Origin of the sequence: Bacillus sp. K2I17 (assembly GCF_002209985.1) — a bacterium.
GTDB lineage: Bacteria > Bacillota > Bacilli > Bacillales > Bacillaceae_G > Bacillus_A > Bacillus_A wiedmannii.
This window is the reverse complement of the sequence record NZ_NJGF01000014.1, coordinates 1-57,671: the sequence shown is the minus strand read 5'-3', so window position 1 is coordinate 57,671 and position 57,671 is coordinate 1. Positions and strand designations below refer to the sequence as shown.

Annotated in this window: 52 protein-coding genes, 3 pseudogenes, 4 riboswitches and 1 other annotated feature (1 of these 60 running past the window's edge); of the genes and pseudogenes, 38 read left to right on the top strand and 17 right to left on the bottom strand. The window is 35.5% G+C overall.

The window, feature by feature from the left end; genetic code table 11:
• The 3 genes in view from mtnK to CER22_RS17250 are tightly spaced (at most 54 nt apart) and all read left to right on the top strand, a layout consistent with a single transcriptional unit that may run on beyond the window.
• On the top strand, positions 1–946 hold the 3' portion of the coding sequence (gene mtnK, locus CER22_RS17260) for an S-methyl-5-thioribose kinase (protein ID WP_088061569.1). The gene continues 284 nt to the left of window position 1, outside the view; only the last 946 of its 1,230 coding nucleotides appear in the window; its start codon lies off the left edge, out of view; it ends in the stop codon at positions 944–946.
• Positions 947–958: 12 nt separating this feature from the next.
• A complete protein-coding gene (gene mtnA, locus CER22_RS17255) occupies positions 959–2,002 on the top strand; it encodes an S-methyl-5-thioribose-1-phosphate isomerase (RefSeq protein ID WP_141542812.1) in 1,044 nt (347 codons plus the stop codon).
• A 54-nt stretch (positions 2,003–2,056) separates the two neighbouring features.
• Positions 2,057–2,698, top strand: coding sequence for an L-fuculose-phosphate aldolase (locus CER22_RS17250; protein ID WP_000926561.1), 642 nt, complete (start codon positions 2,057–2,059; stop codon positions 2,696–2,698).
• A 40-nt stretch (positions 2,699–2,738) separates the two neighbouring features.
• On the opposite strand, the gene CER22_RS17245 is transcribed toward CER22_RS17250, so the two are convergent.
• The 3 genes from CER22_RS17245 to CER22_RS17235 are packed head-to-tail and all read right to left on the bottom strand — an operon-like array spanning position 2,739 to position 5,749.
• Positions 2,739–3,746 carry a FecCD family ABC transporter permease gene (locus tag CER22_RS17245; RefSeq protein ID WP_088061572.1) on the bottom strand — a complete coding sequence of 336 codons (1,008 nt, stop codon included), beginning with the start codon at positions 3,744–3,746 and terminating at the stop codon, positions 2,739–2,741.
• On the bottom strand, positions 3,743–4,783 hold the full coding sequence (locus CER22_RS17240) for a FecCD family ABC transporter permease (protein ID WP_142293504.1): 1,041 nt from the start codon (positions 4,781–4,783) through the stop codon (positions 3,743–3,745). Before CER22_RS17240 ends, CER22_RS17245 begins: the two co-directional genes overlap by 4 nt.
• A gap of 48 nt (positions 4,784–4,831) precedes the next feature.
• Positions 4,832–5,749 (bottom strand): iron-hydroxamate ABC transporter substrate-binding protein, encoded by a 918-nt coding sequence (locus CER22_RS17235; protein WP_000732569.1) that lies wholly within the window; start codon positions 5,747–5,749, stop codon positions 4,832–4,834.
• A gap of 331 nt (positions 5,750–6,080) precedes the next feature.
• On the opposite strand from CER22_RS17235, the gene CER22_RS17225 reads away from it, so the two are divergent.
• A complete protein-coding gene (locus tag CER22_RS17225) occupies positions 6,081–7,130 on the top strand; it encodes an NAD(P)/FAD-dependent oxidoreductase (RefSeq protein WP_088609254.1) in 1,050 nt (349 codons plus the stop codon).
• A 258-nt stretch (positions 7,131–7,388) separates the two neighbouring features.
• Here the strand turns inward: CER22_RS17225 and CER22_RS17215 are convergent, their stop codons facing one another.
• Positions 7,389–7,757 (bottom strand): hypothetical protein, encoded by a 369-nt coding sequence (locus CER22_RS17215; RefSeq protein WP_046953739.1) that lies wholly within the window; start codon positions 7,755–7,757, stop codon positions 7,389–7,391.
• A 179-nt stretch (positions 7,758–7,936) separates the two neighbouring features.
• On the opposite strand from CER22_RS17215, the gene CER22_RS17210 reads away from it, so the two are divergent.
• The 7 genes and pseudogenes from CER22_RS17210 to CER22_RS17175 all read left to right on the top strand — a co-directional run bounded on the left by CER22_RS17210 (position 7,937) and on the right by CER22_RS17175 (position 12,715).
• On the top strand, positions 7,937–8,176 hold the full coding sequence (locus CER22_RS17210) for a helix-turn-helix domain-containing protein (protein ID WP_002006755.1): 240 nt from the start codon (positions 7,937–7,939) through the stop codon (positions 8,174–8,176).
• A 235-nt stretch (positions 8,177–8,411) separates the two neighbouring features.
• Positions 8,412–8,936 carry a spore coat protein gene (locus tag CER22_RS17205; RefSeq protein WP_088061576.1) on the top strand — a complete coding sequence of 175 codons (525 nt, stop codon included), beginning with the start codon at positions 8,412–8,414 and terminating at the stop codon, positions 8,934–8,936.
• A 20-nt stretch (positions 8,937–8,956) separates the two neighbouring features.
• On the top strand, positions 8,957–9,406 hold the full coding sequence (locus tag CER22_RS17200) for a spore coat protein (RefSeq protein ID WP_088061577.1): 450 nt from the start codon (positions 8,957–8,959) through the stop codon (positions 9,404–9,406).
• 163 nt (positions 9,407–9,569) lie between these two features.
• On the top strand, positions 9,570–10,238 hold the full coding sequence (locus CER22_RS17190) for a hypothetical protein (RefSeq protein WP_001004279.1): 669 nt from the start codon (positions 9,570–9,572) through the stop codon (positions 10,236–10,238).
• Positions 10,239–10,474: 236 nt separating this feature from the next.
• Entirely contained in the window at positions 10,475–11,740 is a 1,266-nt protein-coding gene (locus tag CER22_RS17185) for an S-adenosylmethionine decarboxylase related protein (protein WP_088061581.1), read from the top strand.
• 209 nt (positions 11,741–11,949) lie between these two features.
• A pseudogene (locus CER22_RS17180) lies at positions 11,950–12,156 on the top strand (ATP-binding protein); the annotation flags it as partial.
• 178 nt (positions 12,157–12,334) lie between these two features.
• A complete protein-coding gene (locus CER22_RS17175) occupies positions 12,335–12,715 on the top strand; it encodes a hypothetical protein (protein WP_000424111.1) in 381 nt (126 codons plus the stop codon).
• A 27-nt stretch (positions 12,716–12,742) separates the two neighbouring features.
• Here CER22_RS17175 and CER22_RS17170 read toward each other — a convergent pair whose 3' ends face one another.
• Positions 12,743–13,375 carry a cyclase family protein gene (locus CER22_RS17170; RefSeq protein WP_046958871.1) on the bottom strand — a complete coding sequence of 211 codons (633 nt, stop codon included), beginning with the start codon at positions 13,373–13,375 and terminating at the stop codon, positions 12,743–12,745.
• Between the two features lie 84 nt (positions 13,376–13,459).
• Positions 13,460–13,572: riboswitch (SAM riboswitch) on the bottom strand.
• A 149-nt stretch (positions 13,573–13,721) separates the two neighbouring features.
• Between CER22_RS17170 and CER22_RS17165 the strand changes: the two genes are divergently transcribed.
• Positions 13,722–14,831 (top strand): PRK06851 family protein, encoded by a 1,110-nt coding sequence (locus tag CER22_RS17165; RefSeq protein WP_048541970.1) that lies wholly within the window; start codon positions 13,722–13,724, stop codon positions 14,829–14,831.
• A 121-nt stretch (positions 14,832–14,952) separates the two neighbouring features.
• Positions 14,953–15,735: a nucleotidyltransferase domain-containing protein gene (locus CER22_RS17160; protein ID WP_088609252.1), complete on the top strand. Its 783-nt coding sequence runs from the start codon at positions 14,953–14,955 to the stop codon at positions 15,733–15,735.
• Positions 15,736–15,750: 15 nt separating this feature from the next.
• Here the strand turns inward: CER22_RS17160 and CER22_RS17155 are convergent, their stop codons facing one another.
• Both CER22_RS17155 and CER22_RS17150 read right to left on the bottom strand, forming a co-directional pair.
• Complete coding sequence (locus tag CER22_RS17155; RefSeq protein ID WP_088609251.1) at positions 15,751–17,052, bottom strand: MFS transporter; 1,302 nt, start codon at positions 17,050–17,052, stop codon at positions 15,751–15,753.
• 142 nt (positions 17,053–17,194) lie between these two features.
• The gene (locus CER22_RS17150) at positions 17,195–18,721 is read right to left on the bottom strand and encodes an FAD-dependent oxidoreductase (RefSeq protein WP_088609250.1); all 1,527 of its coding nucleotides are present in this window, start codon (positions 18,719–18,721) and stop codon (positions 17,195–17,197) included.
• 580 nt (positions 18,722–19,301) lie between these two features.
• On the opposite strand from CER22_RS17150, the gene CER22_RS17145 reads away from it, so the two are divergent.
• Positions 19,302–20,387, top strand: a complete 1,086-nt coding sequence (locus CER22_RS17145) for a fatty acid desaturase family protein (protein ID WP_064477210.1) — start codon at positions 19,302–19,304, stop codon at positions 20,385–20,387.
• A gap of 52 nt (positions 20,388–20,439) precedes the next feature.
• On the opposite strand, the gene CER22_RS17140 is transcribed toward CER22_RS17145, so the two are convergent.
• The 3 genes from CER22_RS17140 to CER22_RS17130 all read right to left on the bottom strand — a co-directional run bounded on the left by CER22_RS17140 (position 20,440) and on the right by CER22_RS17130 (position 22,864).
• Complete coding sequence (locus tag CER22_RS17140; protein WP_000461606.1) at positions 20,440–21,132, bottom strand: amino acid ABC transporter permease; 693 nt, start codon at positions 21,130–21,132, stop codon at positions 20,440–20,442.
• A 93-nt stretch (positions 21,133–21,225) separates the two neighbouring features.
• Entirely contained in the window at positions 21,226–22,020 is a 795-nt protein-coding gene (locus tag CER22_RS17135) for an ABC transporter substrate-binding protein (RefSeq protein WP_046953749.1), read from the bottom strand.
• 121 nt (positions 22,021–22,141) lie between these two features.
• The gene (locus CER22_RS17130) at positions 22,142–22,864 is read right to left on the bottom strand and encodes an amino acid ABC transporter ATP-binding protein (RefSeq protein ID WP_064477213.1); all 723 of its coding nucleotides are present in this window, start codon (positions 22,862–22,864) and stop codon (positions 22,142–22,144) included.
• A gap of 179 nt (positions 22,865–23,043) precedes the next feature.
• On the opposite strand from CER22_RS17130, the pseudogene CER22_RS34300 reads away from it, so the two are divergent.
• Positions 23,044–23,424, top strand: a pseudogene (locus CER22_RS34300) (HAMP domain-containing protein); the annotation flags it as partial.
• Positions 23,416–24,366: a methyl-accepting chemotaxis protein gene (locus CER22_RS17125; protein ID WP_426934240.1), complete on the top strand. Its 951-nt coding sequence runs from the start codon at positions 23,416–23,418 to the stop codon at positions 24,364–24,366. The pseudogene CER22_RS34300 and the gene CER22_RS17125, both read left to right, overlap by 9 nt.
• Positions 24,367–24,396: 30 nt before the next feature.
• On the opposite strand, the pseudogene CER22_RS17120 reads toward CER22_RS17125, so the two are convergent.
• Positions 24,397–24,579 (bottom strand): annotated as a pseudogene (locus CER22_RS17120) (BBE domain-containing protein); the annotation flags it as partial.
• A 181-nt stretch (positions 24,580–24,760) separates the two neighbouring features.
• Between CER22_RS17120 and CER22_RS17115 the strand changes: the two are divergent.
• The 4 genes from CER22_RS17115 to CER22_RS17095 all read left to right on the top strand — a co-directional run bounded on the left by CER22_RS17115 (position 24,761) and on the right by CER22_RS17095 (position 32,286).
• A complete protein-coding gene (locus CER22_RS17115) occupies positions 24,761–26,425 on the top strand; it encodes a glycoside hydrolase family 13 protein (RefSeq protein ID WP_060486900.1) in 1,665 nt (554 codons plus the stop codon).
• 205 nt (positions 26,426–26,630) lie between these two features.
• Positions 26,631–28,268 (top strand): PTS transporter subunit IIBC, encoded by a 1,638-nt coding sequence (locus CER22_RS17110; RefSeq protein WP_000705549.1) that lies wholly within the window; start codon positions 26,631–26,633, stop codon positions 28,266–28,268.
• A gap of 4 nt (positions 28,269–28,272) precedes the next feature.
• Positions 28,273–29,064, top strand: a complete 792-nt coding sequence (locus tag CER22_RS17105; protein WP_088061595.1) for an endonuclease/exonuclease/phosphatase family protein — start codon at positions 28,273–28,275, stop codon at positions 29,062–29,064.
• A gap of 306 nt (positions 29,065–29,370) precedes the next feature.
• Entirely contained in the window at positions 29,371–32,286 is a 2,916-nt protein-coding gene (locus tag CER22_RS17095; RefSeq protein WP_088061599.1) for a YhgE/Pip domain-containing protein, read from the top strand.
• A 41-nt stretch (positions 32,287–32,327) separates the two neighbouring features.
• Here CER22_RS17095 and topB read toward each other — a convergent pair whose 3' ends face one another.
• Positions 32,328–34,517, bottom strand: a complete 2,190-nt coding sequence (topB, locus tag CER22_RS17090; RefSeq protein ID WP_088061602.1) for a DNA topoisomerase III — start codon at positions 34,515–34,517, stop codon at positions 32,328–32,330.
• A gap of 272 nt (positions 34,518–34,789) precedes the next feature.
• Positions 34,790–34,899: riboswitch (TPP riboswitch) on the top strand.
• 63 nt (positions 34,900–34,962) lie between these two features.
• On the opposite strand from topB, the gene thiM reads away from it, so the two are divergent.
• Positions 34,963–35,778: a hydroxyethylthiazole kinase gene (gene thiM / locus CER22_RS17080; RefSeq protein ID WP_350453582.1), complete on the top strand. Its 816-nt coding sequence runs from the start codon at positions 34,963–34,965 to the stop codon at positions 35,776–35,778.
• Between the two features lie 16 nt (positions 35,779–35,794).
• A complete protein-coding gene (gene thiE / locus CER22_RS17075) occupies positions 35,795–36,454 on the top strand; it encodes a thiamine phosphate synthase (RefSeq protein WP_060486905.1) in 660 nt (219 codons plus the stop codon).
• A 115-nt stretch (positions 36,455–36,569) separates the two neighbouring features.
• Here thiE and CER22_RS17070 read toward each other — a convergent pair whose 3' ends face one another.
• On the bottom strand, positions 36,570–37,883 hold the full coding sequence (locus tag CER22_RS17070) for an anaerobic C4-dicarboxylate transporter family protein (protein ID WP_000498712.1): 1,314 nt from the start codon (positions 37,881–37,883) through the stop codon (positions 36,570–36,572).
• Between the two features lie 283 nt (positions 37,884–38,166).
• A riboswitch (cyclic di-GMP riboswitch) is annotated at positions 38,167–38,251 on the top strand.
• A 143-nt stretch (positions 38,252–38,394) separates the two neighbouring features.
• Between CER22_RS17070 and CER22_RS17065 the strand changes: the two genes are divergently transcribed.
• The 6 genes from CER22_RS17065 (at position 38,395) to CER22_RS17040 (ending at position 45,144) form a co-directional block, all read left to right on the top strand.
• The gene (locus CER22_RS17065) at positions 38,395–40,134 is read left to right on the top strand and encodes a methyl-accepting chemotaxis protein (RefSeq protein ID WP_088061608.1); all 1,740 of its coding nucleotides are present in this window, start codon (positions 38,395–38,397) and stop codon (positions 40,132–40,134) included.
• A 61-nt stretch (positions 40,135–40,195) separates the two neighbouring features.
• A riboswitch (TPP riboswitch) is annotated at positions 40,196–40,297 on the top strand.
• Positions 40,298–40,397: 100 nt separating this feature from the next.
• Complete coding sequence (locus CER22_RS17060; protein WP_000082897.1) at positions 40,398–40,718, top strand: MTH1187 family thiamine-binding protein; 321 nt, start codon at positions 40,398–40,400, stop codon at positions 40,716–40,718.
• Complete coding sequence (locus CER22_RS17055; protein WP_001057159.1) at positions 40,690–41,463, top strand: ABC transporter permease; 774 nt, start codon at positions 40,690–40,692, stop codon at positions 41,461–41,463. The genes CER22_RS17060 and CER22_RS17055 overlap by 29 nt, the downstream gene beginning before the upstream one ends.
• Positions 41,460–42,458: an ABC transporter substrate-binding protein gene (locus CER22_RS17050; protein ID WP_088061610.1), complete on the top strand. Its 999-nt coding sequence runs from the start codon at positions 41,460–41,462 to the stop codon at positions 42,456–42,458. The genes CER22_RS17055 and CER22_RS17050 overlap by 4 nt, the downstream gene beginning before the upstream one ends.
• A complete protein-coding gene (locus tag CER22_RS17045) occupies positions 42,455–43,204 on the top strand; it encodes an ABC transporter ATP-binding protein (protein WP_060486908.1) in 750 nt (249 codons plus the stop codon). Before CER22_RS17050 ends, CER22_RS17045 begins: the two co-directional genes overlap by 4 nt.
• Positions 43,205–43,599: 395 nt before the next feature.
• A complete protein-coding gene (locus tag CER22_RS17040; protein WP_060486909.1) occupies positions 43,600–45,144 on the top strand; it encodes an ABC-F family ATP-binding cassette domain-containing protein in 1,545 nt (514 codons plus the stop codon).
• Positions 45,145–45,590: 446 nt separating this feature from the next.
• On the opposite strand, the gene CER22_RS17035 is transcribed toward CER22_RS17040, so the two are convergent.
• Entirely contained in the window at positions 45,591–47,615 is a 2,025-nt protein-coding gene (locus CER22_RS17035; RefSeq protein WP_088061612.1) for a glycosyl hydrolase family 18 protein, read from the bottom strand.
• A 522-nt stretch (positions 47,616–48,137) separates the two neighbouring features.
• On the opposite strand from CER22_RS17035, the gene CER22_RS17025 reads away from it, so the two are divergent.
• The 8 genes from CER22_RS17025 (at position 48,138) to CER22_RS16990 (ending at position 52,042) form a co-directional block, all read left to right on the top strand.
• The gene (locus CER22_RS17025; protein WP_048541924.1) at positions 48,138–48,509 is read left to right on the top strand and encodes a J-domain-containing protein; all 372 of its coding nucleotides are present in this window, start codon (positions 48,138–48,140) and stop codon (positions 48,507–48,509) included.
• Between the two features lie 10 nt (positions 48,510–48,519).
• Positions 48,520–48,834, top strand: a complete 315-nt coding sequence (locus CER22_RS17020) for a thioredoxin family protein (protein ID WP_088609249.1) — start codon at positions 48,520–48,522, stop codon at positions 48,832–48,834.
• 13 nt (positions 48,835–48,847) lie between these two features.
• Positions 48,848–49,099, top strand: a complete 252-nt coding sequence (locus CER22_RS17015) for a hypothetical protein (RefSeq protein WP_088609248.1) — start codon at positions 48,848–48,850, stop codon at positions 49,097–49,099.
• 125 nt (positions 49,100–49,224) lie between these two features.
• On the top strand, positions 49,225–49,368 hold the full coding sequence (locus CER22_RS17010) for a hypothetical protein (RefSeq protein ID WP_000817984.1): 144 nt from the start codon (positions 49,225–49,227) through the stop codon (positions 49,366–49,368).
• An 80-nt stretch (positions 49,369–49,448) separates the two neighbouring features.
• On the top strand, positions 49,449–50,030 hold the full coding sequence (locus tag CER22_RS17005; protein WP_048541915.1) for a TetR/AcrR family transcriptional regulator: 582 nt from the start codon (positions 49,449–49,451) through the stop codon (positions 50,028–50,030).
• Positions 50,031–50,096: 66 nt separating this feature from the next.
• Positions 50,097–51,329, top strand: coding sequence for an MFS transporter (locus CER22_RS17000; RefSeq protein WP_088061618.1), 1,233 nt, complete (start codon positions 50,097–50,099; stop codon positions 51,327–51,329).
• Positions 51,330–51,385: 56 nt separating this feature from the next.
• On the top strand, positions 51,386–51,637 hold the full coding sequence (locus CER22_RS16995; RefSeq protein ID WP_074651450.1) for a helix-turn-helix transcriptional regulator: 252 nt from the start codon (positions 51,386–51,388) through the stop codon (positions 51,635–51,637).
• A 12-nt stretch (positions 51,638–51,649) separates the two neighbouring features.
• On the top strand, positions 51,650–52,042 hold the full coding sequence (locus tag CER22_RS16990) for a hypothetical protein (protein WP_000514014.1): 393 nt from the start codon (positions 51,650–51,652) through the stop codon (positions 52,040–52,042).
• A gap of 44 nt (positions 52,043–52,086) precedes the next feature.
• Here the strand turns inward: CER22_RS16990 and CER22_RS16985 are convergent, their stop codons facing one another.
• Positions 52,087–53,370, bottom strand: a complete 1,284-nt coding sequence (locus CER22_RS16985; RefSeq protein ID WP_000738835.1) for an MFS transporter — start codon at positions 53,368–53,370, stop codon at positions 52,087–52,089.
• 107 nt (positions 53,371–53,477) lie between these two features.
• Positions 53,478–54,791, bottom strand: coding sequence for an alkaline phosphatase family protein (locus CER22_RS16980; protein WP_088061620.1), 1,314 nt, complete (start codon positions 54,789–54,791; stop codon positions 53,478–53,480).
• Positions 54,792–54,945: 154 nt separating this feature from the next.
• Here CER22_RS16980 and CER22_RS16975 point away from each other — a divergent pair, with 154 nt between their 5' ends.
• Complete coding sequence (locus tag CER22_RS16975) at positions 54,946–55,239, top strand: YesK-like family protein (RefSeq protein WP_060486918.1); 294 nt, start codon at positions 54,946–54,948, stop codon at positions 55,237–55,239.
• 93 nt (positions 55,240–55,332) lie between these two features.
• Positions 55,333–55,539: a binding site (T-box leader), on the top strand.
• A gap of 46 nt (positions 55,540–55,585) precedes the next feature.
• A complete protein-coding gene (gene proS, locus CER22_RS16970) occupies positions 55,586–57,016 on the top strand; it encodes a proline--tRNA ligase (RefSeq protein ID WP_088061622.1) in 1,431 nt (476 codons plus the stop codon).
• A 114-nt stretch (positions 57,017–57,130) separates the two neighbouring features.
• On the opposite strand, the gene CER22_RS16965 is transcribed toward proS, so the two are convergent.
• Positions 57,131–57,671 (bottom strand): LPXTG cell wall anchor domain-containing protein (locus tag CER22_RS16965; protein ID WP_142293503.1); only part of this gene is annotated, 541 nt, incomplete at its 5' end.

The window sequence follows — 57,671 nt, the reverse complement described above, 5'->3', positions numbered from 1 at the left end:
GCTTGTTCCAAAGGTATATTTGTTTGATAGTGTGATGAATTGTTGCGTAATGGAAGATTTATCAGACCACACAATATTACGTACAGCACTTATAAATCATCAAATATTTCCGAGGCTTGCTGACGATGTAACGACTTTTTTGGTAAACACACTTTTATTAACATCGGATGTTGTAATGAATCATAAAGAGAAGAAGGAGCTTGTAAAAAACTATATAAATCCTGAATTATGTGAGATTACAGAAGACCTCGTATACGCTGAGCCATTTACAAATCATAATAAGCGTAACGAGTTATTTCCGCTAAATGAAGGATGGATTAGAGAGCATATTTATAGTGATAAAGAGCTTCGTATGGAAGTAGCAAAACGTAAGTTTTCTTTTATGACGAATGCACAGGCACTTATTCATGGTGATCTGCATACTGGTTCCGTTTTTGTGAAAAATGATTCCACGAAGATTATTGATCCTGAGTTTGCCTTTTATGGACCGATGGGATATGACGTTGGGAATGTAATGGCGAATTTAATGTTTGCTTGGGTGAATGCAGATGCGACTATGAAGCCTGGGGCTGAGAAAGATGCGTATATGGGTTGGCTACAATCGACAATGGTAGAGGTAATTGATTTATTTAAGAAGAAGTTTTTAAATGCTTGGAATATTCATGTGACCGAGATTATGGCGAAGGAAGAAGGCTTTAACGAAGTATATTTACAATCTGTATTAGAGGATACAGCTGCAGTGACGGGCCTTGAGTTAATTCGTCGTATTGTTGGGTTAGCGAAAGTAAAGGATATTACTTGTATCGAGAATGAGGAAGCACGTGCCAGAGCAGAACGTATTTGTCTTCAAGTAGCGAAGAAATTTATTTTACGGGCTAATCAATATAAAACAGGCACAAGTTTTGTAGAAACGTTAAAAGAACAGTCAATGCACTACGCGAAGTAAGGGGAGAAGATGATGGAAGAGCAATTAATACCCATTCAGTGGAAAGATGATTCTTTAATTTTATTAGATCAAACATTATTACCGAATGAGGTTGTCTATGAATCTTTCAAGACAGCTGAAAGCGTGTGGGATGCCATTCAAGTAATGAAAGTAAGAGGAGCACCAGCGATTGGTGTTTCGGCAGCGTATGGTGTGTGTTTAGGAATAAAGGAAGTTATTCAAAGTAAGATGGAAGACTTTATAGAGGAAGTCAAAAAGGTATGTGCATATTTGGCAACATCAAGGCCAACAGCAGTAAATTTATTTTGGGCACTTGAAAGAATGGAGACAGTCGCGACAGAGAACTCACATTTATCAATCGGCCAGTTGAAAGATAGATTACTAGAAGAGGCAAAAGAGATTCATAGAGAAGATGAAGAAATTAACCGTCAAATCGGAGAACATGCATTAACGTTATTCCATGATGGAATGGGAGTGTTAACACATTGTAATGCTGGTGCGTTAGCGACGACTAAGTATGGGACTGCGACAGCTCCAATGTACTTAGCGAAAGAAAAAGGATGGGACTTAAAAATCTTTTCGGATGAAACACGTCCTAGATTACAAGGTTCAACGTTAACAGCATTAGAACTACAGCGAGCGGGGATTGATGTTACTGTCATTACGGATAATATGGCAGCTATGGTCATGTCACAAGGGAAGATTGAGGCGGTAATCGTTGGGTGCGACCGTGTGGCAGCAAACGGTGATGTAGCAAATAAAATTGGGACATTAGGCGTATCTATTTTAGCAAAATACTACAACATTCCGTTTTATGTAGCAGCACCAACACCGACAATCGACTTAAAAACACCGACAGGAAAAGAAATTCCAATCGAGGAAAGAGATGCTTCTGAAGTGATTAATCGCTTCGGACAATATTCTGCTCCGAAAGAAAGTAAAGTATATAATCCGGCATTTGATGTCACACCACATGAAAATGTAACAGCGATTATTACGGAAAAAGGGATTGTAAAAGCACCGTTTACGGAGAACTTAAAAAAGCTATTTCAATAAGTAGATAGATTTAAAAAGTCAGTCATCATAAGCTTCATACTTAGGGGGATGTATATGTTATTACAAAAAGAAAGAGAAGAAATTGTAGCGTATGGAAAGAAAATGATTTCTAGCGGTTTAACAAAGGGGACAGGCGGCAATATTAGTATTTTCAATCGTGAACAAGGTCTTGTTGCGATTAGCCCAAGTGGTTTAGAGTATTATGAAACAAAACCTGAAGATGTAGTTATATTAAACTTAGATGGTGAAGTGGTAGAGGGAGAGAGAAAACCGTCAAGCGAGCTCGATATGCACCTTATATATTATAGAAATCGTGAAGATATAAATGCGCTTGTGCATACACATTCACCTTATGCGAAGACAATTGCATCATTAGGGTGGGAGCTTCCTGCTGTATCATATTTAATTGCTTTCGCAGGCCCGAATGTACGCTGTGCACCGTATGAAACATTTGGTACGAAGCAATTAGCGGATGCTGCTTTTGAAGGCATGATTGATCGCCGTGCCGTTTTACTTGAGAACCACGGTTTAATTGCAGGTGCAAATAACATAAAAATGGCGTTTACTGTTGCAGAAGAAATTGAGTTTTGTGCGCAAATTTATTATCAAACGAAAAGCGTCGGAGAGCCGAAGCTATTGCCAGAAGATGAGATGGCGAATTTGGCGAAGAAGTTTGAAGGGTATGGGCAGCAGTAAATGAAGAAACACCCTCAAGATTTCACTCTTGAGGGTGTTTCTATGCCTTCTTAAGCAACAAATACATAAAGTAAGGAGCACCAATTAAAGCAACGACAATACCTGCTGGGATGCCATTAGGATCAACGATGTTTCGTCCGATTGTGTCTGCTAATAGCAATAGCCATCCGCCGATTAAAACGGCGATAGGCATGAAAATTTGATGTCTTGGACCTACTAAAGATTTCGCGATATGAGGAGCCATTAGTCCGATAAAGCTAATTCCTCCTGTTACGGAAACAGCTGCAGCTGCAAGCGCAACGGCTGCAACTAATAAGTATCTGCGTTCTTTTTCAATTTCAATTCCAACACCGATTGCGACTGGCTCGTTTAATGCTAGAATGTTTAATCGATTTGCTTTATAGAAAACGAACGGAATTAATACGATTAACCATGGGAGCATTGCTAAAACGAAGATCCAGTCATCTCCCCAAATATTTCCGGCAATCCATTTTGAAATAAAGTCCACTTTCATACGATCAGCGGATGAAATAAGGACAATCATCATTCCAGATAGTGCAAATGCAAAACCGATACCAGTTAATGTTAATCGTATTGGCTGAAGTCCAGTTGATTTACTATATGAAAATACGTAAATTAGAACAGCTGTCAGAAAAGCCCCGATAAATCCAACGACAGGTAGTAAATAAAGGAATGAACCTACATCTATTGGAAAGTATAAAAAGAAAATAGCAACAGCAACACCGGCCCCAGAGTTGATTCCGAGAATACCAGGTTCAGCTAAATCATTTCGAGTAATTCCTTGCAGAATAGCCCCTGATAAAGCGAGAGCCATACCAGCTAATAATGTAATAACAATTCTAGGTAGTCTTAAAGAGTATAAAACAAACTCCTCTTTAAAAGTCCCCTGTCCCATTAATGTTGGGAGTAGTCGATCATAAGATAAAGATGCTGAACCAAGTCCCATTCCAACTACAATGGTGGTGATGGTCAGTATTAGTAAAGCGAGTATAATAAGACGTTGTTTTCTTAGAATAGATTGCATCATGAGAATGTTTTTCCTCCTTTACGTACAACGAATAGGAAGAATGGCAGCCCTACAATTGCGACAATAGCGGCAACTGGTGTTTCGTATGGAGCGTTAATAGTACGTCCGATTGTATCTGCAAGTAGCATAAAGGAAGCTCCAGCAATTGCTGACATCGGTATAACAAATCGGTAATCTGGACCGACAATTGGGCGTACCATGTGAGGTACCATTAAACCGATAAATGCCATATTTCCGACAAGCGCTACAGAAGCACCAGCAAGTAAGATAATAATGATAAATAGAATGGTTTTAATAACAATAATTTTTTGACCTAGTCCAATAGCCACTTCTTCACTGAAACTAAGAATTGTCAATTTTTTTGCTAGTAAGATAGCGATAAAGATACTAATTGAAATGACTGGAATAATAATTTTTAATTGGCTCCAAGTAGTTCCAATTACGCCCCCAGCAGTCCAAAGTGATACATCTTGTGAAATTTTGAAGTAAATGCCGACTCCTTCTGAAATTGCGAGTAGAAATGCTGAAACGGCAGCACCGGCTAATACAATTCGAAGAGGGGATAGCCCGCCTTTTTTCACCATACCAATTCCAAATACCATAATTGCGCCAATTGCAGCACCAATAAAGCAAGCAAATGTTAAGTAAAGATAGCTGATGGAAGGATTGAAAGCAAGTGTCAGTGCAAGCGCAGCATTTGCTCCACCAGATAGCCCTAATAATCCAGGATCTGCAAGTGGATTTCGTGTTAATCCTTGCATAATTGCTCCAGAAACAGCAAGTCCAGCTCCTACAAAAATAGCAGCAACTTCACGTGGCAAACGTATTTCGCGAATAATAGATATTTTGTCCCCTTTAGCGGAGGAAGTAAGTGCTAACCATACGTCTTTTATTGAAGTATCTGCAGCACCTAATACCATTGCTACCATAAAAATAAGAAAGAATGCAATTATGCTCAAAATTAGTTTGTATGTAAAAGCTATAGAACGTGGATTGTCGTGATCTTTTGTCATTCGTTTCACATCTTTTCTGTTCATAGAATAAAGGAAGAGGAATTCTTAAATTAAGAATTCCTCATGTTTGTATTATTTACCAAGAAAGCTTTTCTTGAAGAAGTCTAGTTGGAAATCTAATGTAAGTGGATCATTGAAATAGAATTCCATCATGTTTGCTTCGTATACGCGATTATTTTTTACTGCTGGGATGTTTTTATATGATTCTGTCTCTTGGAATGAGTTATCAGTATCTTTGTTTTTACTTACGATTAAGTAATCACCAGCAAACTCAGGTAATACTTCAGTAGATAATGCGTAGTAACCTTCTTTTAATGCTTTTTCTTTTACTTTTTCAGGCATTTTTAATTTCATTTCTTGGTATAGAATTTCTGTTCCACGGCCCCAGTTTTCGCCGTATACATAAAGCTGTTTGTTGAAGTTTTCTACAACAGAAACTGTTGCATCTTCACCGATTTTTGCTTTAATTTCTTTACCAGCGTCCTGTGCACGTTTCTTGAAGTCATCAACCCAAGTTTTTGCTTCTTTTTCTTTGTTTAATAATTTACCGATTTCTAAATGCTGTGTTAAGTAATCAACTTTTCCGTAAGTGTACGTTACAGTAGGAGCGATCTTCTTTAACTTATCAACATTTTTAATATTTGATAAACCAATGATTAAATCTGGATTTAGTTCAGCGATTTTTTCAACGTTTTCATCTGATACTTCAGCAACATCTTTAAGTTTGCTATCAAAGCGTGGGTTTTGTTTAGACCATGAATCTACCCCAACAAGATTTACATCTAATGACATTACGTTACCAGCGAATGATGATAAAACAACAACACGTTTTGGATTTGCAGGAACTTCTACTTTACCATTTTCAGATTGGTATGTAATTGTTTCTGATTTACTACCTTTTGCATCGTTCTTTTTGTCTGTAGAGCCATTGCTACAAGCGCTCATAACAAGAACGAAAAGAACTGTTAGTGAAATAAATAACTTTTTCATTGTCTTTCTCCTTTAACATAGATGATATTTGTATATAATAATTTGTTTAACTGCAATCTTTTTGAAAGAGTAGTGGTAATGCAAAATGCTTATTAAAAATCTTGAATATGAGATTCTAAAATATAGTATTAACCATATTAATAAAAGAAGATGTAATCTCAAATTTACTAATTATTAACAAAATGATAATGATTATCACTATTGATTCTTTAAATAATATAATTTTATATAGGTGTATTGTCAATAGTAATTTTGATTGTAAATTTTGCGGAAACAGGTTATATTTTATTGAGAATGATAATCAATGACTAGTAGCTGAGGAGTGACACGAATGAATCAAGAAGAATTGTTTGATGTAACTGTGATAGGCGGAGGGCCTGCAGGGCTTTATTCAGCTTTTTATAGTGGACTCAGAGAGATGAAAACGAAAATAATAGAATTTCAACCACAATTAGGTGGAAAAATACATGTTTATCCAGAGAAGATGATTTGGGATGTAGGAGGGCTGCTGCCAGTTACAGGTGATAAATTAATTGAACAACTTGTACAGCAAGGGCTAACATTTAAGCCAGAAGAGGTATTAAATACAAAAGTAGAATCGATTATTCGTAACGAAGATGGCACTTTTACGTTAAAAGCAAGCACTGGAGAAGAACATTTTTCAAAAACAGTTATCGTCGCAACTGGAAGTGGTATATTGAAACCTCAAAAGTTATCAATTGAAGGTGCTGAGCGATTTGAAGTATCTAATTTAAATTATACAGTGAAATCTTTAAAGCGTTTCAAAGGTAAGACGGTCATTATTTCCGGCGGAGGAAATTCTGCTGTTGATTGGGCAAATGAATTAGAACCAATTGCGAAAAAAGTGTATGTAACATATAGAAAAGAAGAATTATCTGGTCATGAAGCACAAGTAAAACAACTGCTGAACAGCTCGGCGGAGTGTTTCTTTAATACATCGATTACAAAACTCATTGCTGGTGATAATCATGAAGCGATCGAATATGTAGAATTAACGAATCATGAAACAAGTGAAATTTCACATTTACCTATTGATGAAGTGATTATTAACCATGGATATGAACGTGACATTACGTTATTAGAAAATAGTGAGTTAGACGTTGCAATTATAGATAATTATTATATTGCAGGTAATGCGAATAGTGAGTCCTCTGTAGATGGATTATATGCTGCGGGAGATATTTTAAAGCACGAAGGGAAATTACACTTAATTGCGGGAGCATTCCAAGATGCTGGAAATGCTGTAAATAAAGCGAAACAATTTATTCAACCAGATGCAAGTGAGTACGGAATGGTTTCTTCGCATAATGAAGTATTTAAGAAGAGAAATCGTGAATTGATCAAGCAGATGATGAAATAATAAAGTTAAACTGTAATCAGTGGGGCTATTCCCAGCTGAGTATGGCCGCGCACTAATAGCGGGATAAAGAAACAAGTAACCCCCATTTACTTCTCTTCTCGAGTGACGAGAGAGGTAAATGGGGGTTTTCCTGTTTACTATATTTTCAATCATTGTAATGACACCGGTTTCATCAGTTCATGTGATATGAACGTTTTATTTGTAAATCTTCCTAGAAAACAATGAATCTATGTTTTACTGCCGCAGAACAGTATTACATTATGCTGTCCCTTTAGCTCGTTCGTTAGGAAATGGCATATTTAATATGGAGGCAATGTACTGTTTTCCATGCATTCGAGCTAATGATTCTAATATTTGACGGACGCGTTTTGTAAGATGTCCTTGTTCCTTTATAGCTTCACAATATGCGTCATAGAAAGCGTATTTAGCCCAAAGGAAATCATCTTGTTGGAATAAAAAATGATTTTTGTACCATTCCCCAATTGTATGGTAACAATTGTTTTCATGTATTGCTGCGCTTTGAGAAAGAATACGATCAGATAAAGATGTAGTTAAATGAGAAATTGTGTTTTCTGTTTCAAATTGTAATGTTTTTTCTAACATTGTAATGATGTGACGAGTAGCCATATGTTAACTCTCCTTTGTGTAAATGGGTAATACCATTCTATATTTAAAAAATCCTTACTATATTATTATACAATATATGGAATGCATCCACCTTCTTTTTAAATTGCATTTACAAAATCTTTTTTATTTGTTTACAAAAATAAAGTAAGATACAGTATATATGAAAAAATAATAAAGGAATGAACGCGTTGTATATAACAGTAGAAGAAGCTGCGGAGTATTTGAATTTACCAAAGTCGTATATTGAAGAGCTAATTCAGCAAAAGAAAATTCGTGCACTATTTGATGGAGAGCAATATTTATTAAATAAAGAACAATTCAATACACATTTAGAACAAATGGAGAAATATAAGCAATTAGTGGAAGATATATTGAATGAACCAATTCCAGAAGATATGGATGTTAAAGACGAAGATTAAACTATGGGAAATCCCGTATGAAGATATGCAGAAATGTATCTTCATACGGGATTTTTTGTTTAAAGATATTAAAAGCCTAAGGAGCGTTTAGCATTTCTTCGAATTTTGATAGGTAGTAGTCTACCATGTTAAAAGCATATTTTTTTCTAGCTAGGACAAACATAGAGAACGTAACCTGTACAGATACATATACTATCAGTGCAAATGCTTATAAATTAATGGAAGGGGTTTTCTCGTGAGTTTATTTCATTGTGATTTTTTGAAAGACTTAATTGGATCTTTTGTGAGAGTAAACAGGGGTGGTCCAGAATCTCAAAAAGGAACAATAATATCAGTATGTCCGGACTACTTCGTATTGCAGAATGAAAAAGGTGAGCTTTATTACTATCAACTTAGTCATCTAAAAAGTATTACAAAAAATGCGAAAGACTGTGGATCAAGTGATTGCGATTGGGAAGATTGTGCATGTGCAGAAGACTTTGAAGCACTACTTCAAAGCTTCAAATATTGCTGGGTGAAAATTAATCGCGGTGGTCCAGAGAAAGTAGAAGGCATCTTACAAGATGTTTCGTGTGATTTCGTAACATTGATCGTAAAAGAAGAAATTATATTAGTTGCAATAAAGCATATTAAAAGCGTTAACTATAATGCATTAGCATGCGGAGAGAGCGATGAGAGCGACGATAGTAGTAGTAAGGAAAGTAGTAGCAATAATTCAGGTCGCGCTCGTGCACAAAGACAATCAAGTAGAGGAAGATAATAAGAAAGGGGGATACGAAATTGGAGAGCATATTATGCTGTGAGCAAATTAAGTGTTTAGTCGGTGAGACTGTAAAAGTAAATCTTCGTGGACCAGAGAGTCGAGTGGGGGTACTTGTATCGTTAGGAAGAGATTACCTTACATTACAACTTCCTCTTGGTGAACTAGTATATTACCAACTAAAGCATGTGAAGAGTCTAGTTAAGAAAGTGAAAGAAAGTAAATGTGGCGATTGCTATGTTTCAAGTTTCTGCTCTGATGATGATACTTTTGTCGATGTATTACGTGACTTGAAGTATAAGTGGGTAAAGATTAATCGTGGCGGTCCAGAATGTGTAGAAGGTTTGTTAAGTGAGGTACACCATGACTGTATTACACTAGTAAACTGCGATGAAGTTATTTATGTAATTAAGTCTCATATTAAGAGTGTGAGCCAAGTAGTGAAATGTAAAAAGAATGAAGAAGAATAATGTTTGATAAATAAGAGGGGCATTATGGTTGAAGGTGAAGAACGATTTCTTATTTCGGATAGTATGAAAAGGAAGTCTTTACTATTAAGACGGAACATTGCCCCTGATTATTTTTTTGAATGGAGAATAGGAAAGCAAAAAATTTATAGGAAGGAGGATATAGATGAATGAGTTAAACAAAAGTATTGGAGAAAATATATATGTTAAACTAATCGGTGAAAAAAGATTTAAAGGTGTATTAATAGACGTAGGAAATGATATTGTTGTTCTTTACAATGGACAAGACTACGTATATATATCTTTATACCATGTACAATATTATAAATTTTTAAGACCATATGATGAGGAAATATCAAAACCAGATGTTGACTCTGTAATTAAGAGGGAATCGCCTTCTATTTCTTTAAGAAAAGTATTAAGCACTTCTAAAGGGATTTTTACAGAGGTTTATGTAGCAGGAAATGCTCCAATACATGGTTATGTTACAAGTGTAATGAACGATTATATTGTTTTTTATAGCCCAGTTTATAAAACAGTATATATATCTTTAAAGCATTTGAAATGGTTAATTCCGTATAAAGAAAACCAAGTCCCGTACGCCCTCAATAAAAATGAACTCCCCGTGAATCCATTAAATATTACGTTAGCTAGAACATTCGAAGAACAGCTTATTAAAATGTCCGGCAAAATCATGGTGTTCGATTTAGGTGAGGAATCTAATAAAATCGGAAAGATGGCAAAGATTGATGAAGGGCATATTGAAATATTAAAAGCACGTGATGCAAAAATGTATGTGAATATTCAACATGTGAAATCTGTCCATTGTCCGTAATCTAGTTGAAAGGGCTGGCTTTTTCTTTTATATGCAGAAGAAAAGGTCGAGCCTATTTGTTTAGCTCGATTTGAATATGAGAGGGAAAATGAATTGAATATAAATGTGTTAGTGTGACCTTTGAAGAGGAAATCTTGTGCAAAATTATAAAAAATATGTACGAGCCATTTTTTATATATTCAATTTATTTTTTTGTGGGAGAACTGCTCAACTAATATATTAAAGGGGTTTTGTTTGTGGAGCAGTTTCCAAATTCGTTATCGATTACATTACTTGGTAGTGCTGGTGGAGCAGCAAAAGCAGTTTTAGCAATTTTAAATCAAGCGATAGCAAATGAAAAAGACCCGATTTATGAAGCGATAAAGAATGTTACATTTCATTTGGTTGACATAAAACAAAAAGATAGGGCTTATTATGGTGAGTTGTTTCCAAATTTGAAAGATCAATTGTTTTTATATGAAATTGACCTTCAAGATGTAGTGAAATTCAAACAACATTTGAAAGAAAAAAGCACGGGTGTTGTTATTGATGTTTCAGGGGCAGATACAATCAGAGTATTAAGTTGTTGTAATGAACTTGGAATTTGTTATATTAATTCAGCTTTGGAAAATGAGGAAGTAGATCAGGACGATAGTTTAATCGGTTTTCAGCTTACGGAAAGATATACGAGGTTTGAGAAGGAGAAAGAGAAATTTACAAATACAAAAGCAATTATAGGCTCAGGTATGAATCCAGGTGTTGTTCAATGGATGGTTGTTGAACTTATGAAGGAACGTCCAAAGGAAAAGCCAAGAGCATGTTATATAGTAGAACATGATACGTCATTTTTAAATGATACAGCACTTATAAAGCCTCATACACTTTATGCTTCATGGGCAGTAGAGCGATTTTTAGATGAAGCGATATGGAGTTATCCGATGTATATGAGTCATCATCGTCCTCTTTATTTTTATGAAGATGTATATGCTTCAGAGTATAAAGTAAAGTTAGGAGAGAAAGAGTTTTATGGCTGTTTAATGCCACATGAGGAAGTTTTAATTTTAGGAAAAAACTTCAATATGGAAGTGGGTTTTCTTTACCGAATTAATGAGTATACGACTAATGTAATTAGACAGAACTTAGATCAAGTAGAAGATTTATGGAGTTGGAATCGTAAAGTATTTAATCCAGCCGAAGAAGAGATTGCCGGCGAGGATCTAGTAGGTGTATTACTCGTTTATGAAAATAGTGAGACATATATGTATAACGTGATGAATAGCAGTCAAGTTTTTCATAAATATAAAACGAATGCGACTTACTTCCAAGTAGGATGCGGAATTTATGCTGGCTTGTGTAGTTTACTGTTCGATAACTTTAAACAAGGTGCCTATTATGTAGAGGAATTATTATTAAATACAGAGAGTAAGTACGGAGAATATTTGAATTTATATATGAAGGATTTTGTAGTGGGCGGAAATGACTTTACGGATGGATTGCTACATGATCGGGTAAGATGGATATAAGTTGTGACGAAAAGGAAGGGGAAATCTCCTTCCTTTTCGTATGATAAGGTTACATCTTACCCTGAAAGCAATTTCATACTTATAATTTAAGGAGATAATATGTAGAGCTTTTGTATTGAGTATGAGGAGTATTTATATGAACAAATTTAAAAGCTTGATATATGAGGAAAGAGAAGCTTTAAAAGTATTTAAAAAAATTAACGGATTTGTTAGAGAAAATCGGTAAAGATTTTTACAAAACAAAGGAGAATGGTACGGGACTGGGGTTAATGATTACATATAAAATCATTGAGGAACATCAAGGAAGTATCGCGATTCAAAGTAGCATGGGAATAGGAACGAAAGAGGAAATTTTTTACCGACAGCATAATGTGCTAGAGAAAAATATTTTTCAGAAAAGTGTTCTTGTTGTGTAAATATAAACATTTTATAAAATGTTTCAAGAAGGGTTTTTTTTATAAAATACTTCGTTTATAATGGAGGAAAATATCGACATGAGATTTATTATTCATGTAACGGTTCGGTAGTGTTAGAGAAAGAAGGGGTGCACGCGCATCCTTTTTTCTATGCAGATATTATGAAAGAGGTGGTATGATGGAATTAACATTAAATTCGACTGTATGTTTACACACGATTCAATTTCGAAAAGAGCAAAAGAATTATATTGTAAAAGATACAATTACAGGAGAAAAATATGAAATGCCGCCACTTTGGATTGATGCATTGGCAATGATGCGTGACGGTTTTTTATTGGGGGAAATTGAGGAGAAATTAAAAGAAGAGTATCCAGACGAAGAAATAAATATGTTAGCATTTACGAGGCAACTGTTAGAGCTAGAGCTTGTCGGAATGGTAGATGGCGAAGAAATAGCTTGTACAAAGAAGAAAGAGAAAGATTATTTAGCTTGGTTACGTCCTCGTGTTGAGCAATTCTTTCTTAGTTTAAATAAAAAAAATAGAAGCAAAGGTCAATGATGATCTTTGCTTTTTTGTATAGTTTGTTTAAAAAATTACAGCGAATGCCCTTGCGAAAGCACCGTCGCTATCTTTAATTTTTAAAGGTGCCGCTGAGAAAAAGAAACGTTTCGTGTTAATTGCATCTAAGTTTGTTAAGTTTTCGATTAAATAAATATTATTCCCAAGTAGTATGTGATGAATTGGCGATGTTTCTGTCGTTACCTCATCAGGAGAGATGAAATCTAAACCGACAGATTTTACTTTTAATTGAACTAGTTCTTCAGCTAATTCTTCAGAAAGATAAAAAGCTTCTTTCTCATATGCTTCTGTATTCCATTTCGTAGATAGATTGGAATGGAAAATGACAATATCACCTTCTTTTATGTCAGCGTTGTGTAATACTTCTTTAGGTAGTTTTCGTTCTTGTACATGAGTTACATCAATAAGAACAGCTTCGCCTACAAATTGATCTAGGGGTAATTGATCAATAGTCGTTGCGCCTGAAATGAAATGAGCAGGAGCATCACAATGCGTGCCAACATGAACGACAGAATGAAAATCTGTAACTTGATAGCCTGTCTCTTCAACGCTTGTAATGGCTCCTAAATTGATTTTTGGTGTTCCAGGGAATTGGGACATATTGTTTTCAAATGTTTGTGATAGGTCAATTACTTTCATTTTAAATACCTCCAATATATGTTTTGAAATAAAAAAACTCACCTTTCATAATCAAGAAAGATGAGTTTTGTACACAATAGTTACGTTTTATCTTTCAAAATGCAATGCATTTTGCAGGAATTAGCACCTATTCAGTTTGTATAAACTGAGGTTGCTGGGCGTCAAAGGGCCGGTCCCTCTGCCTCTCTTGATAAAGACATATTAAGTTTTCGTTTCTGAATATTCACTACTTTTAAATTGTAATTCATTTCCTTTTTTCGTGCAATACAAAATAGGTATTCACCCAAATAAAGTTGCTCGCATATTGTAGCTTATGTAAATAGAATGCTGCGAAGGAGTGAGTGCAGTGACAGGGAATGTATTGAATTATTACGCTGGTGGAAATACAGCTAGAGGATTTCATAATTTATACGATGAGAATTTAAAAGGGCTAAACAGGTTATTTATTTTAAAGGGTGGTCCTGGAACCGGGAAATCTTCTTTAATCAAAGCAATAGGTCGCGAGTGGGTTGAAAAAGGATATGATATTGAATTTTTACACTGCTCTTCTGATAATAAATCGGTTGATGGTGTAATTATCCCGAAGTTAAAAGTAGGAATTGTTGATGGAACATCACCGCATGTTATTGAGCCGAAAATGCCAGGAGTTGTCGAAGAGTATATTAATTTAGGGGTTGCTTGGGACTCAGATAAATTAAGAAAGCAGAAGGTGGAAATTGAACGATTTGTTTCAGAAGCAAGCAAGGCTTTTCAAACTGCTTACGCTTGTTTTAACGAGGCACTAGTTATACATGACGAGTGGGAGAAAATATATATTAATAATATTGATTTTAATAAAGCAAATGAACTAACCGATCAGCTGATTCAGAAGTTATTTACAGATAAAGGCGGGAAACAATCGCTTGTGAAACATCGGTTTTTAGGGGCAGCTACACCGAAAGGAGCAGTTGATTTTGTTCCTAATTTAACAGAGGGATTACCACATCGTTATTTTATAAAAGGACGCCCAGGATCTGGGAAATCAACAATGCTTAAAAAATTAGCTAAGGCAGCAGAAGAAAAAGGATTTGAAGTTGAAGTATATCATTGTGGATTTGATCCAAATAGTCTTGATATGGTTATCGTAAGAGAATTAGGGTTTGCAATTTTTGATAGCACCGCACCACATGAATATTTTCCGAGCCGCGAAGGTGATGAAATTATAGATATGTATGCCTTGATTGTGACACCAGGGACAGATGAGAAGTATGCGACAGAAATTCGTGACGTGTCGATTCAATATAAAGCAAAAATGAATGAGGCGATGTCTTTCTTAGCGAAAGCGAAATCAGTTCGTGATAAATTAGAACGAATATATATTGCTGCTATGGATTTTTCAAAAGTAGATGCATATAAAGAGGAGATTCAAAAAGAGTTTGAACGAATTGCGGTTAGTGTAAAAGAAAAGAACAAGTAAAAAATAAAGGATTTTGGTAGGCTGTCGGGAATTTTCTGACAGCTATTTTAGTATGTAGTAAAATTAGGAGTATATTTGTCGAATTTCCAAGGAAATAATCAAAAAATGGAGAGGGTATGAAATGAGAGAGAAAATTAGAGTGGAGTTAGCAAGAATTGAACAAGAGAATGATGTGAAAATTTTATTTGCAGTGGAATCAGGGAGTCGTGCTTGGGGATTTCCATCGAAAGATAGTGATTATGATGTTAGATTTGTTTATATGCATCCGGTAGAGTGGTATTTATCAATTCATGATAAACGAGATGTAATTGAGTATCCGATTAGTGATGATTTAGATATAAGCGGGTGGGATATTAAAAAGGCGTTACAGTTATTCGCAAAGTCAAACCCAGCTTTACTCGAATGGATTCGATCACCGATTTTCTATTCGAAAAACTCTCATTTTCCAGAACAGCTTCAGCAAATGAGTGATAAGCACTTTGATCCAAAAGCAACGATATATCATTACTTACATATGGCTTCAAAAAATTATCGTGAATTTTTGCAAGGTGAGGACGTAAAATTGAAAAAATACTTTTATGTATTGCGTCCGATTTTAGCTTGTAAGTGGCTAGAGGAGAAAACAACTTTACCACCTGTAGAATTCGATCGATTGATTACAGAATTATCGTTAGAACGTAGCGTATTAGATGAAATTGAACAGTTGTTAATAAAGAAAAAGGCAGGTACTGAATTAGATGTTGGATTAAAAATTGAGGTGTTGAATCAATTTTTAGAAGAACAAATTCATTACTATCAGCAATATGTAAAAGGAATTGAAAAGGGATCAGGAATCGATATTGAGAGTTTAAATACATTGTTTCGAGATATGTTGTTTGAAGTATATGAAAAAGAGCACAAGTGAGTTTGTGCTCTTTTTTTATTTTGTAGGAATAAAGAAAACAGATATAGCTGCAAGAAGACCCGCGAATGAGAATAAGTAAAAATTCCATGCTAAGTCATATTGCATTGTCATAATAATACCGACAAGAATAGGACCAGCAATCGCACCAACTCGGCCAAGTCCAAGTCCCCAGCCTAAGGAGGTAGCTCGGATATGGGATGGGAAGTATTGTGTTACATATGCATTTAATATTTGAGTAATACCGACTGATCCAATTCCAGCAAGGCCGATTAAAAGATAAATGATTGTAACAGATGGTTTAATTGTTAATAGTCCAATACATATAGCTGCCATAAGATAGGAGATGCTAATAACAATTTTAGCCCCTATACGATCCGCGATTGCTCCAGCAAACAATGCACCGATAGCGGCAGTAATATTTAGCATAAGTAAAAATGATAGACTAGATCCAAGAGGGTATCCTGCTTGGCGCATCATCTGCGGTAACCAAGTGTTTAAACCGTATATTAAAAACATTCCCATTATATAAGTAATCCAAAAAAGCAGCGTCGCTTTTATGTACTCTTTTGAGAATAACGTAAGAAATCCATTTTTCTTTCGTATATTAGGTGGGGCTTGATGAGTTTCCTCTTTTGCATGGAATTCAATTTGAAAACGATTAAGGATTTGTTCCACTTCTTCTTGTCGATTACGTGATAACAAAAATTGAATGGATTCAGGTAAATAACGAATGATGAAAGGAATGAGGAGTAGTGGAATCATTCCGATGCCAAACATAATTCTCCATCCGAAATCTTCTAACATAAACATAGACAAAATAGCACCTAACACGATACCTAAAGGATAGCCAGTAAACATAAGAGCATAAATAAAAGATTGTCGCTTTTTTGGTGAATATTCAACAGTAAGTGCTGAAGCTGTTGGAATAACACCGCCTAATCCGATTCCTCCGATAAATCGAGATAAACCAAATAATTCAGGGGAAGGAGCAAGTGCAGCAAGGCCCATTGTGATGGAGAAAAGTGCTAAACAGCATATAAGCGTCCATTTTCGTCCAATTAGATCTGTAATGGTTCCAACTAGAATAGCGCCAATAAACATCCCAAATAAAGCATAGCTAGCAATTGTACCAGCGTGTGCCGGTGAAAGTGCCCAGCTTTTGTCTTCTAGGAGCTTTGGCAGAACGGCACCGTAAATACCTAAATCATATCCATCAGCTAGAATGGCTAGCCAACAAATAAAAACAACAAGTTTTGTAATAGAGCTTGAAAAGATAGTTTTTGTAGATTCTAGATGAGGTGGAGCTGAAGTTTGCATAGTATTCCCTCCTTTTATTTATAGATAAATATATTATTTTATTTGATGTTAATATTTCCCTTCTTATGTCGAAGTTTATCTGAAAAGGTTTTATAACAAATAAAGAAGTTCAACAGGAATCCTGTTGAACTTCTTTATTTGTTTACTCATGATCAACTCGTTTTAACGGTTGATCTGCTGGACCTTCTATAACATCTCCCTCAATTGAAAAGCGGGAACCATGGCAAGGGCAGTCCCAAGTACAATCACCATTATTCCATTCAACTTCGCAGCCGAGATGTGTACAAGTTGTATCGACAATATGTAATTTCCCATCTTTGTCCTTATAAGCACCTGCTCGTTTCCCATTAACATGTACGACAGATCCTTCACCAACTTCGAGATCTTCTGGCTTACGTAATGCGGTTTCAATCTTTCCTTCAATTAAATGTTTCGCAACATCAATGTTCTGGGAGAGGAATGTTTTTATATCTGGATTTGCATGGAAGCGTGATGGTGCATACAGTTCCTTATAGGGATTATGGACTTTTAGAATGGAGTCCTTCAGTAAATGAGCGGCAGCAGTTCCAGTTGTCATTCCCCATTTACGATATCCAGTTGCAACAAATATATTTGGATTTCTTTCGTTAATATGTCCGATATAAGGAAGCTTATCTAGCGTGATTAAATCTTGTGCTGACCATCTATAGGGAACTTCATCTACTCCAAACGTTGCTTCCGCAAAAGAATACAGTGCTTCGTAATGAAGCATCGTGTTTATTCCTTGTCCTGTTTTATGACTTTCTCCGCCAATTAAAATTAATTGTTCTCCATTGTTTGTTGTATAGCGTAAGGAGCGTTTTGGATCATCAATACTTAAATACATGCCACCTGGATAATCTGTTTTTGCTTTAATGGCAAGAGCATAAGAGCGTTCTGCGTACATTCGTGTAAAGAAAAAGCTATTCGCATCATAAAAAGGAAAATGTGAACAAGAGACAACATATTCACAAGTGATGCGATGTCCGCTCTTTGTAATGATTTGTGGATAATCACCCTTTTCCACATCAATAGCTGTTGTTTGTTCATAAACTTTTCCACCCATCTCTACAAACTTTTCTAAAAGTGTTTTCAAATAAAGGAGGGGATGGAATTGTCCTTGGTTTTTCATGACAAGTGCAGATTGTACTGGAATCGGAATCGATAGAGATTGAACATAGTCACAAGGTATATTTAATTTTTGATAGGCTTCATATTCTTTTGATAAACTTCTTAATCCATTATCAGTAGTTGTATATAAATATGAATCTTCATTTGAGAAATTACAGTCGATTTTATATGTTTTCACCGTCTCATTTATAAATTGTAGAGCATGATTATTTGATTCATAGTAAAGCCTCGCTTTTTCCAAACCAAAATGATTTATTAATTCATCATAAATAAGATCGTGTTGTGCTGTTACCTTTGCTGTTGTATGCCCAGTCGTTCCATTTAAAATAAGACCAGAATCAATTAAAACAACATCGATGCCTTCTTTCGCAAGTAAATAGGCAGTAGTAATACCTGTAATACCGGCACCGATAACGGCAACTTTTGTCTTTATATTTTCAGATAAAGGGGGAAAAGCAGGGATTTGAGTAGATTCAATCCAATAAGATAATGGGAATTGTGGAAATGTATCGCTTGTCATTATAGAAACCTCCCGATTTTAGAACAATTTTCCTTTTAATATTTCCATAAGATATGAAATTCATGTGTGCCGTTTTAGAGAGAGCCTATTTTTATTAAAAGAAAGATAAAATTATTTTAATATAATTTTGGTGTTGTCGGTATGAAGAGATAGGAGTTGTGCAAAGCTAGATTCAGGTGAGTTTATTTGTTGTTTACACAGAGAGTTCTTGAATAAGATAGAGTCTATAGTATGTCAGCATATATATATGCATAATGGGTAAAACCTTATAAAATCTATGTTTTTTCTTTAGTGGAATAAAGTATGATTATAAAAATATAACCAACTTTTATTACTAGGTCATAAAAGTTGTTGACAATATGGAAATTCTATTGATATGATTCATCATGTGGAAAGGTTGATAGAGAGTAAAAAGAGAAATGTTTTTCATTGATAATAAAAGCGAAAAGATAAGTGACGATAGAGTGAGTATATTTTCCTTATACATAGATGCTTTTTAATCAGCTAGTAAAATCAATCTGGAAGCAAGAATTGATATATGTAAATTGCGCAAGACGCGGCATAAGAAAGGGGCAAAAGGATGAAGGAGCTTCATACGTTTGGGTGGTATGCAGCACGTGTATCACCACATTTGCCGAAAAAAGCATTTAAACCAGTTCCTACACGTTTATTTGGTGGACTGGCTTATTTGCTTGTGGCATTGGCGGGGTTAATATCGATTGGTGTATTTGAATTGAATGTGTGGGCGAATCTAGGAATTGCGATTGTTCTTGGATTATGTTTTGCTTCACTTGGATTTTTAGGACATGAAATTTTACATGGAACTGTTGTAAGAAAAGCATGGCTTCGTGATTTTTTAGGCGCGATAGCATTTATGCCATTATCAACTGGCCCGAAGCTTTGGAGAAAGTGGCATAATGCAACGCATCATGTTCATACACAACATGAAGAAAATGATCCAGATGCATGGCCTACACTTGAGAAACTGAAAAAGAGTAAGTTTTTAAGGTGGGTATATCGCATGCCTCTTCATGTTCGTTCATTCTTTAGTTTTCTGTCACTAACCATTCAATTTACGTTACATTCGACTCGAATGTTCTTTCATTTTATAAAGGAATTTAAGTCATCCAATCAAAAATCTGTATGGCTTCAACTTCTTTTGCCTTGGACTGTTTGGATTAGTTTATTGTTTATTATGGGACCTGGAAAATGGTTATTTGCATATGTAATTCCATTGTTAATTGCTAACTTTATTGTAATGGCATATATCGCAACAAATCATCGCTTAAATCCAATTGTTCCAGTAAATGATCCGTTAGCGAACTGTTTATCAGTAACAGTGCCGCGCTGGGTAGACGTTTTACATTTCAATTTCTCATATCATACAGAACACCATTTGTTCCCTGCTATGAGCTCTAAATACTATCCGTTAGTAAAAGAGAAAATTAAAGAAATGTGGCCGGAACGCTATCATGAGATGCCAATGACAAAAGCTTTGGCAGCGCTATGGAATACACCACGTGTGTATTATCAAGGAAGTGAATTAGTGGATCCGCATAGAGAGCATTTCTATGGTTCTTTAGGAAATGGACTAGATCCTCATAATATTTCATATCGTGAGGAACATATAGAGGAAGAAGAGAGTATTAAAAAAGTAAATCAATAAAAATTGATATATTTTGCAGTGAAAAAGCAAGCCATTTCAGGCTTGCTTTTTTTTATAAAGAGACTTCTTTTTTATTCTTTTTGCTAAATTGAACTGAATTTGTTTCTTTTCTTTGTAATCGTTTCTCTAAAAGATTAACAAAATAAGTAAATAGAAGAACAAGTACGAGGTAATATAAACCAACGATTATGTATGTATCTAATTGTTGGAAGTTACTTGCAGCAATTGATAAACCTGATCCCCATAATTCGGACAATCCTACATATGCAACGAGAGAAGAGTCCTTTAATCCAATAATAAACTGATTTCCTAAAGGAGGAAGAGATTGACGAAATGCTTGCGGTAATACAATACGGCGCATTGCTAAAGGATAAGGCATACCTAAAGAACGAGCGGCTTCCAATTGTCCACGGTCGACAGATTGAATGGAACCGCGGAAAATTTCAGTAATATATGCACCGTTATGGATTGCTAAAGCAATTGCTCCTGCCCAAAAAGGAGTGAAGACAATAATCGATGTAATACCGAAATAGAGAATGGCAATTTGAACAATTAAAGGTGTACCACGAATAATGGCGATATATACATGAGCAATACTATTTAAAATCTTATTGTTAGAGATTCGAAAAAAAGCGAATAGTAATCCAATTAGTGAACCAAGTAATAGGGATGTTAGTGTTAATTGTAATGTGACAATAGTAGCCTTTAAGAGTGTGGGATAAGTAGACATAAAAATTTCAAACATATGTGTCACCTCATATTGTATGGATTTTGGTAGGGAATGAAATACCCCACATAAAAAGTGGGGCATAATGTATGAAACATTTGACTAGCTAATTTACTTCGTTTTTTCCTCTTCGCCGAGAATATTACGCCCAAACCATTTTTTACTGATTTTTTCATACGTACCATCTTTAATGATTTCATCTAAAGCTTTATTTACTTTCTCAACCATTTCTTTATCATCTTTACGAATAGCAATTCCCATTTCATCAAGATTTAATGGTTTTCCAGCTTCTTTTATATTTGATTTACCTTCTTTGATCATACGTAAACCAACCATTTGATCAGTGATTACTGCATCAATACGTCCAGGCTCTAAGTCCATAAGTGCAGTAATATCGCTGTCATATTCTGTGATTTGATCTGTATGTTTTGCAACAAGGTCTTTAAAGGTACTAGCCTTTACAACACCAATTTTTTTACCTTTCAAATCTTCTGGAGAAGAGATAGATGTATTCTTTTTAGCCACAAAAATTTGGGCACCAGAACGATAATAAGGATTTGAGAAACTAACAGCTTTTAAGCGTTCTTCTGTAATTGCCATACTGCCCAATATAGCATCATATTTTTTCGATTGTAGACCTTGAATTAGCGTTTCCCATGGATTTGTAATAGGAGTGGGTTTCATATTCATTTTTTTCGCAAGCGCCTCACCAATTTCCACATCAAAACCGGCAAGCTTTCCGTCATTTTCTTTATAGTTAAAAGGTTTATATAAGCCACTCATCGCATAACGAAATTCTTTTTTACCATTTGAAGAAGTAGTAGCACTTTCCTTACTACAGGCTCCTAGTATGAAGGATGTACATAATGTAATACTCGCAACAATGGTTAATAGTTTTCTTTTCATAAAACCCCTCCTATATATTGATCATACGGATGGTTTTAAGTATGTTACTGAGATATTTTATTTGGACAATTAGTTGTGCACCGTATGAATGTATTTCTTTTCATTTGAAACAGAAGTTACATTATAAAACGTTGCGTAAAAATTGTTTTGCTCGTTCATGTGATGGAGCTGAAAAGAATTGTGCTGGCGGAGCGTCCTCTACAATCTTTCCGTCATCCATAAATATGACGCGATCAGCTACATCTCTTGCGAAATTCATTTCATGAGTAACGATAACCATGGTCATTCCTTCTTCAGCAAGTTCTTTCATAACTTGCAATACTTCTCCAACAAGTTCAGGGTCTAAGGCTGAGGTAGGTTCATCAAATAGCATAATTTTAGGATTCATGGCAAGAGCTCGTGCAATGGCAATGCGCTGCTTTTGACCACCTGACAGGAGGTGGGGAGTTACATCTGCTTTATCTTGTAGACCGACTTTTTGCAAAAGCTGATTTCCAATTTCCTTTGCATTTGTTGTTTCTAATTTTTTTACATGGATAGGTGCTTCTATGATGTTTTCTAGTGAGGTCATATGAGGAAAGAGGTTAAAGTGCTGAAAAACCATTCCGACATTTTCACGGACTTTGTTTAAATTTGAATGCTGTGGATCAATTCGTTCACCTTGTAAGTGAATTTCACCTTCATCGTACATTTCTAAAAAGTTAAGACAGCGAAGTAATGTACTTTTACCGGAACCACTGGCACCAATTAAAACAACAACTTCTTTTTCTTTTACTTGTAAATCAATTCCTTTTAAAACATCAAGCGAGCCGAATGATTTTACTAGATTTCGAACCTGAATCATACAAAACCCCCAGTCAAAATATATTTTACAAATGTTGCCCCTTATTTCTGTTATTAGTCATAAATTGTCAGAATCCTTTATTTTTTTCGGGTAATTTGATATTCAAAGAAATAATGATTTTAAAAATCCCTATATCTTTCTATAACGAAAATATGGATAATAATATATAGGTAGTACTTATGTTGCTTATAAAAAGGGGGAAAGAAGAGATGGAAAAAGAAAGGAAGACATTTTCCTTTGGCTTACGTACACAACTTATGCTATTTACTACAGTTCTAGCTTTTATTACATATTCAACAAGTATATTTTTTATTTACGTGATATACGATTATTTTCAAAGTTATGTAAGTCAAACTGTTTATAATATTATCGTTATGTTATTAGGTGTAGTATGGTCTGGAATTTTAGCGTATGGAGCAGCAATCTTTTTAATTAAACCACTTCGAAAGTTGGAGGAGGCTGCAAGGAAAGCGGCCGATGGCGATATTCGTGAAGATGTCCCGTTACCAAAAACAGATGATGAGATTAAATCTTTAAGTGTTGCATTTAATATGATGCTTGGGAACTTAAGAGGTATGGTAAAAAATATTGATACTACATTTTCGTATACAAATAATCAAGTTCAGCAAATTAGAAGGCAAACAGGGGAAGCAACAAAGCAAGCACGAGGTGTGTCTGAAACCCTTGCAGAAATTTCTTCTGGCGCCGAGCAATCAGCAGCTTCCATTCAGGCGATTGTTTCTGCTGTTGATACAACAACTTCTATTGCGAGTGAAGTAGAAGAAAAAGCAAAACAGTCTGACGAGCTGTCTTTAGAAATGGTTCAAGCTTTAGGGCAAAGTACACGAGTCTTTACTTCTTTAATTCAAGGTATTCAAACATTGGCAAAAGAAAATGAAAATTCGATGCAAAATGTAAAGAAATTAGAAGAACGAATGAAACAAGTAGAACATATTGTTTCTGTTGTGAGTGAGATTGCTAGTCAAACGAATTTATTAGCACTGAATGCTTCTATTGAGGCAGCTCGTGCTGGAGAGCATGGAAGGGGCTTTGCAGTTGTAGCTGAAGAAGTACGTAAACTTGCCGATGAAAGCGATCATTCTGCAAGAAATATATCGCAGTTATTACGGAATATGCAAGAAGAAGTGCAACAAGTCGCATTGAAAATGACAGAGCAAGTGAAAACGGCTAAAGAAGAGGCGAAACGTGGGGAAGCTACTGAATTAATTTTAAAAGAAATGTCATCAAGTATTATGGAAGTTGCCGATGCAACGAAGCAAATTAGTGGCTATATGAACGAACAAGTGAGTCACATTCATCAAACCGGAGCACAGACGAAGGCTGTAGCAGCAATTGCTGAGGAAACATCAGCTGGTTCACAAGAAGTAGCACGTGTGACGTTGCAACAATCTAAAAATATGGTAGTAATCGATCAATTGTTAAAGGATTTAGAAAAGCAAGCAGCAGACTTGAAACAAACAATTGAACGATTTTCAATGTAAAAAGGAAGAACGGCATTCTGTTCTTCCTTTTTACGTATGAAAGGGTGGGATACTTTGTTGAAAACGAAAAACATTGCAAGGATCATATATGGTTTTCACTTTACGCAATCTTTGAAAGTTAGGGCCGTAATAACTAGTTTGCCAATTTTTAATGTCGATATCGGGCCAATTGATAAAGCTGTCTCGTAAATCTTTAACCGAGCATATGTAACGTGCGTGGACAAGAGCAGGTGAGGAATGAGATTTGCTTTTGTGAGAAATAAATAAAGCATAAGAATAAGGAATCTACATAGAGTTCAATGAAAACAGTTGCAAACTATTCATATTTTGTTATGATAGTGTTACGAAAACGTTTGCATAAATTTCTGATGGGATGCAAAAGGAGAGAATGACTATGAAAAAGACATGGTGGAAAGAAGCGGTTGCGTATCAAATTTATCCGCGTAGCTTTATGGATTCAAATGGTGATGGTATTGGAGATTTACAAGGTATTATTGCAAAACTGGATTATTTAAAAGATTTAGGTATAGATGTAATTTGGATTTGTCCAATGTATAAGTCACCTAATGATGATAATGGCTATGACATTAGTGATTATCAAGATATCATGGATGAATTTGGTACGATGGAAGACTTTGATGCTTTACTAGATGAAGTTCATAAGCGTGATATGAAGCTTATTATTGATTTAGTTATTAATCATACGAGTGATGAACATCCATGGTTTATTGAGTCACGTTCATCTAAAGACAATCCGAAGCGTGATTGGTATATTTGGCATGATGGTAAAGATGGTGCGGAACCAAACAACTGGGAAAGTATTTTTAATGGTTCGGCATGGGAATATGATGAAGTAACAGGACAATATTATTTACACTTATTCTCGCGTAAACAACCAGATTTAAACTGGGAGAATAAAGAGGTTCGCGAAGTGTTATACGATACAGTTAATTGGTGGCTTGATAAAGGAATTGATGGTTTCCGAGTGGATGCAATCAGCCATATTAAAAAAGAAGATGGTTTCAAAGATATGCCAAATCCAAAAGAACTAAAGTATGTACCATCTTTTGATAAACATATGAATGTGGATGGTATTCAACCTTTATTAGAAGAGTTAAAAGAAAATACGTTTTCTAAGTATGATATTATGACTGTTGGTGAAGCGAATGGCGTTAAGATTGAAGATGCTGAGCTTTGGGTTGGAGAAGAGCAAGGTAAGTTCAATATGGTATTCCAATTCGAACATTTAAGTTTATGGGATGCAGAAAAGAAGAAAGATCTTGATGTTGTAGGTTTGAAAAAGGTATTAACGAAATGGCAAAAAGGGTTAGAAAATAAAGGATGGAATGCTTTATATATTGAGAATCACGATAAGCCACGTATCGTTTCAACTTGGGGAGACGATAAACAATATTGGCGTGAAAGTGCAACAGCTCTTGGAGCAATGTATTTCTTTATGCACGGTACACCGTTTATTTATCAAGGACAAGAAATTGGGATGACAAATGTTCAATTCCCAAATATTGAAGATTATGATGATGTAGCAATTAAAAATTTATATCGAGAGAAAATTGCAGAGGGCGTATCACATCAAGATATGATGGAAATTATATGGGCTTCTTGCCGCGATAATTCACGTACACCTATGCAGTGGAACGATGAGATGAATGCTGGCTTTACAACAGGTGCATCTTGGTTTGGTATGAATCCAAACTATAAAGAAATTAATGTTGAAAAGCAAAAGAATGAAGAGAACTCTATTTTCAATTTCTATAAGAAAATGATTGCCTTGAAAAAAGAGCACGATGTACTGAATTACGGTACGTATGATTTACTTTTAGAAGATGATCCGCAAATTTATGCATATACTCGTACATTAAACGATGAAAAAATCGTTGTAATTAGTAATATCTCAAAAGAGGTAGCTGTGTATAATGAAGGTTCATTTGCACTAGAACGCAAACGTTTGCTTTTAAATAACTATAAAGTTGCGGAAAATGAACAAGTAACTTCAATCACGTTAAAACCTTATGAAACAAGGGTTTATCGCATTTCATAATAAAAAAGGATGCTCTTAGAGCATCTTTTTTTATGAAAAAAAATAAATTTCTGTTGCAAAGTGAAAACGCTTTTATTAAAATAGATTTATGAAAACGGTTGCGTAAAGATAAAAATAAAGTAACGTAAGGAATCGTTTTCATAATAGAAACAGAAATTATCATTTAAATCATTATGTTGTTATAAATAAAGGGGAGGAAGAACAGATGAAAATTACGTCTTTTGATTTTTGGCAAAAGTTCGGGAAAGCATTATTAGTTGTTGTAGCTGTAATGCCAGCAGCTGGTTTAATGATTTCTATCGGTAAGTTAATTGGGATGTCTGCTGGGGATATTAACGCAGTTCATACAATCGCTCGCGTAATGGAAGACATCGGTTGGGCAATCATTACAAATCTACACATCTTATTCGCAGTAGCAATTGGGGGATCTTGGGCGAAGGATCGTGCAGGTGGTGCATTTGCAGCGCTATTAGCATTCGTCTTAACAAACAGAATTACAGGAGCTATATTTGGCGTAAACGCTGAAATGTTAGCTGATTCAAAAGCGACAGTTTCTTCAGTATTAGCAGGAGATTTAGTTGTAAAAGATTACTTTACTTCTGTACTTGGTGCACCAGCATTAAACATGGGAGTTTTCGTAGGGATTATTACAGGTTTCTTAGGAGCTACTCTATATAACAAATATTATAACTATAATAAACTACCACAGGCATTAGCATTCTTTAACGGAAAACGATTCGTACCATTCGTTGTAATTGTTTGGTCTACAGTCACTGCAATTGTATTATCACTTTTATGGCCGTTCATCCAAAGTGGATTAAATGAATTCGGTCGCTGGATTGCAGCATCTAAAGATAGTGCACCAGTTGTTGCACCATTTGTATATGGAACGTTAGAGCGTTTACTATTACCATTCGGTTTACATCATATGTTAACGATTCCGATGAACTACACAGAGCTAGGCGGAACATATACGATGTTAACTGGTTCAAAAGTTGGACAAATTGTAGCAGGACAAGATCCTTTATGGCTTGCATGGATTACAGACTTAAATAATTTACTAGCAAATGGAGATACGAAAGCATATAACGATTTATTAAATAACGTTGTACCAGCTCGTTTCAAAGCTGGACAAGTTATTGGCTCAACAGCAGCGTTAATGGGTATTGCTTTCGCGATGTTCCGTAATGTTGATAAAGAAAAACGTGCAAAATATAAACCAATGTTCTTATCGGCTGCATTAGCAGTATTCTTAACAGGTGTAACAGAACCAATTGAATTCATGTTCATGTTTATTGCTCCAGTATTATATGTTGTATATGCAATTACAACAGGACTTGCATTCGCATTAGCAGATTTAATTAACTTACGTGTTCACGCATTTGGATTTATTGAATTAATTACTCGTACACCGATGATGGTTAATGCAGGACTAACAAGAGATTTAATCAATTTCGTTATCGTTTCATTAGTGTTCTTCGGTCTGAACTTTACATTATTCAATTTCTTAATTAAAAAATTCAATTTACCAACACCAGGACGTGCAGGTAACTATATTGATAATGAAGATGAGTCATCAGAAGGAACAGGAAATGTACAGGATGGTTCATTAGCAACAAAAGTTATTGATTTATTAGGTGGTAAAGAAAATATTGCTGACGTAGATGCTTGTATGACGCGTTTACGTGTAACAGTAAAAGATTTAGATGTTGTTGCACCAGAAGCACAGTGGAAACAAAATGGTGCTTTAGGACTTATCGTAAAAGATAAAGGTGTACAAGCAGTATATGGTCCGAAAGCTGACGTATTAAAGTCAGACATTCAAGATATGTTAGGTGCGTAATAAGATGAAATTGCTAACTTTAAACTGTCACTCTTGGCAAGAAGAGAATCAACTGGAAAAGATAAAATATCTTGCTAAAGTCATTCAAGAAGAAGAGTACGATGTCATCGCATTGCAAGAAGTAAGTCAGTCGATACAAGCTGAAAATGTATGCGGTAACAAGAAAGAAGATAATTTTGGACTTTTACTATTAGAAGAGTTAAAAGCATTACATGTAAAAGATTACAATATTACTTGGGATTTCTCTCATATTGGTTATGATGTGTATGAAGAAGGATTAGCGATTATAACGAAGCATAATGTTGTAAAAGAAGATACGTTCTTTATTTCAGAAAATAAGGATACAACGTATTGGAAAACACGCAAAATTGTAAGTGCGACAATTGCTTATAATGATAAGAACATCACGTTTTACTCTTGCCACCTCGGTTGGTGGAATGATGAAGAAGAATCATTCAAAGATCAAGTTAATCGTTTGATGGGGCGTGTAGATAGTAATGAACTTTCCTTCTTAATGGGTGATTTTAATAATAACGCTCGTTTACAAGGTGAAGGCTATGAATATATGATGCAAAAAGGTTTGTATGACACATATGAACTAGCGATAGAGAAGGATGAAGGAACAACTGTCCAAGGTGAGATTGCTGGTTGGGATGAAAATAAACATAACTTACGAATCGATCTAATATTGTGTAACCAAAGTGAAAAAGTTTGTTCTTCAAAAGTCATTTTTAATGGTACGAACAGAAATGTAATTTCAGATCATTTCGGTGTAGAAGTACAAGTAGATATATAATAGAAGAAATCCTCACAGATGATGAAAAGCTGTGAGGATTTTTTTGAGGAATACAAGTATTGCCAAGATAAAATACTTGTATTTTTTATGACATTTCCTATATATTTGTTATTATTGAATGTAAAACTAATTTGGTCATTTTGTATGCATACTTTTTTTACTTCGTTATATAATGAAGTAAGTGAAATATTTAATGGGAAAAATAGTGTATTTTCGTTTAATCCACGATGTAGAAAGTGATATAATTGCAAAATGTATGTATCATTTTCTAAAGAAGGAAAAATATATAATTAGGTGATAACTTCTATGAAACAAATTTGGCGTATTTATAAGACAGATTTACGGAATGTAGCTAAACATTGGGCTGCAATTGTTATTGTTTTAGGATTAATGATTTTACCATCGTTATATGCATGGTTTAACATTAAAGCTTCTTGGGATCCATATGGAAATACAAAAGAGGTTCCCATTGCCGTTTCTAACCAAGATGCAGGCTCTAATTTAAGAGGGAAAGATATCAATATCGGGGACGAGATTGTAGATTCTCTAAAGAAAAACAAGAATCTTGGTTGGAAATTTGTAGACCAAAAGCAGGCGATTTACGGAGTTGAGCGTGGGGATTATTATGCAAGTATTACAATCCCAAAAGACTTCTCTGAAAAAATTGCAACTGTTCTGGATGAAAATCCACAAAAGCCAGAACTTGATTACTATGTAAATGAAAAAGTAAATGCGATTGCACCGAAAATTACAGCAAAAGGTGCATCAGGTATTACGGAAGAAATTAGTAAAAACTTCGTTAAAACAGCAAACGGTGAGATTTTTAAAATCTTCAATGACCTTGGAATCGATTTAGAAACAAACTTACCAAGTATCGAGAAAGTAAAAGACCTTGTCTTTAAGTTAGAAGCGCAGTTCCCAGAAATGAATACATTAATGGATAAGGCGTTAGATGATGCAACTCGAGCAGAAGATGTTGTGAAAGTGGCGCAAAAAGAGTTGCCGGTTGTAGAGAGTGTTATTAATGATGGGCAGGATACACTTAAGAGTTTAGATGCGTTCTTTGCGAGAAATGATGAAACATTGAATCGTGCTCCGGGAACTATTAAGAATAATTTAATTGCAATGCAAACAGGTTTGAATGGTGCGGCGGCAATTACGGATTTCTTAAAAAATCCATCTGTTGATTTCAATCTGGCACTTCCAGATCCATCTAAATTCCCAGTGTTACCTAATATAACTATTCCGCAGATACCAGAATTACCGCAGGTGAATGGTCAATTGTATAAAGATATAGCTAAAAATATTGATCAAACTGTAAATAATGTATTCGGCTCAATACGTGTTGGAACAACTTATGCACAAGGAGTTATAAACGGGTTACAAAATGGTAATTTTGATCCAGAAAAAGCGAAACAAGATCTTAATAAGGTTTCTGAGAATCTTCAAGGTCGTGTGGATAGTGTTTCATATTTAATTGATGTCTTTACTAAATTTAAAGAATCTGCACCAACTGATTCTGGAAAAGACTTCTTCCAAAGACGTATAGATAAATTAACGAATCTTAAATCAGCTATAGAAAATGCAAATGGTGGCGTTAAAGATATCGCTAATATTATAGGTACAGGGCAAGAAGTGAAACAAGATGTAAGAGATGCTACTAATAAAAAGTTAGATGCAATAAATAATTTGGTAAACCAAGCGGAGGCAGATTATAATGCGACGTTTGTAGCAGATTTTGAAAAAGCGGTAAGTACGGCTGAACAATTAAAAGATAAAGCTGGAAATGCGCAACAGAATTTAAATCAAGAAATAAAAAAAGTTAACGAGATATTAGACAATGGTAGAGAAGGCTATGATCAGGCTGTAAATAATTACAGCAGATTAAAAACGGAGCTTGGAAAAGCAAGAGAAGACTTGAATAATAAAGGGATTAACGGATTAGATTCTACAAAAGTAGCTTTAAATGATATAAGAGGAGAGTTACAAGCTGGAAAGAATTTAGTTAATGATACGATTCCTGTTATGGAAAATGCGAATAAAGTTTTAGCAGATGTAAATAGTGATAAAAACATGAATAACACGATTGCTAAATTGAATAAATTAAAAGATGGTTTCCAAAAAGGAATCGATTTAACTGATAAAGGAATTGACGCTATTAATAAAGGTCAAAAACCAGCAGCAGATGTTATTGAAAGTATTAACGCAGTATCTAAAAGTACTTCGGCTCAAATAGGTGACATTTTAGCTAAATATGACTCGGAAATCACTCCAAATTTCAATGCAGCAATTGCTCGCACAAAAGAGATGTCTAAAAACACATCTCAAATTTTAAAAGAAGCAGACAAAAAGCTTCCAGATGTTAAAAAATTACTAGAAGATTCATCAAAAGGCTTAGTAGACGGTAGAAAAAAATTAGCAGATATTAAAGCTGAAATGCCGGAGACTGAGAAAAAGATTAAAGAATTAGCAAATAAAATTCGTGATTTTGAATCTGAAGAGGATTTAAAAGACATCATACGCTTATTAAAAAATGATGTTGAAAAGCAAAGTGATTACTTCGCGAATCCAGTCAATTTAAAAGAGAATAAGTTATTTGCGATGCCAAACTACGGTTCAGCGATGTCACCATTCTATACAGTGCTTGCATTATGGGTAGGCGCATTATTAATGGTTTCATTATTAACAGTAGAAGTGCATGAAGAAGGCGCGAATTATAAGAGCCATGAAATTTACTTCGGACGTTTATTAACATTCTTAACGATAGGTCTTTCACAAGCGTTTATCGTATCGATGGGAGATATATTCTTGCTCGGTACGTACGTAGTCGATAAGTTCTGGTTTGTGTTATTTAGTTTATTTATTGGTGGAGTCTTCGTTTGTATTGTATACTCACTTGTTTCTATTTTCGGAAACGTTGGGAAATCGATGGCGATTATTTTACTTGTACTGCAAGTAGCAGGATCGGGCGGAACATTCCCAATTCAAATGACACCAGCGTTCTTCCAAGCAATTTATCCGTTCTTACCGTTCACATATGCAATTAGTGCAATTCGTGAAACAGTAGGTGGAATGCTTTGGGATATCGTAACGCGAGATTTACTTGTGTTAAGTGCTTTCGTAGTAATTATGATTGTTGCTGCGTTATTACTGAAAACACCAATTAACAAATCGAGTGAAAAGTTTGTTGAGAACGCTAAAGGAAGTAAAATTATTCATTAAAAATAAAAGGTTCCTACCGATAGTGGTAGGAACCTTTTTGTTTAATCGAATTTTAACTTCTTTAATGCTTCTGCGAACGGATTGTTTAATGGTTCTTCTTCTTTGTTCTGCTGTTTCATATATTTTTGAACGTCGCGTTTATCAGCTTTGCTTCCAGATTCCTTTTTACGTCTTTCTTGGAATGTGGATAATTTCTCACGATAGCCACATTTACATGCAAAGATTTGTCCTGCACCTTCACCACGTAATTCTAACTTCTTCTTACATTGCGGACAACGAGCGTTTGTTGTACGAGATACATTTTTACGATGACCACATTCACGGTCTTGGCATACAAGCATTTTTCCTTTTTTGCCGTTTACCTCTAGCATTGGTTTACCGCAGTCTGGACAAGACTTTGTTGAAATGTTGTCATGTTTATATTTTTTATCACTCGATTTAATTTCAGAAACAATTTCTTTCGTATAGTTCTTCATTTCTGAAATGAATACTTCTTTTTTCAGTTTACCCTTTGCAATTGCTTCGAGTTTTTGCTCCCATTCACCAGTTAGTGTAGGAGATTTCAGTTCTTCTGGCACTAAATCAAGTAGCTGACGGCCTTTTGAAGTAATGTGAATATCTTTACCACGTTTTTCAAGTAAGAACGAATTGAATAACTTGTCGATAATATCTGCGCGTGTCGCTACAGTACCTAATCCACCAGTTGATTTTAACGTATCAGCAAGTTGTTTGTTTTGCGTATCCATATATTTTGTAGGATTCTCCATTGCTGAAAGTAAAGTTGCCTCGTTAAAACGTGCAGGTGCTTTCGTTTGACCTGATGTTTGCATAATTAACTTTACAGTTAATGTATCGCCTTTTTCAATGCGAGGTAGAAGTTGCTCCTTTACGTCATCCATTACATCATCATCTTCAAAGCGGTTTTCATATACTTCTTTCCAGCCGGCATGTAAAATTGTTTTTCCTCGTGCAATGAACGTTTCATTGTCAACTTTTGTGCGTAACGTTAGTTGTTCGTATTCGAATGCTGGGAATAAAATGGCTAAGAAACGTTTTACAACTAAATCATAAATTTTACGTTCTTTATCTGTGAAGGCGGAGAAATTAACGTATCCTTCTGTCGGAATAATTGCGTGATGATCGCTTACTTTACTATCATCAACAAATGATTTATTAGCCTTGATAGGCTTTTGTAATACTTTATGTGCTAAAGGACGGTATTCTCCAACGCCACATGCTTTTAGACGCTCTGGAAGTGTTCCAACGATATCAGATGAAATATAGCGTGAATCTGTACGAGGATACGTTAGAACTTTATGTTGCTCATACAATTTCTGCATAATGTTTAATGTTTCTTTCGCAGAGTAACCGAACTTTTTATTTGCATCACGTTGTAATTCAGTTAAATCGTAAAGACCAGGAGAGAATGACTTCTTCTGTTTTTTATCAATTTCCACAACGGTAGCATTATGCTTATCTAAACCTTTTACAATACCATCAATTTTTTCTTTATTAAAACTGCGGCTATTACCATTTGCATCTTGCCAAGTTAGTTTTAACTGATTCGTTGTTTGTGCTTCGATACCGTAGTAAGTTTGAGCTTTGAAGTTCTTTATTTCATCTTCACGATTAGCGATCATAGCGACAGTAGGTGTTTGTACACGGCCGCAATTCAGCTGGGCATTAAAGCGAGTCGTTAAAGCGCGAGTCGCGTTAAGACCGATGTACCAGTCAGCTTCTGAACGTGCGACAGCCGAAGCGTATAAATTGTCATATGCTTTACCTGGTTTTAAATTTGCGAAGCCATCTTTAATTGCTTTATCAGTAACAGATGAAATCCATAAACGCTTAATAGGTTTTTGTATTTTAACTTTATCGATAATCCAACGTGCGACTAATTCGCCTTCGCGTCCAGCATCTGTCGCTACAATAATTTCATTTACATCTTTTCTAAGTAGCTGACTCTTCACAGCATTAAATTGTTTCCCTGTTTGTTTAATAACCGTTAATTTCAAGCGCTCAGGTAGCATCGGTAAATCTTCTAAATTCCACTGTTTATATTTCACATCATAGCTTTCTGGATCAGCTAATGTAACGAGATGACCTAAAGCCCAAGTTACAATATATTTACTACCTTCAAGGTAGCCATTTCCTTTTTTATCGCACTTAAGTACACGCGCAATATCACGTGCAACGGAAGGCTTTTCAGCGATTACAACGCTTTTTACCATATTTAAAACATCCTTTCAAATTTCCATACGTTAACTATAGCATACATCTTCTTGAGATTCAGTTTCGCTCCAGATTTGAACGTTTTTTAGTGGGATAACATCTGTTTGAGGGTGAATGATGGCGACAGAACATAATATGCGCCATGATGAGACTATGAGAAATAGATACTTATTTATTATGCTTATTGTTTTATTAGTTGCTCCTATATTAAATAGAAAAGTAAAGAACTTGTTATTTTACTAGAATAAGAGTAGACTTTGAAGTAGATGAATAATAAACACATGGGAGTTTGTGGATGCAAACTGAGAGTATGACTAATCCGTCATTGACCATTTGAACCTGTTGGATAATGCCAGCGTAGGGAGAGTGTAAAAGCACATGTTCAGGCACTTTGCGTACGCGCAAAGTGCCTTTTTGTGTATCTCCCATCACTATAGTTAGGAGATGAAAAGGATGAATATGAAAGAAATTAGTAAAGTAGTGGATTTGGTGAGAGAGTCTAATCCACTCGTGCATAATATTACAAATGTTGTTGTAACAAATTTTACAGCTAACGGCTTGTTAGCGTTAGGAGCATCACCTGTAATGGCGTATGCGAAAGAAGAAGTAGCAGAAATGGCTAGCATTGCGGGAGCCCTTGTTTTAAATATGGGTACACTTCGTCCTGAAGAGGTAGAAGCGATGTTACTTGCTGGTAAATCAGCAAATGTGAATAATGTACCAGTACTATTTGATCCAGTTGGTGCAGGAGCAACATCGTATCGAACAGAAGTTGCGAGACATATTCCGGCTGAAATTGATTTAGCGATTATCCGCGGAAATGCAGCTGAAATAGCGAACGTTATTAATGAGAGATGGGAAATTAAAGGGGTAGACGCCGGTGTTGGAAATGGCAATGTCGTAAGTATTGCAAGGCAGGCAGCGGATGAATTAAATACAGTAGCGGTGATTACTGGAAAAGAAGATGTTGTTACAGATGGAGAACGAACGATCCTTATTCGAAATGGTCACCCTATTTTAACGAAAGTTACGGGAACTGGTTGTTTACTAACTTCTGTAATAGGAGCATTTGTAGCAGTAGAAAAGGATTATGTAAAGGCAGCAGTAGTGGCATTAACGTTTTATGGTGTAGCTGCGGAACTGGCAGCTGCTAAGACAGTGGAAAAGGGACCTGGTAGTTTCCAAATTGAATTTTTAAATCAGTTAGCGAATACCACTTCGGGTGATATTGAGAAGTATGGGAAGATTGAGCTTATATAGTAAGGAGGTGAACTAGATGCCCTGTATTACAAAGGCTGAAATGTCTAGATTATTATCAGTATATTTTATTATGGGAAGTAACAATTGTGCGAAGGAGCCACTACAAGTATTGAGAGATGCACTTGAAGGTGGTATAACAATTTTTCAATTTCGTGAAAAGGGGGAAGGGGCTTTAACGGGAGAGAAACGTATTTGTTTCGCGAAAGAACTACAAGCAGTCTGTAAAGAGTACGGTGTACCATTCATCGTAAATGATGATGTGGAACTAGCTATGGAGTTAGATGCAGATGGCGTGCATGTTGGCCAAGATGATGAAGGAATTACTTCTGTTCGTGAAAAAATGGGTGATAAAATTGTTGGTGTATCTACACATACAATTGAAGAAGCACGCTGGGCAATTGAAAACGGAGCTGATTATTTAGGTGTTGGCCCTATTTTCCCAACGAGTACAAAAAAAGATACGAAAGCAGTTCAAGGAACGAAAGGTTTAGCTTATTTTAGAGAGCAAGGAATTACAATACCGATCGTCGGGATTGGTGGCATTACAATTGAAAATACAGCGTCAGTTATAGAAGCAGGTGCGGACGGCGTTTCTATTATTTCCGCGATTAGTTTAGCTGAATCTCCGTATGAAAGTACGAAGAAGCTAGTTGAGGAAGTAAATAGGGGTTTGTAGGAAAACGGAACTTCACAAAAATAGAAAAGAACATAATGGACAGTTAAAAATATTTAAACAAACGTTTGATTAAAAAAGCACAAACCCTTTAAAATTGTCGGTTTGTGCTTTTTCTTTAAAACATAATTGATATTAGGAGCATTCCGATTCCGATAGAGGTGAATGTTGCGATTAGGCCTGGAATCATAAAGCTATGATTTAAAACATATTTACCAATACCTGTTGTACCAGTGCGATCGAAGTTAATGGCAGCAACGATTGTTCCATAGTTTGGAATGAAGAAATATCCATTTACTGCAGGGAACATTGCGATTAGTAGTGCTGGTGGAATACCGAGTGATAATCCAAGAGGCATTAAAGCACGTACTGTTGCTGCTTGGCTATATAGTAAAATAGATAGAATGAATAATGCGATGGCAAATAGCCATGGTGCACTTGTTACTAGGTGCTGAATTGATCCTTGAATCATATTTAAGTTTCCGTTAAAGAAAGTATCTCCCATCCAAGCGATACCGAAAATAGCAACAACAGCTGTTGCCCCCGCTTTAAAGACGTTACCAGACACGATGCTTTCTACATTTGGTTTGCAGAAAATAATAATAAGAGCTGCGATAGTTAACATAACCATTTCAATTGTGTTTGGCATGGAAAGACGAATTAACTTCCCGTCAACCATCCATCCTGGACGAAGTGCTTCAAATGAACCGAGAAGTACGACAAGGAAAGTTCCTACTAAGAAAAGGATAACGGATAGTTTAGCGCCTTTTAAACCAACAAATTCTTTCTTCTCTTCAATTTTAGGAATCATTCCTTCTTTTAAACGTTTCAAGTATTCAGGGTCTTCATTTAATTCTTTCCCCATTTTGCTAGCAACAAATGCAGCTACCATACAAGCGATGAAGGTAGAAGGAATACTTACTTTTAAAATATCTAATAAGGTGATTTTATAGTCAGCTAGCATTGCTAAAAGTGCAACTGTTGCAGCTGATATAGGGCTAGCTGTAATTGCTTGTTGGGAAGCGATTACGGCAATTGACATTGGTCGTTCCGGTCTAATCCCAGATTCGCGAGAGACTTCTGCGATAACAGGAAGTACAGAATAAGCAACGTGACCAGTTCCTGCGCACAGTGTAAATAAATAAGTAACAATTGGAGCAAAGAATGTAATGCGCTTTGGATTTTTTCGCAATGCTTTCTCAGCTAGATGAACAAGGTAGTCCATTCCTCCAGCAGCTTGCAGTGCACCGGCAGCTGTAATTACTGCTAAAATCATAAGCATTACATCAATAGGAGGAGCTGTAGGTTGTAAGTGGAAGACAAAAACAAGTATTGCCATACCAACGCCACCCATTACTCCTAGACCAACTCCGCCTAGGCGTGCGCCAATAAAAATGCAGAGTAGTAACGTAAGAAATTGTAGCCAAAACATGATAAACTACCTCCGGAATTCATTAGTTAAGATATATTTGAATAATTTAATTTGAACGAAAATTAAAACAAATACCCAAAACAATCCTTGTGTTATATACATTTTTTATTATATAACACAAGAAATGTAACATTCACGAACTTTGTTAAATTATTTCGAAAAAATAATACCTTGAAACTTTACATTTGCATCTCTAAATAGGTAGACATTTTAATTCTTATGTTGTAATCTTTGATAGAGAATAATTTAATTCTCATAGAACTCCCATATCGTTCAACTCGTTCAGCGAGAAAGGCAAACTGATGGAAACATTAGGACGCAAAACTACAGGAGCTAAGGTCGAAAGGCTATGCTAGCCAGTTACCGGACGGATAGGGTTGGTCTTGACCAATGCTCTTTTCATTGGTCTTTTTTTTGTTTATAAACAAATGAGAGTCGTTATCATTTATTAATAAAGTGTATATTTTAATAGTGTTACTTTATAGTAAGTTAATTAAGAAAGGTGATGTTAATGAGAAGATATTGGCATAAGCTATCATTTCTTCAAAAAAATGTATTGTTAACTGTGTTAGTTATTTTGACGCTTGTCGGTACTATGGGAGCGTTAAGTTTTAACATGTTTCAAAATAGCATGATGTCTATATTTGAAAGGCATTCTTTTGAAACAGGAGATACGGTATTACATAAATTAGACGCAGAAATATTGAGAGATGTTGCAAAAGACCCAACGGCAGAAAGAGAAAAGAGAGAGAAGTTAACAGAGAAATTAGATGAATCAACGGAAGAATTGAACAGTGTTGGACAAACCTATATTGTTGGAGCGAAAAAAAATGAAAAAGGTGAGCTACAAATCATTGATTTATCTACAGGTTTAGCAAATGTTGTTGAAGTAAGGCCGGGAGAATATTATAAACAACCAGACCTTTGGATGAAAGCATATGATAAAGTAATGAGCACAAAAAAAGCAAACATGACAGAAGTATATGAAGACGCATTAGGAACATGGGTAACGATATTAGAGCCAATTAAGGATGGAGAAGGTAACATTGTGGCACTTGTTGCAGCTGATGTAGATGCTTCTATTGTTCCTAGTACAAAAGAAAAGTTTATTATACAAGGTTTAATGTTTATTTGTATTTCTGTTTTAATTGCAACTTTTATTCAATTCTTAATTGTGCGTAACGCACTTGCTCCATTGCGGGATTTACGTGAAGGATTGCGCAGAGTCGGTGAAGGTGATTTAAGTATTAAATTAGAGGAAAGACCAGATGATATTGGTATTATTAATGCGTATTTTAATAATACCATTGAGAAGTTTAAAGGAATTATAGATAAAGTGAAGCAGACAGCAGAACAGGTTTCCTCATCTTCGCAAGAATTGTCAGTGAGTACGAAAGAGAATAGCATGGCAGTCCAAGGAATCGTAAGTTCTATAGTTGAGTTAAGGGCTGGCGTTCAATCACAAGAAACTTCAGTACCAAAGTACTTAGGTATTGTATATGAAATGGAAGATAGGATGGAAGAGATAACTAATATTACAAAACAAATGGCGAAAGAGTCTGAAGGTACGACGCATCATTCAGTAAAAGGAAATGGTGTTATTGAACAGACGATTAATCAAATGAACATAATACAAAATGCAGTACAAGATTTATCTTCTATCATTCATTCTTTGGAAACAAGATCAAAAGAAATTAGTGATATTGTAAATGTAATTACAGGTATTTCAAATCAAACGAATTCGCTAGCTTTAAATGCTTCTATTGAAGCTTCACGTGCTGAGGCAACCGGAAAGGGATTTGCCGTTGTTGCTGATGAAGTGCGTAAATTAGCAGAGCAGACGGAAGCATCAGCAAAAGATATAGCGAAATTAATAGGGGAAACACAAGTTGAAACGGAAGAAGCTGTTGTTTCAATACAAAAAGCTTCAAAAGAAGTAGAATCCGGAATTAAACTTTTTCAAAGTAGTGGTGCTTTCTTTGAAAAAATTTCAAAATCAGCACAATCTGTTACAAATCAAGTTAGAGTTGTTTCTAGCAATTCAAGTGATATATTGAAAAATAGCCAAAATATTGTTCGTGTTGTAAATGAACTATCACTTATTGCAAATAAGTATGCAAATAGTAGTAATAATATTGAAGAAAGTATGAAAGAACAGGAAATGTCTGTACAAGATATTGCTGAATTAGCTAGTTCTTTAAGCTGGCTTTCACAGGAGTTACAAGAGTTAATAGGGGAATTCAAAAGTTAAATGAAATGATTATACGTGCTTTTGTTTGTTCAATAAAATAAATCATGCTACAATGAAAACGAATTAAGGACCGGGGAGCCAATTGGCTGAGAGGATGTAAACAAACATCGACCCTCAACCTGATCTGGATAATGCCAGCGTAGGGAGTTACTTAAAGTGATGTAGCATATGTTATTCTATAATAACTTGCATACAAGGCTTTCCTACGCAGTAGGAAAGCCTTTTCTTGTTTTAATATTTCATTTTATAAGGGGGATTTTACTATGTCACAACAAGTTACAATTTCATTTTCAGTAGTACCACAAGCGAAGAACAAAGATGTGTATTCTGTTGTTGATAAAGCAATTGAAGTTGTACAACAATCGGGAGTTCGTTATGAAGTAGGGGCAATGGAAACAACGCTGGAAGGAGAATTAGATGTACTTCTTGATATCATTAAACGTGCGCAACAAGCTTGTGTGGATGCTGGAGCAGAAGAAGTGATTACTTCTATTAAAATCCATTATCGTCCAAGCACTGGTGTAACGATAGATGAAAAGGTTTGGAAGTACCGTGATGAATATGCAAAACCAGAAGCAATCTAAAATAATTACAACAATTTGGCTTATCCTTCTCATAGCGATATGGGAAGGATCTGTTTCATTATTTAAAATTGAACCGTGGATTTTACCGAAGCCTTCTGCCATTGTTCAAGAATTAATTGGAATGAAAGATTTACTATTACCGAATACGATGCAAACGTTACAAGAGGTTCTAATCGGACTGTTTTTTGCGATTTTAATTGGGACAAGTATTGCAATTATTATGGATGTTATCCCTTTATTTCGTATTTTAATAAATCCGTTGCTTGTTATTTCGCAAACGATTCCAATCGTTGTACTTGCACCGTTATTTATTATTTGGTTTGGATATGGAATGCTACCGAAAGTAATGGTAGTAATACTCGTTTGTTTCTTCCCGATTGCGCTCAGCATTTTAGAAGGTTTTCAAACGGTAGATAAAAATATGTTGAAGTTGTTGCAAACGATGAAGGCAACGAAATGGCAAGTTTACCAGAAAGTAAAGTTTCCAGCAGTGCTGCCATACTTTTTCTCAGGTTTAAAAATTGCAGTTACATATAGCGTAATGGGAGCAATTATTGGGGAATGGCTCGGTGCAAGCGAAGGGTTAGGAGTTATGCTTACAAGAGCTACAAAATCCTTTCTAACAGCCCGAGTATTTGGTGTGGCGGCAATTATTGTTATGGTGACATTATGTCTGTATTTTATCGTGGAGTTTATGGCAAGAATAACAGCACCATGGATATATAGAAAGGACGGCAGAAAATGAAAAAAGGTTTAAAAGTTATGTTGGCTGCCTTATTAGCAGTAGGTGTAGCTGGATGTAATCCGGCGAAGAAAGAAGAAAGTGCAAGTAAAGATCAAAAAGTAAAAGTAGTATTAGATTGGTTTCCGAATACGAATCATACTGGCCTATATGTAGCGCAAACGAAAGATTATTATAAAAAGCAAGGATTAGATGTAGAGATTATTCAGCCAGGTGATAATGTGACAGCGGAGCAAATGATAGCTTCCGGAAAAGCTGACTTCGCAATAAGCGCACAAGAAAATGTAACGTTGGCTCGTGTGGAAGGTATTCCTGTTGTATCTGTAGGAGCAATCATCCAACATAATACTTCAGCTTTTGCATCACTTAAAAAAGATAATATGACGTCACCAAAAGATTTTGAAGGTAAACGTTACGGCGGCTGGGGAGGACCAGCAGAAGAAGCGACGTTGAAGACAATCATGGAGAAGCATCAAGCTGATTTTAATAAAGTTGAAAAAATCATCTTAGGACAAACAGATTTCTTTAAATCAATCGGTCGTGATGCAGACTTTGAATGGATATATTACGGATGGGATGGAATTGAAGCGAAGCGCCAAGGAAAAGAGTTAAATACGATTATGGTGAAAGACTTAGACCCAGCGCTTGATTTCTATAGTCCTGTTATTATTACGAGTGAAAAACATACGAAGCAAGATAAAGACTTTGTGAAAAAGTTTATGAGTGCAACGACAGAAGGTTATAATTTTGCAATTAAAGAACCGAAAGAAGCTGCTGATATTTTAATTAAAGCAGTTCCAGATGTGAATAAAGAATTAGTACAAGAAAGTCAAAAATGGTTAAGTACGAAATATCAAGATGATGCAAAAACGTGGGGAGTACAGAAGGAAGAAGTTTGGACGAATTACATGAATTTCTTATATGATAACAAAGTTATTAAGAAGAAAATTGATGTGAAAGATGCCTTTACAAATGAGTTCCTTCCAAGTGAAAAATGAGTGGATTACAAATAAAAGAGATTGTAAAAGCTTTTGATGGAAAGAATGTATTAGCAAATATTAGTGCTTCTATACGAGAGGGAGAGTTCGTTTCCTTTGTAGGACCGAGTGGTTGCGGGAAAAGCACATTATTAAATATGATTGCAAATGTTGAAAAACCAACAAGTGGAAATGTAACGTATAAGGATACGCACGTACAAGAGCAAGATGTTGTAAGTTATATGCCGCAGCAGGATTTATTACTACCTTGGCGATCAGCTTTGCAAAATATAGTTCTTCCATTGGAAATCGAAGGGAAACCGAAAAAACAAAGGCTGACAGAGGGAATGGAAGCATTAAAGCAATTTGAACTAGATGAATATGCAGACCATTATCCAGATGAATTGTCTGGTGGTATGCGTCAAAGAATTAGTTTTTTGCGCACATATTTATGTGAAAAGCCAATTATGCTACTTGATGAGCCTTTTGGAAAATTAGATGCCTTTACAAAAATGGAAGTACATAGCTGGCTTTTAAACTCTTGGCACCAAGAGAAGCAAACAATCGTTATGGTTACACATGACTTAGATGAGGCAATCTTACTTTCGGATCGCGTATTTATTTTATCTCAAAGACCAGCATCAATAGTTGGAGAGGTACAAGTGAAATTACCTAGACCAAGAACGATGGATATGTTAACATCACTTGAGTTAAAGAAGGATAAGGAAGAAATTCTGAGAGTATTAGCTCCTTATATGAAAAAATAGAAAAAGCTCTTACCAGATTTAAATATAATTGCTGGTAAGAGCTTTTTTTTATAGAACATGAAAAGAATGAGAAGGAACAAAAGAAAAAATAGAGAATAGAATATAACAGAGTAGTTTATACTCTTAATATAACAAATGTTAAAGGAGTGAAAGGATAAAATGACTTTATCAACTGTTCTTCAAATGGTTTTAGCTTGATACGGGAGAAGTCTGCCCATTTTTAACGATTAAGCTAAATTGAAGACAGCAGGTAAAGAACCTTAATCCTTTTTTACGATAATATGTAATGGGTAAGGTGTATTCACCTTACCCATTTTTTATATGCACAATTAAATAAGGCTTTTTACTGTTGCTCTCTATTTAGCTTATGAATCATAAGTAGAGGAGAGAAAAAAATGAGTATATTAACAGTAGAAAATTTAAGTCATTCATATGGTGAGAAAACCATTTTATATAATGCGTGTTTTCGACTATTAAAGGGCGAGCATGTTGGGTTAGTTGGGAAAAATGGAATTGGAAAATCAACATTGTTAAGGATTTTAACAGGAGAACTTATACATGATGACGGAAACATTGAATGGTTTCCACATGTGAAGATAGGTTTTTTACAGCAGCATATGGATTTACAAGAGGGGATAACAATTGAAGGATACTTACAAAGTGCATTTTCTAATTTGTATAGGATTGAATGCGAAATGTTAAAAATTGCTGAAGAAATGAATGGAGCAGGAGAAGTAGAAAAACTGTTAGTAAAGTATGGAGAATTACAAACTATATTGGAAAGCTCTAATTTCTATCAAATTCATACAGAAATTGAAGAAGTAGCAATCGGTTTAGGTTTATTTGAAATAGGGTTGAAAAAGGATGTTTCAAAGTTAAGTGGAGGACAGCGAACAAAGTTATTACTTGGGAAGCTCCTTTTAGAAAAAGCTGATGTTTTATTGCTAGATGAGCCAACAAATTATTTAGATACAGCCCATATAGAATGGTTGCAATCGTATTTGAGACTGTATGAAAAAGCTTATGTGATCATTTCACATGACGAAGTATTTTTGAACAGTATTACGAATGTTATTTATCATCTAGAAGAACGGAAAGTGAAGCGGTACGTAGGAAATTATGAAAAATTTGTGCAAAGTTATCAATTGCAAAGGAAACAATTGCAATCGGCGCATGCGAAACAGCAAAAAGAAATTGCTCAGTTAGAAACATTTATTCAAAAAAATAAAATTCGAAAAGCGAAACAGGCCAAAAGTCGAGAGAAAGTATTGGAGAAAATGCAAAGGATTGAAAAGGTTAATCATGTACCTCGATCCCGTTTTGATTTCAATGTTTATGAGGAGCCAGTTAGTCGCATATTACAGGCTGAAAAACTAAGGATAGGATATAGTTCTCCGTTATGTCCAGAATTGAATTTGCAAGTAAAAAAAGGAGAAAAGATAGCGATTGTTGGTCATAATGGGATTGGAAAAACGACAATGTTAAAAACGTTATTAGGTCAAATAAAGCCGCTAAGCGGTTCAATTTCTATTGGAGAACGAGTAAATCCTGCTTATTTTGCGCAGGAAGAGTTTGCTTCAGAAACAACACCATTAGAAAAAGTTTGGGCAGAACGACCAGATATGACAAAGAAAGAAGTACGCCAAGCATTAGCAAAGTGTGGATTGAAAGAAGAACATGTATTAAAACCTATTCGTTTATTAAGCGGCGGGGAACAAACGAAAGTACGTTTATGTGAACTTATCGTAACGAAAAGCAATGTTTTAATTTTAGATGAACCGACTAATCATTTGGATATAGAAACAAAGAAGTCTTTGCAGGAAGCGTTACAACAATATAAAGGAACAGTTTTACTTGTCTCACATGAGCCTTCTTTCTATGAAGCATGGATAACAAAAGTATGGAATATAGAAGAATGGGATGCTGAACGATATGAATAAAGAAAAGGCATTAGCTTGTATAAGCTAATGCCTTTTCTTTGTGATTAACATGATTTTCGAGAACTCTTACATGAGAATTGTATGAAGAAGCACTCTTATGGTGCGCTTATAAGCGTGCTTTTTCTTATGTTATGTTTATATTTAGATGCCTTTCCCTAATAGGCGACTATCTTTCTTTGTATATATAGATAGTTTGAAATGGAATGAAAATAATTCCTATATGTAAAGGATAATGTGATTAGTATGGGAAGACAATAGAACTTAAAGGAAATTCATGTAAAATTCAGATGAACTTCACACGAACTTCATATTAGAAACCAAATATAATTATAATAGGTTATTGTAATTATAATTGGTGATTTTTCATAACATTAAAAGTTTGAATTTAGGATAGAGCACTCAAACCTAAATTCAAACTTTAGTGAAATAATTAATGGAGGTTACGCTTAGTTTTCGCTAATGGATGCATTTACAAGTTCGGCGGGAGTGCCTGTTCCTGCCCCTCCGATTGTAACGGATCCACCAGGAGGAATTTCACCATTCCATCCTGCATTCGTAATTACGTAATGATTATTTATTTTACTACTAATTTTAGAATCCCAAACTTGTGTTAAATTGCCGTTATAATCAAATTCTAATTTCCAGTTTTTAATAGGGGTCGTTCCACTATTTTTAATTACAATCGAGAAGTTGTAACCACTTCCCCAATTTGAAGTGACTGAAAAGGTAGCATTACCATTTCCACCAGGGGGTGTTGTATCAGTATCATCTGTTTTTACAATGATAGAAGTAGGCTGTGATTTATTCCCGGCAGCATCTTTTGCAATTATTGAAAATGTGTATTCGGTATTAGATTTTAAGTTTTTGATTGTAATGCTATTTGTTGTTGTACTCCATTTCTCTTCTCCGGCAGTAATTTCATATTCCGTAACTCCTACGTTATCAGTAGATGCAGTCCAGTTTAATTGAACGGAGTTTGAATTTTTATTTGTAACAGCAATATTTTTTACGTTTGTTGGGGGCTCAGTATCTTTTTGAGTAATAGGTCCACCAAGTAATCCTTTTACTAACGTATCAAGCAATTTTGGTCCACTGCAACTATATTTTGGACTTGTACGGCAATCCCCGCTTAGTTCCCAAAACATTGCGCCACTTAGACCCTTTGTCTTTATATAGTCTGTTTTATATTTCATAGATTCGTTGTCATCATAGCTAATAAACGTGCCTGTAGTCGCATTATATAAATAAGGTACTTTCGCTACATCGTTCCAGTGGCGAACAAAACCATTTTTATTAACATAATTAGCTGCTAAATCACCATAATCGTACACACCTGTGTCACCGGTAGAATAATCATCCCAAGTACCTTTAGAAGCGAGCTTTCCGTCACTACCTGGTTTACAAGGTTGGTATTGCCCATTATTTTCTTTTCCGCAACTTTTCCATCCACGTCCGTAAAAAGGTACACCTAATACGAGTTTATCCGCTGGAACCCCTTCATTTGTATAAATGTCTATCGCACCATCTACATAAAATTTTGTATCCGCTGCTGGGTCATTTGAATCTTTGTATAGTGCTGCATTATGGTTAGAAGTAGCTTCCCATCCACCGTGGAAATCATATGTCATAATATTAATCCAATCAAGTATTTGAGAGATCTGCTTTAGCTCTGTATGATCCGCATAACGTTGGCTTGCACCTGATGCGATTGTTAGTAAATATTGTTTCCCATCTTCTGCAGTAGCTTTCGTTAATGCATTTCGAACATCTTGAAGGAGTAGGGTGAAGTTTTGCTTATCTTCAGGACGATAACTACCACCAGGAATCGTTTCAACGCCCGGATATTCCCAATCTAAATCAACGCCGTCAAATCCATATTCACGAAGAAAAGCTACTGTAGATTCAGCGAATACTTTTCTTGTTTTTTCATCAGCTGCCATATCAGAAAAGCGGTTAGACCAAGTCCAGCCACCAACTGAAATAATTGTTTTTAAGTGAGGATACTTAGCTTTTAATCGTTTCAGTTCTCCGAAATTTCCACAACGGGCGTATTTATCACAATCTTCCCAAGTTGTACCTGATCCCGGATAAGATTTTGTGACATCAGCCCATGGTTCACCGAGTACGAGAGTGCCATTAGGAACCTCTTTATTTTGCAGTGGTACACCAGACTCTTTACAGTTCCACGTTTGTTTATTTGGATTATCGGGGTGAGTAGAAGGGTTTCCATGTTTTCCATTCCAGCAAATATCAGCGAAAGCATAGTTTAAATGAGTTAGCTTTGATGCATCAATGTCTGCAACTTGATAATTACGTCCGTAAATGCCCCATGAAGGAAAATACCCAACAATTTTTTGACCTTGCTTTGGTGAATCTGCTAATGCAACATTTGGAGTAATAAAGTTTGTAAGAAAAAGAGGTAAGAAGAGTAGTAGGGATAGTAATAGCAGTGTGAATTTTTTGGAGCTCATAGTCATTTCTCCTTTCAAAATAAAAGATATATTTAAAGGCATGCGCCAATAAACCAAAGTGAATCTAGACGTATGAAACGTCTAGATAAAGTGAAACTTTAATCAGTGGGGGGCTTCATCCCCCACTGATTATCAGCCCTCACCAATCGGACTTTTATGGGCAGTTGATCCCCCACCTAACTTCTTTGCTTTCGCTAAATTTTGAGGTGGGGGTCTTACTGCCCATTAAAGCGGGATAAAAATGATAAGACATCACGAAGTCTATACAAGGGAGCTGGGGGTGATTAAATCGTAGCAAATGTAAGATTTGGTGTAAACGCTTTATTTGATTCGCAAAGATTTTCTCAATATGAAATGGCTCTAATACAGACTACACATGAAAATAAAATATTGATTAGGGAGGAAAAGGCTCCTTGTAATTAAATTTGAGAAAAAATTGTATGAATTCAATTTGTAATAGCGTAGCAAGATGAGAAAATATCATGTAAAATAATAGTAAAAATATGTAAAGGAGCGAATGGTGTGGATGTCTTTTTGAACATTGCTGAAGAAAAAATTCGACAAGCAATACGGAATGGAGACCTTGATCATATTCCGGGAAAAGGAAAACCACTACAATTAGAAGACCTTTCAATGGTACCTCCAGAACTTAGAATGAGTTATAAAATCTTAAAAAATGCGGGTATGATTCCACCAGAAATGGAACTACAAAAAGATATATTAAAAATAGAAGACTTAATTGCGTGCTGTTATGATGAAGCAGAGAGAAAAAAATTACAAGAAGAGTTAACGGCAAAAACGCTGCGTTTTCAGCAGGTAATGGAAAAGAGAAAGATTAAAGAGAGTTCAGCTTTTCGTATGTATCAGGATAAAGTATTTCGTAAATTACGCTAAGAGGGATAAGATGAATAAATTTGAAACGATAGAAGAATTAGCGACACATATTGAAGAACAACAATTAGTACTGCTCTTTATTAAAACGGAAAATTGTGGTGTTTGTGATGTTATGCTAAGAAAAGTAAATGGTCTATTAGAGAATTATAATTACGTAGAGAAAGTGGAAATATTACTACAAGACATGCAAGAGATTGCGGGGCGTTATGCAGTGTTTACAGGGCCAACAGTTTTATTATTTTATAATGGAAAAGAGATCCTTCGTGAATCGCGCTTCATTTCACTTGAAAATTTAGAGAGAACCATTCAATTATTCGAAGATTAAGGGAGGCTTTTATATGGAATTTATTATTGTCATACTATTATTTGTTGTAGTTGGAATAATTGTAACAGCAGTTCGATCAAACAAAAAGAAGGTAAATCTTACGAAACAAAATAACATTCATAATTCATCTAACAACTCATCACCATTATTTTTCTTTGCTGGATCTGATAATGATAGCTCGCATGGAGGTTCACATGATTGTGGAGGATCTTTCGGTGGAGATAGCGGAGGTAGCTGCGATGGTGGCGGAGGTGGCGGTGATTGATGAAAATGCGCCTTATATAGGCGTATTTCTTTTTAAACAAACGTTTGATTAGTTGGCTTACATATGCATAAAAACAGTTAAACAAACGTTTGATTAATATTTTTAACGTACTAAGGGGAATAGAAATGAAAAGGGAACCGAAAGTGAAAAATAAGGGGAAAGTAGTGTTATTTTTATTAGCTGCGGGAGGCGTATTTCTTGTTAAATTAGGATTTAAAATTGGAATAATACATATGATTCGAACGTGGTTTGAAAGTACGTTTTCTTAAATAAGGAATATAGCCTCTTGTAATAGAGGTTTTTAATTTGTTATTATTAGACTGAACGGTCGGTTTAAAGAGGTGTAAATATGAGAAGAAGTGCAGAAGAGATAAAGAAAGAAATTGCATATAAAGCAGAAAGTCTGTTTTCACAGAAGGGTTATGCAGCTACATCTATGGAAGAGATTTGTGAAATTACAAAGCGAAGTAAAGGAAGCATTTATTATCACTTTAAAAGTAAAGAAGAATTATTTTTATTTGTAGTGAAACAGCATACGTATGATTGGCTTGAAAAATGGAATGAAAAAGAGAAGTTGTATAGTACGAATACTGAAAAACTATATGGTCTCGCGGAATATCATGTCGAGGACATACAGCAACCCATTTCAAATGCAATAGAGGAATTCTCTATGAGCCAAGTTGTAAGTAAAGAGATTTTGGATGAACTATTGGCTTTAACTAGAGAATCATATGTTATGTTTGAGAAACTAATTGAAGCAGGTATACAGTCTGGAGAGTTTCGTGAAGATAGTACGCGCGACCTTATGTATATTGTGAATGGATTATTATCAGGGCTTGGAGTACTTTACTACGAGTTAGATTATAAAGAGCTGCAACGTATTTATAAAAAGGCAATAGATGTATTGTTAAAAGGAATGGCAGCTGAATAATAAATCAGTTGCTTTTCTTACAAAACAAATTAGACCGAACGGTCGGTTTATGAAAGGGGAATGAAAATGAACGCTTTATTTAAAAACCGAGCATTTATGCTCGTTATGGCATCTGATATTTTACAACAATTTGCAATTTGGATCAGAAATATGGCTCTTTTGTATTTCATAATGGAGCGAACGAATAATGATCCAGTTTCAGTTTCGTTGTTATCGGTTATGGAATATGCACCTATTTTTATTTTCTCGTTTATCGGTGGGGCGCTAGCTGATCGCTGGAATCCGAAAAGAACGATGGTTGCTGGAGATGTATTAAGTGTACTGTCTATTGTAGGAATTGTCTTGTTGTTAAAGCTGGATTATTGGCAGGCCATATTTTTTGCAACACTCATTTCCGCGATTGTAGGCCAATTTTCTCAGCCATCATCTTCGCGTATATTTAAGCGCTACGTAAAAGAAGAGCAGGTAGCAAATGCGATTGCATTTAACCAAACATTACAGTCATTATTTATGATTTTTGGACCAGTGATAGGATCACTTGTGTATACACAACTTGGTTTATTTACGTCACTATATAGCTTAATCATTTTATTTTTGTTATCTGCTATTGCTCTTTCGTTTTTACCAAAATGGGTGGAACAAGAGCAAGTGGCGAGAGATTCATTAAAAAATGATATAAAAGAAGGATGGAAATACGTTCTTCATACGAAAAATTTACGTATGATTACGATCACTTTCACCGTTATGGGCTTAGCTGTTGGATTAACGAATCCATTAGAAGTGTTTCTTGTAATAGAGCGTCTTGGAATGGAAAAGGAAGCAGTTCAATATTTAGCCGCAGCTGATGGGATAGGTATGTTAATCGGTGGTATTGTTGCTGCAGTTTTTGCTTCAAAAGTGAACCCGAAAAAGATGTTTGTATTCGGTATGAGCATATTAGCAATGTCATTTTTAGTAGAAGGGCTATCTACATCATTTTGGATTACTAGTTTCATGAGGTTTGGAACAGGTATTTGTTTAGCTTGTGTTAATATCGTTGTCGGTACGCTTATGATTCAACTTGTACCAGAAAATATGATTGGAAGAGTAAATGGAACAATTTTACCACTGTTTATGGGGGCAATGTTAATCGGAACTTCACTAGCTGGAGGATTGAAGGAGATGACCTCACTAGTTACTGTATTTTGTATAGCAATGGCACTTATTTTATTTGCGATAGGGCCAGTTCTACGCATGCAAATAAATAAAGAAGATGTCGCTAATAAAGAGGAACTAACAAATTCGTTAGCTTCGAAATAATCATTGTAAGGGAGCAGGATTGCTCCCTTTTCTTGTGGCAATCTTTTGACAATGACATGCCCCAACTATATACTGATGATGTAAAAACGAGTTTACAGGTTAGGAGAAATGGTGTGAAAAATCAAATCTATGAATTACGCACTGAAAACAATATTTCACAAGGTGCATTGGCTGATAAGTGTAAAGTTTCTAGACAGACGATAAATGCAATTGAGAATAATAAATATGATCCAAGCTTAGCGTTAGCATTCCGTTTAGCTGAAGTATTAGGAACAACTGTTGATAAACTATTTTTGTACAAGTTGTAGGGGGAGTAGTTGTTGGGGAAAGAGAAAATAAGCCTTGTAGTTACGGCATTAGTAGCTATAAGTACGTTAGTGTTTGCACTCTATTATTGGTTAACTGAACTTCAAGTAAACTGGTATGCACTATTTATTTGTAGCATCGCATTACATTATATGTTTAAAAGTTTGGCATCGCATAATGTGGAAGGGACAACGGAGGAGAAAGAAGATGTAGAAAAACATGTATTAAAAATAAGTGCAAATGTTACGTATTATGTACTTGTTGTATTAATTTTTGGTTTGTTTTTCGCATCGGTAGGTTTTAATAAATGGATTGATTTTCATAACATACCGCTTTTGTTTGCGTTATGCGCTGCGATAGTTGTAAAGCCGGCTGTAGAATTTTTAATTGTAAGACGTTATCGCTAAAAATAAAGAAAAGATCCTCTTCTCATGAGAAGAGGATCTTTTTCTTATAGCGTTTTAGTTTTTGGACTAGGTGGTGTAACGGACGTATCATTTTCGGGAACTCTAGTTAGTAAGAATCCACCGATAACGAACAGTACAATAATACTAAGGACACCAGCGTTGGTTTTTCCTGTTAATTGCGTTGTAACACCGACTAATACTGGACCCATAATTGCCGCGAATTTACCAAAGATATTATAAAATCCGAAGAATTCATTTGCAGATTCTTTTGGTACTAGTTTTGCAAAATAGGACCGACTAAGTGCTTGAATACCACCTTGAGAAGTGGCAACTAACATTGCTAAAATCCAGAAATCGAGTGTCGTTTTTAAGAAATAAGCATATATGCAGATAATGATATAAATAATAATACCGACGTATAGCATTTTTTTACCTGTAAATGTTTCTGATAACTTTCCGTATAATAAGGCGAATGGACAAGCTACAATTTGTGTGACAAATAAGATGATTAATAGATTCGTTGCACTAATACCGAGATCTGTTCCGTAAGCGGTAGACATAGTAATAATTGTATCGACCCCGTCAATGTAGAAGAAGTAAGCGATTAGGAACATAAATACGGTTTTATATTCTTTAATATTTTTAAAAGTATCAGCAAGGCGTTTGAAGCTCATTGCAATTGGTCTTGGATGACGTTCAATATAATGTGTTTGCTCTACATTTTTTAGCATTGGAATTGTAAATAATCCCCACCAAAGAGCTGTTATTGCGAACGAAATTTGACTAGCAATGCCGACTGATAAAGGGATAGTTCCTTTTTGAGCAAGAATAATAAGAGCGATACAACCGATAAAAGGAATTGTGCTTCCAATATAACCTAATGCAAAGCCTCTTGTAGAAATTCGGTCCATTCTATCTTTAGAGGTAACATCTACTAAAAATGCATCATAAAAAATGTTTGCTCCCGCAAAACCGACTAATGCGAGCATATAGCAGCCTAGTAATAAGTACCACTGAGATGTTGGGACGACTGCTAGCATACTTGTAAATACGATACCGAGTCCAAAGAAGAATGTGAAAAATCGTTTTTTAAATCCTTTATAATCAGCAACTGTGCCGAGAATAGGGGCAAGTATAGAAATTAAAAGTGTAGCGAAAGAGTTTGCATATCCCCAATATGCCGTTGAAGTTGCACCAGATAGTCCGGCTTCTTTTGCAGCTGCTTTAAAGTAAATTGGGAATAATGCAGTTGTAATGACGAGCGAATATACCGAGTTCGCCCAATCGTATAATATCCAGCTTTTTTCTTGTCTGGACATTTTTTTCATATAATGTTCCCCCTTAAATTGTTCTACTAACAGTGTACAAAAATAAAAATTATAAAAAGAGAAACAGTTATGATTTTTACATAACTTTTACATATATACACAGTTCTTTACAATTGAAGTAAATCCTCTACAATTGATCCGTCTGTTTCACCTAAGTGTAAACCGAGTAGTCTAGCGATAGTTGGACCTTCATCAATAAGTCTCATGTACGGAATGGTAACGCCGCTTTTTATCCCTTTCCCAGCAGCGATAAAAATTGTTTCATAGTTAGGTTTTGTTGGAGAGTACCCATGCGTACCAAATGTATATTTTTTACTGGGCGTAACATCTTTTTCAGTAATTTCTTTTATAAAATCGCCTGTATAGTTTTCAGTGAAATAATATCCTTCTTGTGCTTCCAACATAAATAAACAATTACCATCTGCACCGCAGTCTTTTGCAGCTTCATCATGAAGCATAAATTCAATACCGTTTTGTTTATTTTGAAGTAACTCTTCAAGTAGTAGTTGTACTTTTCGAATTGTATCCGTATCATTTTTGTCTTTCACATATACATAGGCAGAGCCGTCGCAACTTTGGCAATAGACCTTCCAGTCTACTAATTTTCCTTTTGAATTTATAAATATAAGCCCATTTTGATGAAATAGTACATTTAATTGAATGGCTTTGTTTTCACTTAAAGCGCTATGATCACCGAGAGCGATAATTGTACTTTCTTCGTATAGGTCACTGTCTTTTAAAGCTTGAATAATTTTTCCTAGCCGTTCATCATGTCTTTGGATAGCAGCTATTGTTTCGTTAGATTCAAAGCCGTGATAGTGTCTTTGAGTGTCTAAATCGGTGAAATGTATAAACATGACATTAGGCCTCTTCGTCTGGATTGTATGCACAGCAGATGCAAGTACGAAATCATCGAGTTCAGGCTGTGATAAGCCATTTCTTATATGACCAAAACGCTGATTCAAATCTAATTGATATAGTGGGCTACCGCTAAATAATGAAACTAAGATTTGATTTTGCCACGGTCTATTTGGAAAAATTTCAGGTAAATTGTAATCAATATTTGCTCTGCCGGTAACAGGCCATAGAAGGGCAGCTGTCGTTAAATTTGCTTTATGTGCTTCATCGTATAACGTTGTTCCTTTAATGGATTTTCGGTACCAATGCCAATCTGGTGACTCGCGTCCAGGTTGAAGTAACGTATTGCTAACTACGCCATGTTTATTAGGGTAGTTTCCAGTAACGATTGTTGAGTGACTTGGATATGTTACAGAAGGATAAATAGGTTCCACTTTTCTCGCCATCGCGCCCTTGTTTATTAATGTTTGAAAATTAGGGAGTTTTTGTAATATAGGAAAATCTAAAGCTGATAAGCAATCGAAAGATAAAATAATGACGTGATTTGTTAATGCTTTATCCATAAAGTTCCCTCCTGATTATATAAAACCTATTCTTATATATTACTATTAATACCTAGTAATAAAAATATATTTCTAGGTAAAAATTTATTATTTATTTTCAGAAAAATTAAACATATAATTAAGTATAAGGGAATGAATGGAAGGAGGGAATACTATGGATTGGCTAGATGGATTTAGTATCTTTTACATCATTGGCGGAATTACGATTATCCTTGTATTTACTATTTCGTATTTACTAAAGAAACGGTTTCCAAACAAACAGTTCGATATTATATTTGCACTTAGTTTAATACTTCTTTGCTTAGCATCCTTTCCCGTTACAATGATGGTGATTGGTGGATGGGAAGGAATGGGATATGGATTTATTGGTTTCTTCGTTCTACTTGGTACACTTATCGGTATGATTGCACATCAACTGGTAAAAATCTCGCGAAAAAGCTACGTATAAAACTGCAGAAAATGAAAAGAATATATAAAAATGAGAAAATTAGCTATTGTTTAAAAAAAGAATTTGTATTATGATAATCAACAAATTTATTTCGTTATAACGATGAAAAAGGACTAGTACATGTTCAACCTTTTTAGCAGAGAGAGAATCCGCTAGGCTGAAAGATTCTTAAAAAGGCGATATGGAACCTACCTTTGCGTTCTGCATATGCAGCGGGAATTTCCCGTTATCAAAAAGAGAGCATGCACAATTTTTGTGCATGAATCAGGGTGGTAACGCCGGCAAAGCTCGGTCCCTATTTAGGGACACGGGCTTTTTTGTATTTTCAAAAGGAGGAAGATTGACTATGGCAAAAGAACAAGTACAAGCGATTACGAAGATGGAAGAGGATTTTGCACAGTGGTACACAGATATTGTAAAAAAAGCAGAACTTGTTGATTATTCAAGTGTAAAAGGATGTATGATTCTACGTCCGTACGGTTATGCCTTATGGGAAAATATGCAGAAAGTTATGGATGAAAAGTTAAAAGCAACTGGTCATGAAAATGTATATATGCCAATGTTTATCCCAGAGAGCTTATTGCAAAAAGAGAAGGATCATGTAGAAGGATTTGCTCCTGAAGTAGCATGGGTGACACATGGCGGGGATGAAAAATTAGCGGAGAGACTTTGTGTACGCCCTACATCTGAAACTTTATTCTGCGAGCATTTTTCAAAAATTGTGCAATCCTATAATGATTTGCCAAAGCTATATAATCAGTGGTGTTCAGTAGTTCGTTGGGAGAAAACAACGAGACCATTCCTTCGTACAACGGAATTCTTATGGCAAGAGGGCCATACAATTCATGAAACAGCAGAAGAATCGCAAGCTGAAACGTTACATATTTTAAATCTATATGCTTCTTTCTGTGAAGATTATTTAGCGATACCAGTAATTAAAGGGCAAAAAACAGAAAAAGAAAAGTTTGCAGGAGCAAAGGCAACTTATACGATCGAAAGTTTAATGCATGATGGGAAAGCACTTCAAACAGGAACATCCCATAACTTTGGAACGAATTTCTCTGAAGCATTTGATATTAAATTTTTAGATCGCAACGGTAAGTGGCAATATGTACACCAAACATCTTGGGGTGTATCAACAAGAATGATAGGTGGACTTATTATGGTTCATAGCGATAATAATGGTCTTGTAATGCCTCCTAAAGTTGCACCAGTGCAAGTTGTTATTGTACCAATTGCGCAGCATAAGGAAGGAGTTTTAGCGAAAGCAACAGAGTTACAAGAACATATTCAAAAGGTTGCACGAGTAAAAATAGATGCTAGTAATAAAACACCAGGCTGGAAATTTAATGAGTATGAAATGAAGGGTATTCCAATTCGATTAGAAGTTGGTCCTAAAGATATTGAAAAGAATCAAGTTGTACTTGTAAGAAGAGATACGAAAGAAAAAGAATTTATATCAATAGATCAATTAGAAGAGCGTATTCCAGCACTACTTGAGGAAATTCATAATTCTTTATTTAATAAGGCAAAAGTATTCCGCGATGAGAATACATATAGTGTGACGAATTTCGAAGAGATGAAAAAAGTAGCTGATGAAAAGCAAGGATTTATTAAGGCAATGTGGTGCGGAGAATTAGCTTGTGAAGAGAAACTAAAAGAAGAAGTTGGAGTATCTTCTCGCTGTATGCCTTTTGAGCAAGAGCATTTAGCTGACGAATGTATTTGTTGTGGTAAAGAAGCTAAACAAATGGTGTATTGGGGAAAAGCGTATTAATGCTTTTTTGATAGATGATAAAAAGGACTTTGGGCTGCATAATAAAATGCAATCCAAAGTCCTTTTTAGTTTTGCAATTTGTTTCATGTATGTTTTAGATGGAAGGATGTGTTTTTATTTTGCGTTTTTACGGCGAATAAATAGTAACATACCGATTAGGAATGTTGAAAGTCCCATTAAAATAGATGCAGGATAATGTGTTGCCGTATTAGGTAACTTATCGCCTTGTTCTTTCGCATTATCTTTTACATTGCCACCTTGAGAGCCGTTGCCACCCTGAGAACCGCTATCGTCTTTAACGCGGTTGCCGCCTTGAGAGCCATTGCCACCCTGAGAACCGCTATCGTCTTTAACGCGGTTACCGCCTTGAGAGCTATTGCCACCTTGAGAGCCGTTGCCACCCTGAGAACCGCTATCGTCTTTAACGCGGTTGCCGCCTTGAGAGCCATTACCACCTTGAGAGCCACTGCTGCCAGAACCACTGCCACCCGAGCCATTGCCACCCGAGCCGTTGCCGCCAGAACCGTTACCACCGGAACTGTTGCCACTAGAACCACCGCCATCAGAACCGTTACCGCCTGAGCCGTTGCCACCAGAACCGTTACCACCAGAACCGTTACCACCAGAACCGTTACCACCAGAACCGTTACCACCA

What these genes read in the sequence shown, in the direction of transcription:
- CER22_RS17010 (WP_000817984.1), top strand. Translation starts at nt 49,225, where the DNA reads ATGAAAAGGGAACCGAAAGTGAAAAATAAGGGGAAAGTAGTGTTATTT.
- CER22_RS17060 (WP_000082897.1), top strand. Translation starts at nt 40,398, where the DNA reads ATGTCACAACAAGTTACAATTTCATTTTCAGTAGTACCACAAGCGAAG.
- CER22_RS17145 (WP_064477210.1), top strand. Translation starts at nt 19,302, where the DNA reads ATGAAGGAGCTTCATACGTTTGGGTGGTATGCAGCACGTGTATCACCA.
- CER22_RS17115 (WP_060486900.1), top strand. Translation starts at nt 24,761, where the DNA reads ATGAAAAAGACATGGTGGAAAGAAGCGGTTGCGTATCAAATTTATCCG.
- CER22_RS17160 (WP_088609252.1), top strand. Translation starts at nt 14,953, where the DNA reads ATGAGAGAGAAAATTAGAGTGGAGTTAGCAAGAATTGAACAAGAGAAT.
- CER22_RS17225 (WP_088609254.1), top strand. Translation starts at nt 6,081, where the DNA reads ATGAATCAAGAAGAATTGTTTGATGTAACTGTGATAGGCGGAGGGCCT.
- CER22_RS17150 (WP_088609250.1), bottom strand. Translation starts at nt 18,721, where the DNA reads ATGACAAGCGATACATTTCCACAATTCCCATTATCTTATTGGATTGAA.
- CER22_RS17040 (WP_060486909.1), top strand. Translation starts at nt 43,600, where the DNA reads ATGAGTATATTAACAGTAGAAAATTTAAGTCATTCATATGGTGAGAAA.
- CER22_RS17000 (WP_088061618.1), top strand. Translation starts at nt 50,097, where the DNA reads ATGAACGCTTTATTTAAAAACCGAGCATTTATGCTCGTTATGGCATCT.
- CER22_RS17095 (WP_088061599.1), top strand. Translation starts at nt 29,371, where the DNA reads ATGAAACAAATTTGGCGTATTTATAAGACAGATTTACGGAATGTAGCT.
- CER22_RS17065 (WP_088061608.1), top strand. Translation starts at nt 38,395, where the DNA reads ATGAGAAGATATTGGCATAAGCTATCATTTCTTCAAAAAAATGTATTG.
- CER22_RS17155 (WP_088609251.1), bottom strand. Translation starts at nt 17,052, where the DNA reads ATGCAAACTTCAGCTCCACCTCATCTAGAATCTACAAAAACTATCTTT.
- CER22_RS17140 (WP_000461606.1), bottom strand. Translation starts at nt 21,132, where the DNA reads ATGTTTGAAATTTTTATGTCTACTTATCCCACACTCTTAAAGGCTACT.
- mtnA (WP_141542812.1), top strand. Translation starts at nt 959, where the DNA reads ATGGAAGAGCAATTAATACCCATTCAGTGGAAAGATGATTCTTTAATT.
- CER22_RS17125 (WP_426934240.1), top strand. Translation starts at nt 23,416, where the DNA reads ATGATGCTTGGGAACTTAAGAGGTATGGTAAAAAATATTGATACTACA.
- CER22_RS17020 (WP_088609249.1), top strand. Translation starts at nt 48,520, where the DNA reads ATGAATAAATTTGAAACGATAGAAGAATTAGCGACACATATTGAAGAA.
- CER22_RS17175 (WP_000424111.1), top strand. Translation starts at nt 12,335, where the DNA reads ATGGAATTAACATTAAATTCGACTGTATGTTTACACACGATTCAATTT.
- CER22_RS17045 (WP_060486908.1), top strand. Translation starts at nt 42,455, where the DNA reads ATGAGTGGATTACAAATAAAAGAGATTGTAAAAGCTTTTGATGGAAAG.
- CER22_RS17110 (WP_000705549.1), top strand. Translation starts at nt 26,631, where the DNA reads ATGAAAATTACGTCTTTTGATTTTTGGCAAAAGTTCGGGAAAGCATTA.
- CER22_RS17250 (WP_000926561.1), top strand. Translation starts at nt 2,057, where the DNA reads ATGTTATTACAAAAAGAAAGAGAAGAAATTGTAGCGTATGGAAAGAAA.
- CER22_RS17050 (WP_088061610.1), top strand. Translation starts at nt 41,460, where the DNA reads ATGAAAAAAGGTTTAAAAGTTATGTTGGCTGCCTTATTAGCAGTAGGT.
- CER22_RS17070 (WP_000498712.1), bottom strand. Translation starts at nt 37,883, where the DNA reads ATGTTTTGGCTACAATTTCTTACGTTACTACTCTGCATTTTTATTGGC.
- CER22_RS16975 (WP_060486918.1), top strand. Translation starts at nt 54,946, where the DNA reads ATGGATTGGCTAGATGGATTTAGTATCTTTTACATCATTGGCGGAATT.
- CER22_RS17105 (WP_088061595.1), top strand. Translation starts at nt 28,273, where the DNA reads ATGAAATTGCTAACTTTAAACTGTCACTCTTGGCAAGAAGAGAATCAA.
- CER22_RS17215 (WP_046953739.1), bottom strand. Translation starts at nt 7,757, where the DNA reads ATGGCTACTCGTCACATCATTACAATGTTAGAAAAAACATTACAATTT.
- proS (WP_088061622.1), top strand. Translation starts at nt 55,586, where the DNA reads ATGGCAAAAGAACAAGTACAAGCGATTACGAAGATGGAAGAGGATTTT.
- CER22_RS16985 (WP_000738835.1), bottom strand. Translation starts at nt 53,370, where the DNA reads ATGAAAAAAATGTCCAGACAAGAAAAAAGCTGGATATTATACGATTGG.
- CER22_RS17190 (WP_001004279.1), top strand. Translation starts at nt 9,570, where the DNA reads ATGAATGAGTTAAACAAAAGTATTGGAGAAAATATATATGTTAAACTA.
- thiE (WP_060486905.1), top strand. Translation starts at nt 35,795, where the DNA reads ATGCCCTGTATTACAAAGGCTGAAATGTCTAGATTATTATCAGTATAT.
- CER22_RS17170 (WP_046958871.1), bottom strand. Translation starts at nt 13,375, where the DNA reads ATGAAAGTAATTGACCTATCACAAACATTTGAAAACAATATGTCCCAA.
- thiM (WP_350453582.1), top strand. Translation starts at nt 34,963, where the DNA reads ATGAAAAGGATGAATATGAAAGAAATTAGTAAAGTAGTGGATTTGGTG.
- CER22_RS17035 (WP_088061612.1), bottom strand. Translation starts at nt 47,615, where the DNA reads ATGAGCTCCAAAAAATTCACACTGCTATTACTATCCCTACTACTCTTC.
- CER22_RS16980 (WP_088061620.1), bottom strand. Translation starts at nt 54,791, where the DNA reads ATGGATAAAGCATTAACAAATCACGTCATTATTTTATCTTTCGATTGC.
- CER22_RS17005 (WP_048541915.1), top strand. Translation starts at nt 49,449, where the DNA reads ATGAGAAGAAGTGCAGAAGAGATAAAGAAAGAAATTGCATATAAAGCA.
- CER22_RS17130 (WP_064477213.1), bottom strand. Translation starts at nt 22,864, where the DNA reads ATGATTCAGGTTCGAAATCTAGTAAAATCATTCGGCTCGCTTGATGTT.
- topB (WP_088061602.1), bottom strand. Translation starts at nt 34,517, where the DNA reads ATGGTAAAAAGCGTTGTAATCGCTGAAAAGCCTTCCGTTGCACGTGAT.
- CER22_RS17240 (WP_142293504.1), bottom strand. Translation starts at nt 4,783, where the DNA reads ATGAACAGAAAAGATGTGAAACGAATGACAAAAGATCACGACAATCCA.
- CER22_RS17245 (WP_088061572.1), bottom strand. Translation starts at nt 3,746, where the DNA reads ATGATGCAATCTATTCTAAGAAAACAACGTCTTATTATACTCGCTTTA.
- CER22_RS17015 (WP_088609248.1), top strand. Translation starts at nt 48,848, where the DNA reads ATGGAATTTATTATTGTCATACTATTATTTGTTGTAGTTGGAATAATT.
- CER22_RS17235 (WP_000732569.1), bottom strand. Translation starts at nt 5,749, where the DNA reads ATGAAAAAGTTATTTATTTCACTAACAGTTCTTTTCGTTCTTGTTATG.
- CER22_RS17135 (WP_046953749.1), bottom strand. Translation starts at nt 22,020, where the DNA reads ATGAAAAGAAAACTATTAACCATTGTTGCGAGTATTACATTATGTACA.
- CER22_RS17055 (WP_001057159.1), top strand. Translation starts at nt 40,690, where the DNA reads ATGAATATGCAAAACCAGAAGCAATCTAAAATAATTACAACAATTTGG.
- CER22_RS17210 (WP_002006755.1), top strand. Translation starts at nt 7,937, where the DNA reads ATGAACGCGTTGTATATAACAGTAGAAGAAGCTGCGGAGTATTTGAAT.
- CER22_RS16995 (WP_074651450.1), top strand. Translation starts at nt 51,386, where the DNA reads ATGCCCCAACTATATACTGATGATGTAAAAACGAGTTTACAGGTTAGG.